The sequence below is a fragment of the Mucilaginibacter aquaedulcis genome (assembly GCF_030409325.1).
GTDB classification, from domain to species: Bacteria; Bacteroidota; Bacteroidia; order Sphingobacteriales; family Sphingobacteriaceae; genus Mucilaginibacter; species Mucilaginibacter aquaedulcis.
In genome coordinates, this window is record NZ_JAUFPR010000001.1 from 173014 (window position 1) to 230684 (window position 57671).

A 57671-nucleotide genomic window follows, 5' to 3' on the forward strand; every position below is an offset into this window, starting at 1 on the left:
AACCCGGTAGAAGGATCGTACGTGAACAAACTACGCAGCAAAGGGCTCAACAAAATAGCCCAGAAAGTTGGTGAAGAAGGCGTTGAAACCGTGATAGCGGCTCTTGCCGAAACAGAAACAGACCTCATTAATGAATCGTCTGACCTAGTTTTTCACTTGCTGGTACTACTCCGTGAAAAAGGCCTCGACCTTAAAACCATCGCTAAAAATTTAGAAGGAAGACATAAATAAGCTTAGTTCATGGTTTATAGATAATAGTTCATAGTAAAACTTTGATCACTAATTTTCTATCTATGATCCATGAACCATTAACCATGAACTAAAAATGACCGTTGAAAAATTAGCAGAACTAACCGGGCATGGTAATCCCATTTTCACGCTTGAACTTTCGCAAAAGCCGGGTATATTGTTTACAGGCGGCAACGATAAGGGTTTGGTGGAATGGAGCCTGAAGGATTTTTCTTTCATCAAGGTGATGTTTCCGGTTAATGCTTCAATTTATGCTATCCATTGCCCGGCAGGCTTTCCGGTATTAATTGCAGGCCTGCGCAGCGGCGAGGTGCTGGTGTTTGATTTTATACAGCAAAAGCTTATCAAGTCACTCAAGCACCATTTGAAGCCTATTTTCGATATCAAATCGGCAGCTAAAAAAAACGAACTACTGATAGCGTCTGAAGATGGCAGCGTTTCTGTCTGGAACTTGGCGAGTTTAGAGTTGGTGCACACCATCAAAGTGTCAACCGATACCGTTCGCTGCATCGCCATCTCCCCCGACGAAAAACAGGTGGCTTTCGGCTGCCGCGATAATTCTATCAAAATTTACGATCTGGAAGATTATGCCCTGCTTAAAGCCGTGCATGGCCATACCATGTCGGTTTTTGCCTTGGCCTACAGTCCCGATGGCACTTACCTGGCCTCTGGCGGTAGGGATGCGCAAATCAAGATCTGGGATCCGGTAACCTACCAGCCTTTAAAAAATATACCCGCGCATTTATTTGCCATTAACCATATCCTGTTTCATCCTACCCTGCCCTATTTTGCCACAGCCAGCATGGATAAAGGCATCAAAATTTGGGGTGCCGATGATTTTAAATTATACAAGATCATCAGCCGTGAAAAAGGTCATGCCAGCCACCCCCTATCAGTAAACAAACTGGCCTGGAATGGCAACCAGCTACTTTCGGTTAGCGACGATAAAAAGGTGATTGTTTGGGATGTTAATTTCTGAACAGGATTAAACAGATTTATTGGATTAAAGGATTTTACCCGCCGTTGTTGGCGTTGTCACCAACAATTTATCACTGGCCAAGCAAGAGAATGGTGGTGACAACACCAACATTGGCAAGATTTTGTCATTGCGAGCGTAGCGTGGCAATCGCAGACTTTACAGGGAGTACTTGCATTGTTCGCGATTGCTTCGTACCTCGCAATGACAGGTAGTACAAATCAACTACATAAACCGCTTTATACTATGCAGCTTATGCGTATGGCGTTTTTGATCTTCCGAGTAAATCCCATCATTGTCGATCGTATCAATTTTCACCTTGCCCGATGCGTGAATGATCTGCCTGTTATTGAGTATAATACCAACATGCGTTACCCGGCCTTCTGGGTTGTTAAAAAATGCGAGATCGCCTAAACGCGCATTTTCAATAGTTTCAACCAATTTGCCCTCCTGCACCTGCTGACTGGCATCTCTTTGTATATATATGTTGTTGAGTTTAAATACAACCTGGGTAAAGCCCGAGCAGTCGATACCAAAATGAGTACGGCCACCCCAAAGATACGGCGCATTTAAAAAAGATTTAGCTGTGGTAGCAATATCCTCCCGCTCGCCAATTTCACCAACAATCTCAAATTTATCTGTACCAATATTGCAGGTAACACCTTCCAAAAAGGCCAATGAGCTACCTGCAGGTAAATAAATTACGCTGTTATCGGCTTTTTTCCAGGCCTGGGTAACTGCCCTGTAGGTTAAATGCGGATGTGTATTTTTCAGATCATTATAGGCCATGTGGCCAAGCATTACAAATTGCAGGCGACCGATCCACCCGGAGTAGTTATCAACCTGGGTAACCACTTTCACCCACCGCTCCGTCCATTCTAAAATTTCAAAAGTTTCACCAAACAATAGCTGAGATACCTGTTCGCTCCGGTCATTAGCTTCGGCGCGCAACGGGATAACCGCAAGGTTACAAATACCGTATTCCATTTATAATTGTTAAACACAAATATAGAAATATAAAATAATTTATATATTTGTAAGTACTTACGTAATTACTATGAATATAATTGATCAACTGGAAGAATTAGCCATTGGCGCAAGGCTAAAACGCTTATATGATTATTTTGCCAAGGATGTTGTCATGATATATAAAGACGAGCAGTTAAACTTTGAGCCCAAGTATTTTACACTTTATTATCTTATCAGCAGGCAAGGCGAGGCCGGGGTTACCGAAATTGCCGAAGAGCTGAGCCTCACCCATCCTGGTGTTATTCATCTGGCCAAAGAGCTGGAAGCATTGGGTTTCATCGAGTCGGTAAAATCATCCAAAGATAGCCGCCGTCGCATGCTCCGGTTGTCGGCCAAGGGAAAAGAATCGTTACCCAAGTTTGAGCGCGTTTGGGCTAAGATAGTAGCGCTGAATAAAGAGCTTTTCAATAATCAAAAAAACAATCTGTTAAATGCCGTTATGGAAACTGAAGCACAACTAAACGAAAAACCGTATTACCAGCGGTTTCAGGAAATGTTTAACCCGCAAGGCAACAGCCCTGTTAAGGTGATCACCTACCAACCGCAATACGCGCGTTATTTCAAGAACCTGAACATTGAATGGATAAACACTTACTTCACGGTTGAAGAACATGACCTGGAGCAGCTAAACCATCCTGAAGAACATATCCTTGCTGATGGCGGCGAAATTCTTTTTGCGCAAATCAATGATGATATTGCGGGTACCTGCGCGCTTGTTAAAACAGGCCCTGCAGAGTACGAGCTGGCAAAAATGGCGGTAAGCCCCAAATATCAGGGACGTAAAATTGGCAATTTACTGATGGAGGCCGCCATAGCCAAAGCCAAAGAACTTGGCGGAACGCGACTATGGCTTGGTTCAAGCCATAAGTTGGTACCAGCGCTTTCCCTGTACAGAAAATATGGCTTTAAGGAATTTACGGTAGAATCTACCCCATACCAGCGTGCCAGCATACATATGGAGCGTAGTTTGATAGAGTAGATATGAGATTTGGAATCTCATTAAAATCCATAAGAAACAAAAAGGGAACAGCAAGCTGTTCCCTTTTTAATATCGAATAGAATAAAAAATTACTCATTCATGTGCAGCCAATCTTTTTTGGCCAACAGTTCTTCTTCAGTTTCGCGTATATCCTCATCATCCACACAGCAGTCAACAGGGCATACTGCCGCGCACTGTGGTTCATCATGAAAACCAACACACTCGGTACACTTATCAGGCACAATGTAATATATATCGTCAGATAAGGCAGCCTGGGTTTCCTCAGCATTTAAGGTATTACCATCGCCAAAATCAATAACGCCTTTAAGCCCGGTACCATCGCTAAAGCGCCATGCAGCGCCAGCATCATAAATAGCATTATTTGGGCACTCCGGTTCGCAGGCTCCGCAGTTTATGCATTCATCGGTGATTTTAATCGCCATATTTCTAAATATCTAATATTCTCAATTAACTTTGCCTGAAATTAACAAGCGTACAAATATAACAAAAAAAGGCTTTAAGGGTTTAAACCCTTTCCATATATATGTCAAAAATTAATATAAAAAACTCAATAAATTCATTTTCAAGCTTAGGAAAGCAGTTAATAGCGCCAGATGCACAATTAATGGCCGTTATTAACGATGAGCAGTACCATAATGCATGGTTTACACCTGAGAGTGTTTTGAGGGCCGTAACTGCCATTGGCAAAATGCTTAACGAAGCCGATTTGCAGCAATGGTTATCAAAATACAACCTTGAAAACGAAAAACCTGTTAAAAAGATAGGGCTTATTTTGGCGGGTAATATTCCGCTGGTGGGCTTTCATGACGTGCTTTGCGTATTGGCTTCGGGCAATCATGCGCTTATCAAGGCATCATCGCAGGATGCACGCCTCATTAAACAGATATTGCAGCGCTTGGTTGATATTGACGGCAGCTTTGAGGGCAGGTTCACTTTTGTAGAGCGCCTGGCTAATTTTGATGCCATTATAGCCACCGGCAGCAATAACAGCTCTCGTTATTTTGACTATTACTTTGGCAAGGTGCCCAACATTATCCGGAAAAACCGTAATAGTATAGCTCTGCTTACCGGTGCCGAAACTGCTGAAGATTTATTTAACCTCGGCCATGATATTTTTGACTATTATGGTTTAGGCTGCCGCAACGTATCAAAACTACTGGTTCCGGAAGGGTATAACTTCAACTTCTTTTTTGAATCGATAGAGGATCATAAGGCCATCATACATCATCATAAATACAATAATAACTACGATTATAACAAGTCTATATACCTCGTAAACGGCGATGCACATCTGGACAATGGTTTCCTGATGGTAAAGGAAGATGACAGGATGGCATCTCCCCTGTCGGTAGTTTATTTTAGCTATTATTCCGATCTGGCTTCTGCACAGCATATACTTATTGAACAGACCGAAAATCTGCAATGCATTGTCACTTCGGCAACTATCAAAGTACCTAACCAGGTGGTGGGTTTTGGCCAAAGCCAGCAACCCGCATTATGGGATTATGCCGATGGTATTGATACAATGGAATTCTTGGCAAATCTTTAAAATTACAATACCTTTGGAGGGAAGCCTATAGTTGATGGCTCATAGTTCATGTTTATCATATTAAACAGATTTTTACTATGAGCTATGAACCATCAACTATGAACTACAAAACATGAACTAACATGTATATTATAAAAGTTAAAGGCGTTGCCAAAATACCTGATTATGTACAGCTGCGCGACGATAAGTTCACGCTGCTGGCTTATTTCAGGGTTGACAGGCCTGATAAATCGTTGGATAAGGTGGGGCTTGGTGATAAGGCCGAATATATTATGAATATTATAAAAGACCTGCCTTTTGGCCAGATCTTAAAATTAGAGCTATAAAAAAAGATGATCGGAAACTCTGTTATAAAGCTAAACGGTGTTGATATTTTTCAACAGGCACACCTGGTACTATCAAACGTTAACTTACATATTGACAAAGGCGATTTTGTATGGCTGATAGGCCAGACAGGATCGGGCAAAAGTAGTTTGCTTAAGGTAATTTATGGCGACCTGGGCATCAAAAGCGGCACCGGCCATGCCTGTGGTTATGAACTGAGCAAACTCCCCACCCGCGACGTTCCGTATCTGAGGCGCAAGCTGGGCATCGTTTTTCAAGATTTTCAATTACTTACCGATAGGTCAATTGAACAAAACCTGATCTTCGTGATGCGTGCCACCGGCTGGACAGACAAAAAACTGATTGCCGAACGCGCCCTTGATGTACTGGAAAAAGTGGGCTTGCGCTCAAAACTTAAAAAAATGCCGCATGAGCTGTCTGGCGGTGAGCAGCAGCGTGTGGTTATTGCCCGTGCCCTGCTTAACGACCCGGAGATCATCCTGGCCGATGAGCCAACCGGCAACCTCGACCCTGAAACATCTGAAGAAATTGTACTGCTGCTAAAACAGATCAGCCAATCGGGCACCGCGGTACTGGTTGCCACACATGATTATCACATCATCCGTGCCTTCCCATCACGCATCATCAAATGCGAAAACGGCAAGGTACTGGAAGACGCGGAGATTTAACCGTTGATTATTGTATGATTGCAGTGATTGCGTTGATTACCTTTTTGGGTGATAATGATTTTTTGTCTGAACCACGATTTTTGGGATTACTTCGATTATTTTAAATAGATAAAAGAAATCCTGATGATCCAAAAATCCCAAAAATCGCAATTCAGACAAAAATCAACGAAATCATAGCAATCAAAACCAATCAACGGTCAAGGATCAAAGGAATCACCACAATCAAAACTAATCAACGGTCGGTCAACCTGTCACATCCGCGCAAAAGGTGTCACACCTTCCTGTTAAAGATGATAACCACTGACAGCTTGTCGGCTTTAGTATAATGGCAGGATACTTGATTGGCACTATCAGCTATGAAATTTAACGATATGTTGAAGAAAAAGAAGAAAGAAAATACGGATACTCCAGAAAATATGAATACGACAGATCAGGAAAATATACATGCAGAAGGCGAGCCACAGGCTCAAACTGAAACCCCGGAACAAGAGGTTGTAGAAGCACCATCTGCCGAAGATAAATTGAAAGAGGAACTGGCCCAGGCAAATGATAAATACCTGCGCTTATATGCCGAATTTGATAACTTCAGAAGGCGCACCCAAAAAGAACGCGCCGAAGCCCGCGAAACCGAAGGCAAAGAATTATTAGTTGCCTTGTTGCCGGTTCTTGACGATTTTGAACGTGCCCAACGCTCAATGGAAAAAGCGGTTGACGTTGCCCCTGTTAAAGAAGGCGTTACGCTTATCCAAAATAAACTGAAGAATATATTAGGTCAAAAAGGCCTGAAAGAAATGGAATCTGTAGGTGCACCGTTTGATGCCGACCTGCACGAAGCTATTACCAACATCCCTGCCCCTACCGATGATTTAAAAGGTAAGGTGGTTGATGAAATGGAAAAAGGATATTACCTGAAAGACAGGGTTATCCGTTTTGCCAAAGTAATTGTAGGAGCATAAATGATTTCGGATTTGGGATGTTCAATTTGGGATTTTTCTCAAATGATCATCCTTCCTATATCAAAAGCAAATTAAGAACACAATAAATCCGAAATCGAAATTTCGAGATCCGAAATAAATAAAAAACATGGCTAAAAGAGATTATTACGATATCCTGGGAGTTGCAAAAGGTGCCAGTGCCGATGATATAAAAAAGGCATATCGTAAAATGGCTATTAAATATCACCCGGATAAAAACGAGGGTGACAAAGAAGCTGAAGAAAAATTCAAGGAAGCTGCCGAAGCTTATGAAGTTTTAAGCAGTCCTGAAAAACGTCAGCGTTATGACCAGTTTGGCCATGCTGCCAACGCTTCATCTGCAAATGGCGGAGGCTATGGCGGCGGTGGCATGAATATGGAAGACATATTTAGCCAGTTTGGCGATATTTTTGGCGGCGGAAGTCCGTTTGAGGGCTTCTTTGGCGGTGGCGGCCGTCAGGGTGGCGGTGCAGGCGGCAGGCGTGTAGCCCGCGGCAGCAATCTGCGCATCAAAGTACGTTTAACTTTAGAAGAGGTAGCCAACGGTGCCGAGAAGAAAATAAAGGTTAACAAACAAATAGTTTGTAAAACCTGCGATGGCTCTGGCGCTAAGGATAAATCATCATTCCAAACCTGTAAAACCTGTGGTGGCTCGGGCGCTGTGCGCAGGGTAACCAACACCATACTGGGCCAGATGCAAACTACCAGCACCTGCCCTACCTGTAACGGTGAAGGTTCAACCATACTGTCAAAATGTAATGTTTGTCATGGTGATGGCGTGGTGCGCGGCGAAGAGCTGATCACTATCAACGTACCTGCGGGCGTAAGCGAAGGCATGCAATTAAGCATGAGCGGCAAAGGTAACGCTGCCCCACGCGGCGGTGTTCCCGGCGATTTAATTATATTGATTGAAGAGATACCTCACGAAACATTAAAACGTGATGGTAATAACGTGATATATGACCTGCATGTAAACTTTGTTGATGCCACTTTAGGCACCACAGTTGAAGTGCCTACCATTGATGGCAAAGCCAAGATCAAGATTGATCCGGGAACCCAGGGTGGTAAAATTCTGCGCCTGAAAGGCAAAGGTGTGCCTGAGGTAAACTCATATCACCGCGGCGACCAGCTGGTACACATCAACATCTGGACACCAAAAGCTATCAGCAAGGAAGAACGCGATATATTGGAAAAACTGCAATCATCGCCAAACTTTAAACCTAATCCCGGCAAAAACGAAAAAAGCTTTTTCGACAGGATGAAGGAATATTTTGAATAATAGCTGAATGGCCAAAGGCATTAGAAAGTCCAAAATCAATTATGATTTTGGACTTTCTGTTTTAAGATTTGCATTAATGTCATTCTTCAAATAATTTATAAAGCTTCTAATTACTTTGCTTTGATCAACAGATGATAATCGTTCATCATATTTGTTTCTTAGAATTACATCAAACCCAAAATCAATTATTTCGTAATAATATTGCTCGAACTGTACAATAAAGCCTCCTGAGGAATTAAAATCATTCTCTGAATTTTTAAATTTCCTGTATTCAACGACTGCTACTAATCTTTCAAGTTTATGAAATATTTTATCTCTTTCGACTGCATTTGTTGTAATTAAAAATTGACTAAGAGAAGGGTATTTGTAACTATTTGTAGAATCTACAAGAGAAATTGAATTTGACACATCAAAAAACAGGTCGTTAAATTGATTTGCTTTATTAACAAATTTATCGATTAACGGTTCGATATCTAAATCTAATATTTTATCAATTAAAGAATTAGATCTCTCTACTCTGACATTTGTATTATTTAAAATATCCATTTTAAATAAAGCAATCTCTTTATCTATATCTTCATCCTCATCAATATCTCCACCCTTCGCTGCTTTTAAATACAATTGCAACGAACTTTCTAATCGTTCTGCTATATATTCTATAAAAGGCCAATTATCTTCTACATCAGCCCGGCTTAATAATGAATAGTAATTTTTCCGGTCATCCATTTTAACAACCACTGGTGGATAACCCTTTTGCATTAAAATCAAATTCATGAGTATACGCGAAAGCCTACCATTACCATCATCGAAGGGATGTATAGCCACAAATTTGTGATGAAATAATGCAGCTGCAACAACCGGATGTACTTCTTCGCTTACACTTACCTGATTATACCATTCCATTAGTTCCCGCATTTTAATTGGGGTTTCCTCTGGTGAAGTATAATAGTGTGTTTCTCCTGTAGCCGTTTGCACGTGGTTGGGTAATATTTTATATTCTCCAAGCTTTATCCATTTACTTGTGAGTGCACCTTCGGCTGTTTGCGCTTTTACTTCATAAGGTTCTACTAAAATCATTTCATGCAAAGCCCTGATATCGGCTTCTGATATTGGCCGTGTATCTTTAACCAAATCCATTAAAAAATTTATAGCCTGATTATGCCCGCGTATATCTAAATGATCTTTAAGCGGTTTGCCTTTAGCTGTAATACCTTCCATCAAAAAGGCAACGGTTTCTCCATAACTTAACTTATTACCCTCAATAGCATTAGAGTTATAATTCCAATCCAGTCTTAGTTTTTGCATAACCCGACCTTCTACATCAGGAGGCAGCGGACGCATATCGTCTATTTGTTTTTTAAGGGCATCTACTTCCTGTAAAATGGGGGCTTTGCTAAATTCAATTTCGAGCGTCAGGTTCATTCTTTAAAGATATAAATTACCGGGCATATCAAAAAAGCTGGCATGGTGTTATATGCTAACCTTTTTAACTTCAGACAATTCAAATAATCATTATTGTTTATAACTTGGTATTTAAATCAACCATCACTATCTATGAACAATAAACCGGCAACCCAGGTAGCTGTAATTGCTGTCTTTTTTCAAATAGCACTTCAATTCGTTTTCCTTTATATCAGTCCGGATACTTTCAGGTTAAACCCTTATATCAGATATATCTTATCCGGATTAGCCACGCTTATCTATCCGCTGATACTTATTTTTTTGCTGAGCGTACTCAAGTTTTTCCATGAAAAAAACAACATCATAACCGCTTTAACCATATACATTGCCTTTACCGTATTATACAATATTTTAAATATCACTGCTGGTTTTTGGGGTACAAGCCTTGTTACCTACTACTCTGTTGCCAACGGTATCCATTTTTTAATGGAGCTATACCTTGTAGCTACCCTGTTCATGGTGAAGCATCCGGTAATCCGCAGCGGCTTTATACTTTTTGCCGTTTTATTATTAGTGTCATCTATCACCGTGCTGGTTTTGCCTATGTTATTCGGCATGCTGAATATTAGTTTTGAGTTATTCCGCTATATTTATCTGGTTAATGTATTGCCGCTTATTGCTGCCATCATTATATTTAACAAAACTGCCGAGGGCACTAAAAATGTTGATTTCACGAGCGAAAAACCTTTATTTAAGGATGAGCCGTTTTAGCTGTAACCCGAAACCGCAGGTGTAACAATCTGCAATTGCCCGTATCTAAACTATACTAATCACCTTATAAACTAAATAAATGTTAAGCATACGCCATATTGTTAAGCAATACGCCGGCCACCGGGCGCTGAATGATGTAAGCCTGGAGGTTGAAAGCGGTAAAATATTTGGCTTGCTGGGCCCTAACGGAGCCGGCAAAACTTCCCTCATCCGCATCGTGAATCAAATCACCGCTCCCGACTCGGGCGAGGTTTATTTTAATGGCGAAAGGCTCAATCAATCGCATATTAACCGAATTGGCTACCTGCCCGAAGAGCGCGGACTCTACAAAAAAATGGAGATCGGCGAACAAATGATCTACCTGGCCCGCCTTAAAGGACTGAGCCGCGATGAAGCCAATAAACGCCTCAAGTACTGGTTTGAAAAACTGGGCATTGAAGGCTGGTGGAAAAAGAAGATAGAAGAACTTTCAAAAGGTATGCAGCAAAAGGCCCAGTTTGTGGCCACTGTAATGCATGAGCCCGATCTGATTATTCTTGATGAGCCTTTCAGCGGATTTGACCCGGTGAACGCCGAGGTTATCAAGGATGAGATACTGGAGCTTAACCGCAAGGGTGCCACCATCCTGTTCTCTACCCACCGGATGGAATCGGTTGAGGAGCTGTGCGATTCTATCGCTCTTATCAATAAATCGCAGAAGATATTGGACGGCAAGGTTAAACATATTCGTAACTCGTACCGCAACGATACTTACCTTATTGAGTATACCGGCCAGCAACTGAATTTTGATGGCACGCAGCCTTTTGAAATTGTTGGCGATACCCTCTCTGAAGACGACAGCCACATCATCCGCATAAAACTTAATGGCAGCCATAACTCCAATGATGTGCTGCAATACCTGATACCCCGAACCCGGATCAATATGCTGCAGGAAGTAATACCCAGCATGAACGAAATATTTATTGAAAAAGTAAACCATATCAGCTAATCATGAACAAAGTATTACTCATCATACAGCGCGAATACGTTACCCGCGTACGCAAAAAATCGTTCATCATCATGATATTTGTAGTACCGTTGCTTTTACTGGCTATGGGTGGCGTAATTGCCCTGGTTGCTAAGAACAGCAACCAGTTATCATCATTACAGGTTGTTAATGTGCTTGATAACAGTAAAGTGTTCGACGGAAAATTTCGTGATGTATCCAACATCAAGTTTGTTAGAGGCGATCAGGACCTGAATAAAGCCAAGGCAACATCCAAAAACGACGAGAACATCTCTACCTTGTTTATTCCTGCCGATTATGCTAAAAAAGGCGGTGTACAGATCTTCTCCAAAAAGAAATCTGCCATTCAGTTAACCGAAGAAATTGAAAAGCAGATGAATGATATTGCCATTAACAACAGCATGCTTGAGCATCACATCGACCCTGCTTTGGTGAATACCATTAAAAACACCAATATTAACGTAAACTCAGTAGAAATTACCAGCACAGGCGATAAGGATGCCAATATAGGCCCTAACATTGCCATCGCCATTGCTTGTTCTATATTCATTTACATCTCGTTGCTTATTTATGGCGGGCAGGTAATGCGTGGTGTTATCGAGGAAAAAACAAGCCGCATTATTGAGGTGGTTATCTCGTCGGTAAAACCGTTTCAACTCATGCTGGGCAAAATAATTGGTGTGGGTTTGGTTGGCTTAACCCAGTTTTCTGCATGGATCATTCTATCGGTCATATCTTCCAAAATAGCGGGCCATGCTTTTAACTCACCGGCCAGCCCCATGACCGGGATACTGCAAACCCTGCAAACCATTCCGTTTGGATATATATTAAGCTGCTTTTTGTTTTATTTTTTAACCGGATACCTGCTGTACAGCGCCATGTTTGCAGCGGTAGGTTCGGCGGTTGATAGCGAAACAGAAACCCAGCAGTTCATGTTTCCTATCACCATGCCTTTACTGTTTACCTATATTTTGTCGGTATCGGTGCTATTCAGGGCGCCGGATAGTCCGCTGGCGGTTTGGCTCTCCATCATCCCGTTTACTGCACCAGTAGCCATGATGGTGAGGCTGCCTTTTGATCCACCGGGCTGGCAGCTTGCCCTGTCAATGGCCATGATGGTGATCGGCTTTTTGTTTACCACTTACGTAGCCGCCCGCATTTACAGGGTTGGTATATTAATGTATGGCAAAAAGGCAAGCTTTAAAGAACTGGGTAAATGGTTCTTTTACAAAGAGTAACCCACGCAACCTTCAAAATAAATTATACAAAATCCCCGGAATGGTTAAACAATTTCGGGGATTATTTATTTTAGATGCATGAGTAAACGCGTTGCCGTGATGGACCTTGGTACCAACACCTTCCACCTGTTAATTGCCGAGGGCACAGTAAATGATTATCATGAAATTATCCACTACCACGAAGCCGTAAAGCTTGGCGAAGGTGGTATCAACAAAGGCTACATTATTCCCGAGGCTTTTGAGCGCGGTTTAAACACCATGCAAACATTTCAGGAACAGATAAATACCCACCAGGTACAGGCAGTGCGGGCCATTGCTACATCGGCCCTTCGCAGTGCATCAAACGGGGCCGACTTTATTGACCAGGTAAAAAACAAGGCCGGTATCAGCATTGAAATTATTAATGGCGAACAGGAAGCGGGTTTTATTTACGAGGGAGTTAAGATAAGCGGCTGTTTATCGGCCAAAAATTCGCTCATTATGGATATTGGCGGCGGCAGCGTGGAGTTTATTCTGGGTAATGCCGAACATATCATCTGGAAACAAAGCTTCGAGATTGGCGCGGCCCGCCTCATGGACCTCTTTCACCGCACCGACCCTATCCCACCGGCATCTATTGAAGCCCTCGACCTTTACCTCGAAGATCACCTGGCCGACCTGTTTAAAGCTGTTTCCGGTTACCATGTTGATACCCTCATAGGCTCATCAGGCGCGTTTGAAACCTTTGCCGAACTGGCAGAAATCGAAAAAGGCCATTCCTTCAACCTTAAAACTACTAAAAATTACAGCTTTGATCATAATGAGCTATTGATCGAAACCAACAAGCTGGTACAATCAAGCCACCAGCAAAGAGCAGGCAATAAAAGTATTATCCCCGTTAGGGTTGATATGATCGTGGTAGCATCGCTCATTACCCGTTTCATCGTCCAAAAGCTTTCTATTACCAACGTATTGATGTGCAGTAACTCGCTTAAAGAAGGTGTTTTGGCAGAGATGTTAGGTTAGGTATTTCGCACATGTCACTGCTGTTTGTTATCATGCCGGTTTGCATGGCGAAGTCCCGCTCTTGGCCGCGGGAGGGCCAGTCACTTTTTTCTTGATAAAAAAGTAACCAAAAAATCAAGACAAAAAAAAGCTTCCGCCCACAGGCAAAACTCCCGGCCCGCTTTTTTGTCGGGCATTTACCCGCATTTTTAAATCCATTTCACACTTGTCATCCTGAGCATTTCGTCTTTTATTTTAAATTCTGTCAATTCTTTAATTCAATAAATTCCAGTTCAGACACTCTTTAAATTCTATTCATTCTTTAATTCGGTAAATTCTGATTCAGATATTCAGCAGATCAGCTTCGGGTGAAAAGCAGGCAGAACATGTTGGCCTGTGCGGCTGGGAGGGGCATTAGCAAACCTTGCCGAAGCGGAGGTATTGAGCGAACGAAGTGGCGGTAAGGTTTAGCAGCCCGTGGTTCTGGCTGCTTTGCAGGGTAAAGGCCTTGTGGAGCAAAGAAGCCTCTCTGCTGAAAGCCTTTTGGTTACTTTTGTGGCGACATACGGCGAAGCCCTCTTGAGTGCCTTAAAAAAACAAATAACAGTACGAAAAACGTAACTGGCCTTTCCCGCGGCCAAGAGCGGGACTTCGCCATGCCTGCTTGCTAACAGATTTTTTGTTGCGCTCAGGAAGACAATGTATGTGAAGAGATTCAAAAACTCTCCCCAAATTACTCCTATCCTTTGTATATTGGGCGCTTAAATACGCTCTATGAAATTAAAATTTACCGGCTTTGGCCTGCTGGCCCTGTTGGCGCTTAATACTCAGGCTCAAAACAGAAAGATCAACCCTAACGATACTACCTCTAACTATAATCCTGCCGAAGCATTTTCGCCCCAGTTTTATAGCGAAAAAGGGAACGACTTTCATGCAGCCAACGGCAATCCTGGCCCGCGGTACTGGCAAAACCGGGCTAATTATACTCTGAACGTAAAATTGGATACCGCGAGCAAAACCATCAGTGGAACCGAAACTATCGACTATACCAATAATAGCCCTGATGCGCTGCAATACCTGTGGCTGCAAATGGATCAGAACACTTATAAAAAAGATGCCCGGTCAAACTTCGTGACCGGCTTTGCGCCTAAACCTAATCAGCATACCGACGGTTACCAGATCGAGTCGGTGGCAATAGAAGAAGGTGGCGTAAGCAAGCCTGTAAAGTTTGTAATTACTGACAGCCGCATGCAGATCAGGCTAACAAAAGCGGTAGCGCCTAATAAAGGATTGGTGCGCGTCAAGATCAAATATCACTACACTATTCCGGGTAACTTTGGTAACAGAACCGATTACGCCGATACTAAAAATGGCAAGATTTACGAAATTGCCCAGTGGTTTCCGCGCATGTGCGTTTATGACGATAGCCGCGGCTGGGATACTCTCCCATTTTTGGGCAGCGGCGAGTTTTACTTAGACTATGGCGATATCGACTACAGTGTGAACGTTCCCTGGGATATGATCGTAGCCGGATCTGGCGAGTTACAGAATCCTAAAGAAGTATTAACCGCCAAACAACTGGCCCGTCTTGATGCGGCCCGCAACAGCGACAAAACCATTATGATACGTGACTTGGCCGAGGTGAATGATCCGGCCAGTCGCCCGGTGCAAAAGGGTACGCTTACCTGGCACTTTAAAATGCTCAATACCCGCGATGTGGCCTTTGGCGCGTCGAAAGCTTACATATGGGATGCGGCGCGTGTAAACCTGCCCGAAGGAAAAAAATCGCTGGCTATGAGTGTTTACCCGGCCGAAAGCTATGGCAACGATGCCTGGGGTCGCGCTACAGAATACCTGAAAAAATCTATTGAATATTTTTCAGAAAAATGGTTTGTTTACCCATATCCGGTTGCGGTTAACGAGGCCGGTATTGCCGGTGGTATGGAATATCCTGGTATTGTGTTTGATGGCATTACTGATAAGGGCAGTGAACTGTATTGGGTAACTGCGCACGAAATTGGGCATAACTGGTTCCCGATGATCGTAGGATCAAACGAGCGCCGCTTTGCCTGGATGGACGAGGGCCTGAATACTTTTATTGACGTTTACGCATCCGATGCTTTCAACAAAGGCGAATACGCTCCCAAACGCGATGGTGAATACGCCCCCGGCGGCGGTAACCCAGCCGACGAGATCATCCCCTCGATAACCGATCCGGGTTCCCCAAGCATCATGACCGCGCCCGATGCCATCCCTGAAAAATACCGCCATCCACTCACCTATTTTAAACCGGCTTTTGGCCTGGTGTTGCTGCGTGAGCAGATTTTGGGCAAGGACAAGTTTGATTACGCTTTCCGCAATTACATACACCAATGGGCCTATAAACATCCGCAGCCTGATGATTTTTTCCGTTCGATGGAAAATGGTGCAGGCGAAGACCTGAGCTGGTTTTGGAAAGGCTGGTTCTACAATAACTGGTCGCTTGATTTAGCCTTGATAGATGCCAAACAAGTTGATAACAAAACCGGCAAAGGCGTAAGCATCACGGTAGTGAATAAAGAAAAACTACCGATGCCATTTACGGTTGAAGTAAAATATAAAGACGGCAGTAAAGCCCGCACTTACTTACCGGTTGAAACCTGGCTGCAAAATAAACAGATAACCCTTACCCTGCCCGGCACCCTGGAAGCCGAAACCGTAACCGTTGACCCGGACAATGCATTGCCTGACCTGGATAGGAAGAATAATACGTTAAGGGTGAAGTAGTGAGTAGTGAGTAGTGAGTAGTGAGTAGTGAGTAGTGAGAAATAAACTTATCAAGAAATTGTTTTAAACTACGGATATTAAACTTACGAAGTTTTTAAAACTTCGTAAGTTTCCTCCTTTCGCTCGTTTGTAACGAGTGCTTAACATAAGGCAGCGATTGCATCGCGTCACATCAATTGTCATCTCGAACGAGGTACGAGGAGAGATCTTATACGTGGATATACAAGCTGTACAAGATTTCTCCCTGCGGTCGAAATGACAATCAATGAAAGAATTGAAGACTACATAATCACCCAATAAAAAACTGCTGACTAACAACTTTCCCGTTTTCAACTTTATAAACGCAAATTTCCTCCACCTGCTTATCACCTACTCCCTTCACCGTGAAATTCATGGAAAAAACCAAGCTAAAGTAGCTCCCGGCAAAAATGGCTTCAGATACGTTGATACTATGAATTTCAACTTTGGCAAGGAATTGTTTTTCATACTCAATCAGGTTATGGAGTCCGGTTATTGGCTCATTTTTATTATTAGGATCAATGCTTACAGCATCATCGGCAAATAATTCTGTATAGGCTTCAACAAATTTCAACTCATTACATAATGAAGCCAGGCGATTGGCAATTTCTGGTACAGTATTCATTTTTGGATTGTTATGATTATTAATAAATATCAATATTAAACAAATGTTTAAAACATCTGTATTAAAAATAAAAAGTATGATATAGTCGTGATACTGATTAAAACAGATCGATAAAATACCACCATATGATACATTAACACATAATACTTTTTAAAGATTTAAAAAGCATTAAAAAATTATCAAAAACTTGCCAAAACCGGCAGTTTTCCATCATAAATCATCTACTTTTCGATTAAATCTGTTGAATTTCGGTGCATTTTTTTGTTAAAAAGCAACTTTAAAAAGTTTTGGGTTACGTAGGTTTCAAAATATGCTGCCTCATTAATTTGTCAATCTTGGAGATCATATTAAACTATTAATAACCTAAAGCTTTATCTTTGTTAAATGAACACAGCCGATCTGTTGCAACGCGCTTTGCGGTTTGAATTTTTAACCCAGGATGAGGGCGTTTACCTGTACAACAACGCCTCTACTGCCGATCTGATGTATACTGCTAACGAGCTGCGCAAAAAGCAGGTTCCGCATGGCAAAGTAACCTGGCAGATAGACAGAAATGTTAATACTACCAATGTTTGTATAGCCAATTGCAAGTTTTGCAACTTTTTCCGCAGGCCCGGCCATGAGGATAGCTATATCACTGATATTGAAACCTATAAAAAGAAAATAGAGGAAACTTTCCGCTATGGCGGCGACCAGCTCTTGTTACAAGGCGGTCACCATCCTGATCTGGGTCTACAGTTTTATACCGACCTGTTCAGGGAGCTTAAACAGCTGTATCCTAAGTTAAAACTGCACTCTTTAGGTCCCCCGGAAATTGCGCACGTAGCCAAACTGGAAGGTATGGCCCATATAGATGTACTGCGTGCAATGCAGGAAGCCGGGCTTGATTCATTACCCGGTGCCGGTGCCGAGATTCTGAATGATCGTGTGCGCCGCCTGATATCAAAAGGCAAATGCGGTGGTAAAGAGTGGCTTGATGTTATGCGCGCCGCTCATCAGCTTAACCTGCCAACATCGGCAACTATGATGTTTGGCCATATTGAAACTATTGAAGAGCGTTTTGAACACCTGGTTTGGATACGTGAGGTGCAATCAGAAAAACCTGAAGGCGCTCATGGCTTTGTAGCCTTTATACCCTGGCCATTCCAGGACGATGGCACCCTGCTGCGCAAAGTAAGGGGCATCACCAACAACGTAACCGGCGATGAATATATCCGCATGATAGCGCTAAGCCGTATCATGTTGCCTAATATTAAAAACATACAGGCCTCATGGTTAACCGTTGGTAAACAGGTTGCCCAGCTATGCCTGCATGCTGGAGCTAATGATTTTGGCTCAATCATGATTGAAGAGAACGTAGTATCTGCCGCAGGTGCACCGCACAGGTTTACCGCTAAGGGTATCCAGGAATCAATTATCGAAGCCGGTTTTGAGCCACAATTGCGCACTCAGAAATACGACTGGCGCGATATCCCCGCCGAAATAGAAGAACAGGTAATAAACTATTAGTATTTTAGTTTTGAGTGATGAGTTTTGAGTTTTATTTTTCAATGTAAGTATTACTCAAAACTCATCACTTATTACGCTCCACTTAACTGACTATGCAACACCATATTGAGGCATTAATTTTCGCGTCGGAGCAGGGTATCCGTATGGAGGAGATCATGTACTGCCTGCAAGCCGCTTTCGAGCGCGATTTTACTGTTGATGAGGTTACCGAAAGCATCACCGCTATTCAAAATAAATATAATGCTGATGATTTAGCCATCGAACTGGTAAAAATTAACAACGGCTACCAGTTTTTCACCAAAAAGAAATATCACCCCGTAATCAATTTACTGCAGCTGCAACGGTCTAAAAAGAAGCTTACCCAGGCTGCTTTGGAAACACTGGCGATCATTGCTTATAAGCAGCCCGTGACAAAAACTGATGTAGAACAAATACGTGGCGTAAACTGCGATTACTCGATACAAAAACTGCTCGAAAAAGAGCTAATTGCTATAATTGGGAAGTCGGAGAGCATTGGAAAACCCATTTTGTATGGCACCAGCAGCATGTTCATGGATTATTTCGGGATAAACAGCATTGATGAATTACCTCAAATTAAGGATTTTACAGCGGCCACCGTTGCCATTGGCGAGCAAACAGAATAATTTTAAAAGATATTTTTAATAAAAATGATTTTAATTATTTTTACTACTGAATTAGCCGACAGAAGTACCCCGTAAAATTGATACTTTTAGGCCTGTTTAATTTATATTGATAAAGTTTTACAAATAAAATCCGTTACAATGGGAGCGCCAAAAAAACCGACCACTAAAAAGATCGACAACTCAGAAGATGATTTGGATGAAGACGATGATCAACTTACCCCTAAAAAGAAAAAAGTAGTTGATGAGGATGAAGATGATTTTGATGGACCTTTAGATGATGATCTGGGCAGAGGTTACGAATCATTTGACGATGAAGATGACGACGATTATTAATTAATAAAGACACATATCTAATTTAAAAGCATTCAGCACCTGCCACTGAATGCTTTTTTTCATATTTGGCCCCGAGGCCGCGCCTATGGTAATTACAGAAGTAAAAGACAAAGCATCAAAAAAAGCATTTTTAAATGTTGCCCGTATCATTTATAAAAACGACAGTACCTGGGTTTGTCCGCTTGATAATGATGTTGAGGCTGTATTTGATCCGGCCAAAAACAACTTTCACCATGATGGTAAATGTACCCGATGGATACTTACTGATGATAATAACCAGCTTATTGGACGCGTTGCGGCGTTCATCAACAATAAAAAGGCTTACCATTATGAGCAGCCAACGGGAGGCATGGGCTTTTTTGAATGTATTAATAATCAGGATGCCGCTTTTTTACTGTTTGATACCGCTCAAAAATGGCTGAAGGAAAATGGCATGCAGGCCATGGACGGCCCCATTAACTTTGGCGAAAATGATAATTTTTGGGGGCTGCTGGTAGAAGGTTTTACACATCCCTCCTATGGCATGAATTATAATCCGCCGTATTATAAGGCCTTTTTTGAGAACTATGGCTTTAAAACCCTTTATGAACAGATTACCAATCACCTGGATGTACATAAGCCTTTTTCAGAGCGGTTTACCAAAATTGCCAACTGGGTAATAAAAAAGCCCGGCTATGATTTCAAACATTTCAGGGTAAAGGAAATGGAAAAATTCGCGGCCGATTTTATAGAGATCTATAATGATGCCTGGAAAGATTTTGAAAACTTTGTACCCATTACCCAGGCCACTATAGCCGAGAGTTTTGAAAAAATGAAGGCACTAATGGACGAAAAACTGATCTGGTTTGCCTATGTTGATAACGAACCGGCCTCTTTCATCATTATTTTGCCTGATGCCAACCAAATGCTTAAGCCGCTTAATGGCAAACTTAACCTGATTGGCAAGCTCAAGTTTTTATATTACCGGTGGAAAGGCGTATCAAGGATGCGGGCCATTGTAATGGGCACCAAACAAAAATATCAAAAACACGGGCTCGAATCGGCCATATTTATCAAACTTAAAGAATATGTGTTGCCTTTAAAGCAATATGACGAACTGGAGCTATCATGGGTGGGCGATTTTAATGAGAAAATGATTGCCATCCACAGTGCCGTAGGAGCTACTTTTGGTAAAAAGCATTTAACAATGCGTTATATATTTAAATAAAAACAAAAAGCCCGGCTTAAGCCGGGCTGCTATTTATTATGCGGTTGCTTTGGAGTGCCTAAGCTCTTCAAAGAGTTCAATTACCTTTTTTTGCAGGTCAATAACCTCTGTTTCCCGATCCATTAAACGTTTGTTAACAGTTTCTAACTCATTAACAAATTTCTGATCGTGTTCAGCATCATTAAATGTAAGCAGCTGAACAACAGACATTTCAAACAAAGTTGCAATTTGCTCTAATCTCGATAAATTAATATCGGTTATTCCTGTTTCAATTTTTGAAAAAGCAGGAATTGAAATATCCAATCTTTTTGCAACATCCTCCTGGCTCCACCCTTTTTGATGACGTAGCAGTCTGATTTTTTTCCCAAGTGTTTTCATGTGACTTTAATAATAGTATTAGGTTTTTCGCGAAAGTTAATTACCTTGCAATATTATTTATTATTGCACTAATTATCAACTAATTTGCATAATATTTTATTTAAAGCGAAACTTTTTCCAAACAATTCTCGTTTAAGCGTTTTTTATCTTCCACAGAAATTATATTAATTAGCTTAGCGCCAATTATTTAACTTCAAATTAATCTTAATTTTATCATCATAAAGTAATTTAACAACACATGGGAAAATAATACTTGTATTATAAAAGTTACACTGTATATTTGTACTGTAACATTTTTAATTACAGATGAACGGTCAATTTCAGATAGCAGTACATATACTTACCCTCCTTAATCAGGAACCGGGTGAGCTTATAGCATCTGAATATATTGCCGGAAGTATCAACATTAACCCCGTACTTGTGCGTAAAGAGATCAGGAATTTACGCAATTACGGCTTGATTACCAGCAAGGAAGGAAAGGCCGGAGGATACAGTTTGGGCCGGTCGCCCGAAAAAATAACACTGGGTGATGTTTATAAGGCAGTTTATAGTAATCCGGCATTGGGGCAAGCCAAAAACCTTCCTAATCCTGATTGCCCTGTTGGCCGGCAGATCAATCAACACCTGAATGAATTAGCTGCCGATGTTGAATCAGCCATTTTTAAACAGCTAAATACCATTACTCTGGCTGATTTTAGTCTTAAATTCAAATAATTTTTTTTACCCATAACTGTAACAAATTTAATTACACTAAAAACAACTCATTATGAAATTAGCAATAATAGGCGCCACAGGCAATATTGGCCTGACAACAGTAAACGAAGCGTTACAACGCGGCCATGAAGTAACCGCCATAGTGCGCGACGCAAAAAAACTGGACATTAAAAACGATAAATTAACGATTGGCGTTGCAGATGTACTTAACGTTGATGAGCTTGCCGCCGTGCTTGCAGGCCATGACGCGATAGTTAGCGCATTTAACTCCAGCTGGACGAGCCCTACCATGTACGATGACTTTATAACCGGCTCTAAGGCCATTCAGCAGGCAGTAAAGCAATCTGGTGTTAAACGCTTACTGGTTGTAGGTGGTGCCGGCAGTTTGGAGATTGCTCCTGGTTTACAATTAGTTGATTCGCCCGACTTTCCGCCTGAATTCAAAACCGGCGCTACCGCGGCTCGCGATTATCTGAACATTTTGAAGGAAGAGAATGATCTTGACTGGACATTTTTAAGCCCAGCTATTTACCTGCACCCTGATTCGCATGGCCCACGTACAGGAAAATACCGCGTAGGTACTGATCAACCTGTATTTGATGAAAAAGGTCACAGCTTTATTGTTATTGAAGATCTGGCGGTTGCTATAATTGATGAACTGGAAAACAACCAATTCATTAAACGCAGGTTTACGGTAGCGTATTAATTAAGGTAATGTCATTGCGAAAGTAATTGCTTCAAAAAGGAATGTGTCATTGCGAGCGCAGCGTGGCAATCGCGAATTGTACAAGGCATCTTGTATAGTTCGCGATTGCTTCGTCGTTCCTTCTCGCAATGACACACTTTTATTTTACCCAATCGGTCGTTCTTTATTTTATAAACTTAGCGGCTACCCAATCATTCGTTTTTTTGTGGATGATGTACTTTAAACCGTATTTGCGGGCTTCGTCGGTAATGATCTCCAGATCAGGCGATTCATAGAAACCGCTGAAATAGATCTCACCTTCGGGCTTCAATGCTTCGGCATATCGAGCCATCTGATCAAGCAGGATGTTGCGGTTAATGTTAGCCAGTATAATATCATACTGCTCATCAGGGATAGCCTCTTTTGAGCCGCACAGGGCAGTTATATTGGTTATGTTATTAAGCGTGGCATTTTCAATGGTGCTATCGTAACATACCGGGTCGTAATCAATAGCGGTAATTTCAGCAGCATTGAGTTTTGCAGCCATAATGGCCAGGATACCTGTACCACAACCCATATCAAGCACTTTTTTACCTTCAAAACTATTTTCCAGTATCAGCTCCAGCATCATGGCGGTAGTTTGATGATGGCCGGTACCAAAGGCCATCTTCGGGTCTATCACAATTTCATAAGGAAATTCTGGCTTAGCAGAATGGAAAGTTGCCCTAACATATACCTTGTTTCCTATCTCAATAGGCTCAAAGTTACTTTCCCATACTTCGTTCCAGTTTTTTTGCGGAATAAGGGTTACCTCATAGCTAAAGGTGAACATGTCCTGGTAAGGCATTAATTGCTCTTTCAGTTTCTCCTCGTCAAAATCATCTGTAGGGATATAGGCCTTAAAGCCAAATTCAAGCTCTTCAAAAGTATCAAAACCAATTTCACCCAAGGCATTGATCAGCAGATCCTGCTGATAATCTTCGGTAGTTATGGTTGTAAAAAGTAGTTCGTAGTAGTTCATTTAAACAAAATATTAATCATTACCCTAAATTTTATTTCAGGGTACCTGGCAGCTTTGTATTATACAGCGCTTTCTATCTCTTCGGGAGTTTCAGTGCGGGTAAACTTCCCCCTGTCCATCAGGTACAAAATTACAAAAGTAACTACCCAGTAAATAAGTTGTATTTCAGACAGGTACCACCAAAAGCTAATTAAAGGCTTCTGCCCCTCGGTAGGGTCCCATATAATGTAGCTGATGGAGCCTGCAAACGCGAAACAAACAAACGCGATACATAAGCCGATTATCAAGCGGGCTTTTATACTTTTTACGGCCTGATTGTCCCAAAGCGGAACAATGATAAGGTATTGTGTTAAAATACCTACCAGCAGCAGCAAGGGCCAGAAAAGATGAAAATAGGCCATTAAACTATATAAATTTCCGTTACCAATTTCAATCAGCTTCATGGGGTGCGTGGGCATATTATATGCAACCACGGCGCCGAAGATGCCGAAATCAATCAAAACCGGTAACAGAACTTTTAATAGTTTCCTCATGATTGGATATGAGATTGAGAGATATGAGTATTGAGATTATTTCTTTTACAGTTCTTTACCTAACATCGCAAATCTGTTTCTGTTTGAGATGTGTACACCTTTATACAATCTCAATACTCATATCTCATGTCTCAAATCCTATTAATTAAATACTTTTACAATATCGATAAAATCGCGCGATTTTAAGGAAGCGCCGCCTATCAGTCCGCCGTCAATATCCGGCTGTGCAAATAATTCAGGAGCGTTTTTAGGGTTACAGCTGCCACCGTATAAAATAGTAGTGTTGTTAGCTATTTCCTGACCGTATTTAGCAGCGATTTCGATACGGATGAACGCATGTATTTCCTGAGCTTGTGCCGAGCTGGCGGTAACACCTGTACCAATTGCCCAAACCGGCTCATAAGCCAATACTACTTGTGCAAACTGTGCTTCATCTAAATGGAAAACACCTTCAACAAGCTGAGTTTTGATCACATCAAAATACTGGTTTGATTCACGCTCCTGCAGGGTTTCGCCGATGCAAAAAATAGGGCGCAGATCATGAGCCAGCACAGTATCAGTTTTTTTGGCCAATAATTCATTGGTTTCGCCAAAATACTGACGACGCTCTGAGTGACCTAATATAACATAAGCCGCACCAACAGATTTTACCATTTTGGCAGATATTTCGCCGGTGTAAGCACCAGACTCCGCCTGATGCGCGTTTTGTGCACCTACGGCAACTTTATTATAACCTTTAGCCATTTGAACAAGGCTGTGAAGGTGAATGAACGGGCTGCAAACAACTGCCTCTTGTGTTCCGGTTACTTCATCTTTAACCATATTGATGATCTCTGAAAATAAGCCTAAACCTTCGTTGTAATCAAGGTTCATTTTCCAGTTTCCGGCAACAATTTTTTTTCTCATTTTATTAGTATTAGTTGATTAAGTTAGTGTATGTTAATTGATATTGTCTGAACCACGATTAAACAGATTTATCGAATTAAAGAGTTTTAAGTCAATGAAAAAATCCTGGTTCAGCCAAAATAGCCATGTTAAAACCGGCGGTATTCTTCCGTGATCTCAAAAACCTTTTTTATTATATCCTTTTCAGTTTCGTTAAATTCACGATTTTCGCGGCGTTCAAAAACCCGTTCGGCAGTTTCCAGCATTTTATTGATGCCGTAAACCTCAAAACCCTGTGCGCCTCCCCATGCAAAATCGGCAATAAAATTACGTGGGAAGCCTGCACCAAAAACATTGGCCCCTACCCCAACCACACTGCCTGTATTAAACATGGTGTTGATACCGCATTTAGCATGATCGGCCATGATGAGGCCGCAAAATTGCAGCCCGGTTTTACGGAAACGCTGCGTGGTATAATCCCAAAGCCTAACTTCGGCATAGTTATTTTTCAGGTTAGAGTTATTACTGTCGGCCCCTATATTGCACCACTCGCCCAATACCGAATTACCTAAATAACCTTCATGCCCTTTGGCCGAGTAACCCCAGATCACGGCATTATTAACCTCGCCCCCAATGGTTGAGTATGGGCCAATAGTAGTTCCACCGTATATTTTGGCACCCATCTTTATCCGCGAATGCTCGCAAATAGCAAATGGGCCGCGGATATGCGTACCTTCCCATACCTGCGTATCAGCCGCCAGGTATATAGGGCCGTTGGTGGTATTAAATGACGAACACTCGGCTAAGGCACCCTCTTCGGCAAAAAAATCATTGCCAATAATAACATTGGTTGCACTTATAGTAGCACTTGTACGGCCTTTGGTGATCAGCTGAAAATCCTTACGCAGCTCAATATCGTTTTTCCTGAAAATATCTTCAGGGTAACGGATAGATACAAACAGGTTGGCGTAACTGATAACTTCATTAAAAGTGCCATCCACGCTGAAAGAATCGGCAGCGGCCTGATTTAAACGTACAGCCAGTAATTGTTCATTGTATTTAAGTGCCTGCCCGGTATGGAGGCTTTGAACAGCCTCTATCAGATTTTCATCTGGGCTAACGGCTCCGTTTATAAACAAATTATCGTCCTCAATTTTTGCAGGGAATTTGGTTTGCAAATAATCGCGGGTATAAAAAGAATGTTCCTGGTTTAAATGCCTGGCCCACTTTTCGGCTATGGTTAAAATACCTATGCGTAAGTCGGCTACGGGCCGGGTATAGGTAAGTGGCAGTAGAGTTAAATGTGCGTTATCGTCAAAAAGAATAATAGACATGGCGCAAAAATAAAAAAAGTCGCCCGATAGATCGGGCGACTTTGGAAATATTTAATTAAACAAGAAATTATTTCTTGTTGTAACGGGTACGGAATTTATCAATACGACCTGCAGTATCAACCAGTTTCATTTTACCGGTGTAGAAAGGGTGCGAAGTATGAGAAATTTCTAATTTGATCAATGGATACTCGTTACCGTCTTCCCACTTTACAGTTTCGCGGCTATCGATGCAAGATTTAGTTATAAAAGAATAGTCGTTTGACATGTCTTTAAATACAACTAATCTATAGTTTGATGGATGCAGATCTTTTTTCATTATATATAAGCTTTTTCTTCTGTACTTTCTAAAAGAGGCGCAAATGTAATTAAAAAAGTCAAAATTAAAAAATCAAAAGCAGAAAGTTTTATTTGAGTGCGGGGAGCGGGGTGTTTGGTGCGGGATTGAGGTGTGAGGACCGGGAAATGCATTAGTGTCAAATTGAAATTCAAAATCGATTTTAAGGCTTACTATCAGTACTTTTAACTCGCTCTTCGCACCCCACTCGTCGCACCAAAACACTTCAATCCTGTACTTCGCACCCCAATCCCCGCTCCTCTCCTAAATACTCTGGCAAAGTTCTATCAACACCCCGTTCGCACTTTTAGGATGCACAAAACATACCAGTTTATTATCGGCACCGGGTTTGGGTTTATCGCTTAACAGCACAAAACCTTCTTGTTGTAAGCGCTCCATTTCTGCTATAATATCATCTACCTCAAAAGCTATATGATGTATGCCCTCACCCTTTTTTGTTATGAATTTGGCGATAGGGCTATCATCATGCAGCGCCTGCAACAATTCTATTTTATTGGGTCCGGTTTGCAGAAAAGCAGTTTCTACCCCTTCTTGCTCTACACGTTCTGTTTTATAAACGGTGGTATTTAATAACTTTTCATATATATAGCCGGCGGTTTTTATATTACCAACGGCAATACCTATGTGCTCAACTTTGTTCATGTCCAAATATTGTAAATTAATAGTCAGGATTACTATTTTAAACCTTTGTATAAATGAATTTCAATAAAAACTTGCGTATCTTTGTTTTTGTTAATGTAATCAGAATATGAATATCCCAATTTATTTAGATAATAATGCAACTACGCCTATGGACCCAAGGGTTCTGGAAGCCATGTTACCCTATTTTAACGAAAAATTCGGTAATGCGGCAAGCCGTAACCACGCCTTTGGATGGGTTGCCGAAGAAGCTGTAGATTATGCACGTGAGCAGGTGGCCAAATTAATTGGCGCATCTGAAAAGGAGATCATTTTTACATCTGGCGCTACCGAATCAGATAACCTTGCCATCAAAGGTGTATTTGAAATGTATAAAGATAAAGGTAATCATATTATTACTACTGTTACCGAGCATAAAGCAGTGCTTGATGCCTGCAAACACGTTGAAAAACTGGGTGGTAAGGTTACTTATCTGCCGGTTAAGGAAGACGGTTTGGTTGACCTTGCTGTGTTGGAACAAGCAATGACCTCTGAAACCATCCTGGTATCTATCATGTATGGTAACAACGAAATTGGTGTTGTACAGCCTATAAAAGAAATATCAGCCATTGCGCATAAATACGGTGCTTTGTTCATGACAGATGCTGTACAGGCAGTTGGTAAAATTCCGGTTGATGTTAATGCTGATGGTATTGACCTGTTGGCTTTATCGGCACATAAAATATACGGCCCTAAAGGTGTTGGCGCGTTATACGTACGCCGCAAAGGCCCAAGGGTTAAAGTAACCGCACAAATGGACGGTGGTGGCCACGAACGCGGTATGCGTTCAGGTACATTAAACGTACCGGGTATTGTTGGTTTAGGTAAAGCATGTGAACTTTGCGGTTTAGAAATGGAAAGCGAAGCTAAACGTTTATCAGTACTACGTGATAAATTACAGGCAGAACTAACCGTATTGGAAGAAAGCTATGTAAACGGTAACGTTGATCACCGCTTACCACATGTAGCCAACATTTCATTTAAATATGTTGAAGGCGAAGGTTTAATGATGGCTATGAAAGATCTGGCTGTATCATCAGGATCGGCCTGTACATCAGCTTCATTGGAGCCATCATACGTACTGAAAAGCTTAGGCTTGTCAGACGATCTGGCACATTCATCTATCCGTTTTGGTTTAGGCCGCTTTACTACCGAAGAAGAAATTGACTACGCCATTAAAGTAACCAAAGAAGCGGTTACCCATTTGCGTGATCTTTCACCACTTTGGGAAATGTTTAAAGAAGGCATCGACCTTAACTCAATTGAGTGGGCAGAACATTAATTTTTGATGTCGGATTTCGGAATTTCGATTTCGGATCTGGCCCCAATGATATATTTAGAATTTAGTAATTAGAGTTTAGAATTTTCAGTTCTCTGACTCAAAACTTATAACTAACAACTTAGAACAAAGAAAATGGCATATTCAGATAAAGTAATCGATCACTATACTAACCCCCGCAATGTGGGCACTTTGGATAAAAGCAGCCACAAAGTAGGTACCGGTTTAGTAGGTGCACCTGAGTGCGGCGACGTTATGCGCCTGCAGATACAGGTTGATGATAACAATGTTATCACCGATGCAAAATTTAAAACTTTCGGATGCGGTTCGGCTATCGCTTCATCATCATTAGCTACTGAGTGGTTAAAAGGCAAAAGCATCGACGATGCCATGAAGATAGATAACATGGATATTGTTGAAGAACTGGCTTTACCTCCGGTAAAAATTCACTGCTCGGTTTTGGCAGAGGATGCTATTAAAGCAGCTATCAATGACTTCCGCGTAAAAAACGGCTTAGCTCCAATTGAAAGCGAAAAAGTACATCATTAATAAGAAGTTAGAATCAATAGTCAAGATATAAGACCTTTGGCTGTTGGTTCTAACGTTTTAATACAAATATATTGGGGATCATTTTATCAGATTAATTTCCTGTTTCTTGATTCTTATCTCTTGATTCTATTATTATGGTAACTGTAACCGAAAAAGCAAAAAGTAAAATTGATCACCTGATACAGGATGCAGGGCTTGATGCCTCTTATTTTCTGCGTGTATCTGTTCAGGGTGGTGGTTGCTCCGGCTTATCATACAATCTTGATTTTGATAACGAGGAAAAAAAAGGCGACCAGTTTTTTGAAGACCGCGGAGTTCGTTTTGCACTTGATATGAAATCGTTCCTGTACCTTGCAGGTACCGAGCTTGATTTTACCGATGGGCTTAACGGCAAAGGATTCGCTTTTAATAACCCCAACGCCAGTCGTACATGCGGCTGCGGCGAAAGCTTCTCTGTATAATTTTACCGTAAACAATATTGAAAGAGGCACCCCAATAGGTGCCTCTTTTGTTTTTATGCTTTTTTTGACATTGTGAGCATAGCGCAGCAATAAGCCCCCTCTAAATCCCGCCAAAAGGAAAGACTTAAAAAAGCATTTTAAAACCCTCTCCTTTGGAGAGGGTTGGGTGAGGCTCTTGCTTCGTCGTTCCTCCTCGCAATAACAAAATTTTGAGCTATCAATCAAAACATTTTCTCAGCCTCCACCCCATCCGGAACGGCCTGCTCTACACTCCAATGCTCGGTTATTTGATGATTGACTACTCTGAATATCTCATAAAATACATATGCCTTTCCTCCCCTTTTAAACGCCGACTGAACCACTACAAAATCGCCCTCGCCAATAATACGGTGGAGCTTAATATCGCGTTCAGGATCACTGGTTAAATAATCAAATAAGCCTTTCCCGCTTTGAACAACGGCCAGGTCATGTTCTGTGTATTGCTGATGAATAAGATCAAACACAGGCCTCTTCGCAATAACAGCCTTATAAAATCTTTCAATCACATCTTTACTTTCGGCTTTTGATGTGTGTTCATTGATCTCACTTGTGCCATTAGTAGCTGTGATTAATTCTCCGGTTTGGTCGGGTAAAACTTGTATGGCATCCCAATGCTCGGCCAACATGCCGCCTGTTAATTTAAACAAGTCGATAACTGCCATGCGTTTCCCCATAAATGTAATGTCAAGGTGGGTAACTACCACATCGCCCTCCTGAATAGCCCTGATAATAGGCGATTTTGCTCCCTCGGGTGGCGGCGGTAAGGTTTTTAAATAATTGATCATATCGGTTATTCCGGCCCGGCCTTGTTTAACCGTTGGGTTATGCTGAATATAATCCTCCCGCACAAATTCAGGAATCAGTTCGGCTTTACGCTGGCCTACAATCTGTTTATAAAATGATAGTACTCTTTGCTTATTGGTTAAGGTATCCATAATAGTGTTTGCTTTACCGGCGGTGCTTGTACATATGTAAATGCAGCAAAAAGCACATGCCAGTGTATTGGTAATTTTCATTACGTGTTTATAAGAAATAAATTGATGTAAAAATTAGTTCGTGCGAAACACTGACACTAAAAGTTCAGCGTTTTTGATAACCTGCTTAGCAGGCCGGATTTTTGGCAATCCTTATTTGATATGTGTTGTAAGTAATTATGCTTCTAAGATAAGTTTTTTTATGGGACTTTTTAGACTTTGGGATTTTTGGATTTTTTAGACTTTTGGACAATGGATTTTTATAAGTTTTAAACGTGTGGTAGGCTTGTCATGCTGAGCCTGTCGAAGCATGGTGGGTAAGGCCTTTGCGCTCGATCCTTCGACAAACTCAGGATGACAGCCTATCTACCGGGCACACTTACGAAGTTTTTAAAACTTCGTAAGTGTTTAATCATTAGAGGTCATCCGCAGGGGCTGCGTAAAAACGGCCGTCGAAATTAACCAGGAACAATTCGGTGGTGGCGCGGGTTACGGCGGTATAAAACCAGCGTAAAAAATCCATATTGATCATCTCATCAGTAACGTAGCCCTGGTCAACAAATACGGCATCCCACTGACCGCCCTGGGCCTTGTGGCAGGTAATGGCATAGGCAAACTTTATTTGCAGGGCATTATAGTATGGATTAAGCTTTAGCTCATTATGCATAGCCCGTTTGTTTGGCAGGTGCGCGTAATCTTTCATCACTTCTTCGTAAAACCGCTTCTGATCGGCTTGTGATAACGCCGGCGAATCTGCATAAAGCGTATCAAGCAATATTTTACAGTCGAGCGTGGGGTCTTCTGCATAATCAATAAACTCTATCTGTACATCAGCAAAACGGAAACCGTACATATCCTCTGTTCGGCGCACTTTCCGGATGCGGGCAATATCGCCATTGGCTATAAAGTTGGTACTGCTTTCGTCCTGATCCTGCAGCCAGAAATAGTTATTTTTTACTACCATGATCTGGTCGCCGCCGGTAAGTTCTTCTTCCCGGTACAGAATGCGGTTTCTGATCTGCCCGTTATACAGGTTGGCGTTTTTATTGGAGCGACAAATGATCAGCGTACGGTCATAACCATATTTTCTGTAGGCATATTCAAGTCCTTCTGGTAAGCGCTCGCCCGTCATTCTGAAAACATCTTTATAGCCTTTGGTAGTAACTTTGGGTGTGGTGATCTCTTCGGCCCTGATAATATCGCGGATGCGGGTGGCATTATACAAAATGCCCGAGTCTTTCCCCTGGCGCAGCACATCTGTCAGTTCGTACCCAAAAACATTTACGCCAAACTTGCTTTTCATGATATGCCCATCAAGCGCGGGGCTGTTTTCAGAGCCTACAGGGGGCAGCTGCGCGGTATCGCCCACCAATACCAGTTTACAGTTTTTATCATTATAAACGTACCGTATCAGGTCGAAAAGCAGCGAAGCCCGGCTCCCATTTGGCTCGTCAGAGATCATGGAAGCCTCATCAACAATAAAAAGTGTATCGCTGGCCAGGTTATCGGCAATGGCAAAACCATCGTCAAGATTTAAAGCGGATTTTTTGCGGTAGATGCGTTTATGAATGGTATATGCCTTACGGCCCGAATAATTGGTAATAACCTTGGCAGCGCGACCTGTTGGTGCCAATAAAACGGCTTTATACTTATACTCGCGCAGTGCTTTTACCAATGCGCCCAATACAGTGGTTTTGCCTGTACCGGCATATCCCTTAAGAATAAAACATTCGTCGCCATCCTTACTTAGTAAAAAGCTGTGCAGGCGGTTAAACAGTTCCAGTTGCTGCCCCGTTGGCGGGTGCGGGAAAGCCTTGCGTATATGATCAATTTCTGACACCTTACAAAAATGCTGATAAGTAATTTAATTAAGCAGTATTAGTTATAAATTTGACCATGGAATTTAATGAGGATAAAATAGAAGAGCAGGATGGCGATTTTGTGGAGATATACTCCCAAAAGGCCATATTTTGGTTTTCGGTATTCAGTTTTATATATGGAGGCGTGTTGCTTATTATTAATTTAAGGGCAGCCGGCTATAAAAAGGCCATTGCCGAAGTAGCTGCCTTTATGATTGTTTACTACATCGCATCGGCCTTTGCTGTGATCGCTTTAAATATTAAGGTTGATCTGTCAACTATTAAAATGGCAAGTTCAGGTGTGCAGGTACCACCTGATGTAATGAAATCAATGCTGATACTTAGCGCGGTATCTATATTGATAAATGTAATTGGCGGTCTGGTACTTACCCGCTACTTTTTCAAGAAATACTTTCCGGATGATGATTACTACCCGCGCCCTGTTTTACAGCCGGTTATAATTTTTATATTGATATACCTTGCCTTTCGCTTTATAATGTAAGTGACATATACCCTGTTCATTTTAATGGCACAATTAGGGTATCTGCCAAAAAATATTACTTTTGTTAAACTGCATGAGCGAATATAATTACAACTACCACGATGATAACTTTAGCCTTGATGAGGCTGATAGTTATACTTTATTGATACAGATCGATAAAACATCGTTTTCATACGCTATTACCCATCAGGATAAACTGATTGCCTGTGCCGACATGCACCCGCTTGATGAGCTGAGCAACCCGCAGGAACTTCTTGATCTTTTATCGGCCAAATACAAACAGGTGGTTGTTGGCTTACCTGCCAACGGTTTCACACTGGTACCTCAGCATTTATTCAGCCAGGAACATATCGCCAGTTTCGCGCGTTTTCTGGATGTAAAAGCGAACGAAAAAGTATCGGCCCAGCAGCTTGATGCCGAAAATACCATACTGTACAAAACCAGCAATGATATTATTACCGTTGCCGAGGAGTTTGGCCTGCGCCATACCGTATTTAACTTAAAAGGATGGGTAGCAGCCTTAGCGCAGAATAACCCCGGTAACGCCGACCTGTATCTTGATATAAACGGCAGCCAGGTAACATTCGCGGCCTTTAATAATGGCAGACTTCGTTTTTTGAATAAATTTGATTTTAAAAACACCGACGAACTTGCCTATTTTACTGCCATGGTGCTGAAAGAGCTCCATATAGAGCCTGCGGATGCCCGCATCCATTTAAGCGGTGAGGTGGATACCGATGACCAGAGCATCAGTCGCCTGGCCGAGTTTTTTGGTTCGGTACAGCTTAACCAACTTCAAATTGTAAGCTTACCACGCGAAATAGAATCACACAAAATATTGTCACTCGCAGCTTTGTCTTTATGCGCATCATTGGAGGTAGTTTAAAGGGTTTAAGGCTTAATCCGCCAAAAAATCTTCCAGTACGCCCTACTACAGATCTGGCTAAGGAAGCCCTATTTAATATTTTACAAAATCAAATTGAGTTTGTGGATCTGAAGGTGCTTGACCTTTTTAGCGGCACAGGTAATATTTCAATGGAGTTTGCCTCCAGGGGCGCGGCGCAGGTAATAGCCGTAGACCGCAGCATTCATTGTGTAAATTATTTAAAAGATGCCGCTCGCCAGCATAAACTGGAGCAAATTAAAACCTACAAGGAAGATGTTTTTAAATACCTGCAAATAGAAACCGAACAATATGACCTTATATTTGCCGATCCACCTTACGATCTGAACAAGATCCCTGAAATACCTAAGATAGTTTTTGATCGCAATATTTTAGCACCCGGTGCATTACTTATTGTTGAGCACCAATCCATGCAAAATTTGAGCAATCATCCGGCCTTTGTGGAGCAGCGCAAGTATGGGCATTCATCATTCTCGTTTTTCAGGAACGCAACCGGAGAGCAGCTTTAACCATTATACTTTTAAAATAGTTAAAGCCGTATCCTTAAATTGGCTAAGCTTTTCATTATCGGCGTTGGTAATAATTGCCTGTACCTGGTTTATATCGGCAAATTTCAAATAAGTTTCGTTACCTATTTTGCTGCCATCGCACAATACATAAGTATAGGCGCTTTGGTTAATATAAGCCGTAGTAATATCTGCTTCCAGTTCGCTATTGGCAAACAAGCCATTGGCCGAAATACCATCTACTCCTAAAAAAGCCTTTCCTGCGCGGTACCTTGTGATATGCTCGTTAGCTATCCGGCCATGCGCGGCCTGCCTGTCGTTATTAAACTCCCCGCCTATAATATTCAGAGATACGGCACAGTGCTGTAATTCGTAAATAACCGGTAACGAATTGGTGATTACCTTTATCTTTTTATTTTTTATAAACTGGCACAGCCTGAAAACAGTACTGCCGCAATCCATAAAAATAATATCGCCGTCATTAATATGTGCAGCAGCCTCGCGGCAAATGTCGTCCTTAACACTGGCGTTTTGGGCGGCTTTATTTACAAAGTCATGCGGTTTAGCCAGGGGATCAACCTTCATGGCGCCGCCATGGGTACGGTAGAGCAATCCGTCATTAGCCAATTGATTGAGATCTCGCCGGGCGGTGATCTCCGCAATATTCAATTCAAGCGCAAGTTCCTTAACATCAACCTCTCCTGTACGATTCAATTGTTCAAGGATCTTTTGTTTTCTTCTTTGAAAATTCATTTTAATAGCGTTAATTTGATCATTAATAATCAAAAATAATCATAAACAATCAAATTGAATGGATAAAATTAAAATATTATCAAAGGAGATTCTCTCCGATAATTGGTACACCTTAAATAAGGTAAACTTTCAGGCAACACAAAAAGACGGTACCGTTCTGGAACTTAGTCGCGAGGCGTATGATCGTGGCAATGGCGCTACCATACTTTTATACAATACGGATAATAAAACAGTGGTATTAACCAGGCAGTTCAGGATGCCTACCTACCTTAACGGAAATCAAAGCGGGCTGCTGATTGAATGCTGTGCAGGCCTGCTTGATAAAAACAACCCGGAAGATTGCATAAGGCGCGAAACCGAAGAAGAAACCGGATACCAGGTTACCGATGTAAAAAAAGTAATGGAGGCATACATGTCGCCGGGATCAGTAACAGAGATCCTTTACTTTTTTGTGGCCCAATACAATCAAAATATGAAAGTGAGTAATGGCGGCGGCCTTGATGAAGAACATGAAAATATAGAGGTACTGGAACTGCCTTTTAATACCGCCCTGCAAATGATAAATACCGGCGAAATACGTGACGCCAAAACCATTATGCTTTTACAATATGCACAAATCAATAATTTATTAGCATGAAAAACGAAGTTTTAACAATTTTAATAGCTGCCCCTTACCGCTCAGGCACCAATGATGATCCTGAACTGATGGCCGAAAATTTAAGAAAAATGGAAACGGTGGCGCTTTCTATTTTCCGCTTGGGGCATGTTCCCATTATTGGTGAATGGCTGGCACTGCCTCTTTTAAAACAAGCAGACTCAAAGCACCCGGGTGATGAGGCCTACGAGGAAATTTCGTACCCCGTATCACGAAGGATATTAACCAAATTCGACGCAGTATTGAGGTTACCAGGAGCATCCAAAGGAGCTGATGGGGATGTAGCTTTAGCTATATAACGCGGCATTAAGGTGTATTACAACCTGGAGGATATTATAGCGGTTTAATTTATGGGTGATGTGCGCAAACTTTAAAAATCATTATTACTTTTGATCAGGCAAACACATCTCTAACCTACTATGAAAATTGCTCTTTTCCCTGGCTCATTTGATCCCGTTACCAAGGCACACGTTGATATTGTAAAACGATCTGTTGGTTTGTTTGATAAGGTGTACATTGGCATTGGAGCCAACAGCAGCAAACAGGGCCTTTTAAGCGTGGAAAAACGGGAGCAAATGCTCAGAGCGGTTTTTCAGCATGATGATCGTATACATATAGTAGCCTATGAGGGCTTAACAGTTAATTTTTGCAAAAGCATAGGCGCTACCTACATGATCAGGGGAATACGTACCGTGTCAGATTTTGAGTATGAAAAAGCCATAGCCCAGATGAACCACGCCCTTATGCCCGATATTGAAAGCATCTTTATAGTAAGCAAACCGGGCTATTCATCCATCAGTTCAACCATCGTGCGCGAAGTTATGCGCCACCATGGCGATGTAGCCCAGTTTATTCCTAATGAGGCATTAGCTTATTTGTAGCCAGATTCTCTTTATGCAGCACATCTAAAATTGATGGGAAGGTATTATCAATTATTGGCTCAATGTGTTCTTTTTCAAACCAGCGCACATCGGTAATGCCTTCTTCTTTTTGCGGCTTTAGCTTATCCTTGCCTTTGCTATCCATTTTAAACCAGTGCGTTTTTTTGAGCACCACTTCGCCGCGGTTTATATAAACATGATAGGTTTTGCAAATTTTTTCTTTCAGCTTGCTCACTTTTATGCCGCACTCCTCCTCTACCTCACGTACGGCGGCCTCTTTCACCTTTTCGTCTTTCTCAATTTTACCTTTTGGCAAATCCCATTTATCGTTGCGGTAAATAAACAAATAGCGCCCCGCCGGATTTTTAACCAAACCACCAGCAGCCTCAATAAGTGTGATGCTTTTTTTCACAGACTTCATAAAAGCCTTAGCATCACCGCAGCGGATGTAGAATAAATTCTTCGGATTGGCTAATATCCACGTATAAATTATTTTCAAATCAAAGGTCTCTGCATCAAGCTTTTCATAAACTTCTGCATGAGCCGGTTCAGATTCCGTTAACAGGATCACCTTTTGGTTAATATAAATTCTGTATTTTTGAGCCATGTTTAATAAAAATGAGATAGAGCAGCAAGTAGCCGAATTCCTGCTGCAAATTAAAGCAATTAAATTACAACCTAACAATCCTTTTACATGGGCGTCTGGGTGGAAATCACCAATTTATTGTGATAACCGTGTAACACTTTCTCATCCGTCTATCCGTACCTATATCAGGCAGCAGTTAGTAGTTGCCATACAGGAAAAATTTGGCAGTGTGGGCTGCATAGCCGGAGTTGCTACCGCCGGTATTCCTCAGGGTGCTCTTGTAGCCCAGGAACTGGGTTTGCCATTCATTTATGTACGCTCAAAACCAAAAGATCACGGAACCGGCAGCCTGATTGAAGGTGATGTAACAACCACCGGCAAAAGAGTTGTAGTTATTGAAGATCTGATATCAACAGGCAAAAGCAGCCTTCAGGCAGTTGAAGCATTACGTGCTGCAGGCTATGAAGTAGCAGGCCTGGCCGCTATATTTAGTTATGGATTTGATATTGCCGACGAAAATTTCAAACAAGCCAACTGCCCATACGTTACCCTATCAAACTATAATGCCCTGATCAAATACGCAGAAGAACACCAGTATATAGCCGATAAGGATGTTGCTGTGTTAAAACAATGGCGCGAAAACCCGGCAGGCTGGGGACAAATAGCTTCCAGCTAATTAGTATTGAGTTTGTCTGAACCTGGATTTATAGGATTTAAAGATTACCAGGATTTTGATTTAATGCCATTTTTCGTAAAACGTACAGCATATTACGTATAACCCACAAAAGATGACCAAGTTTACCAGTAATACCAGCATCAACAAACCTTTAAGCGAGGTTTATAGCTTTTTGGCCGATTTTAATAATCATCAGCAACTGATGCCTGATAGTATTCAAGAGTGGGTATCAACTGCCGATGAGGCCAGTTTCAGTATCCCGAACATGGCTAAACTTTCTTTGAAGATCGAAAGCCGCATAACCGACAGGGAAATTGTAATTATACCGGCTTCAAAACCACCATTTAACCTGGAACTAAAATGGTCGTTACTTTTTGATAACGACCATACTGATGTGCTTTTCACCATTAGTGCAGATCTGAACATGATGATGAAAATGCTGGCATCAGGCCCCCTGCAAAAATTAGCTGATCATGAAACGCAAAGCTTAAAAACGATATTAAGTTAAGCGTTCATAACCATTAGTTAATACACTTTTCTTTTATATGAATTATTGATAGCTATCACAACATTGATAATAATCAAAACGATAATTAATGCTCCCATGACTGTCTTTTTTTAATTTATTAGTTTATACTATTATTAAGTCAAAGGCTGTTCCATAATTCTCAATTAGTCAATTTATACTTAAAAACACCATTGTAACGCATTTCTTACATAAATTTACTCATTATGTGGGTAATTATGTACACAGAATTGTAAATTAATGTGATACTTCATATCCCCAACTCCCCAAAATTACACAAAACATAATGTGCAATTGAGATAGCCCAAAAATGAAGTATTTACCGTATTTTTGCGCCAAATTACAGGTGCAGCATGATTACGGTATCCAATCTATCATTACGTTACGGTAAACGGACTTTATTTGAAGACGTTAACCTCAAATTTTCTCAGGGCAATTGTTATGGCATTATAGGTGCCAACGGTGCCGGAAAATCAACATTTTTAAAGATCCTTTCAGGTGATATAGACCCTACAAGCGGTTCTGTAAGCTTTACTCCCGGCGAACGTATGGCTGTATTAAGCCAGAACCATTATGCCTTTGATGAATTTACGGTTATTGAGGCCGTAATGATGGGGCATAAAGAAATGTACGCCGTAATGAAAGAAAAGGATGCTATTTACCTGAAGGAAGATTTTACTGATGCCGATGGTGAACGTGCAGGCGAACTGGAAAACCTTTTTGCTGAAATGGATGGATGGAACGCTGAAAGCAATGCCGCTACCTTGCTGAGCAACCTGGGTATTAAAGAAGAATTCCATTACAAATTGGTGAAAGATTTGGATAATACTCAAAAAGTACGTGTATTATTGGCCCAAGCCCTTTTTGGTAAACCTGATATTTTACTGCTGGATGAGCCTACCAACGATTTGGATATCCACACCGTAAGCTGGCTGGAAGATTTCCTGGCATCATATGAAGCTATTGTTCTGGTAGTATCGCACGACAGGCACTTCCTGGATACGGTTTGTACCCACGTAGTGGATATTGACTTCGCTAAAATGACCATATATACCGGTAACTATACTTTCTGGTACGAATCGAGCCAGCTGGCCCTAAAACAACGTGCCGACCAGAATAAAAAGACGGAAGACCGTGTTAAGGAACTGCAGGAATTTATCCGTCGCTTTAGTGCCAATGCCTCAAAATCAAAACAGGCAACCAGCCGTAAAAAAGCGTTGGATAAGATCAATATTGACGAGATACAACCATCAAACCGTAAATATCCGGGAATTATATTTAACAACCTGGGCCGCGAAGCCGGTGATCAGATTTTACAGGTTGAAAACCTGAGCAAAAGTCTTAATGGTGAGTTGTTATTTAACAACATCAGTTTTACTGTGAATAAAGGTGATAAGATCTCTATCCTATCCCAAAACAGCTTGGCTACAACTTCCCTTTACAATATTTTAACCGGCAGAGATACTGATTTTAAAGGAACCTTTAAATGGGGAGTTACCATTAACCAGGCAGATATCCCAATTGATAATGCGGAATATTTTAAAGGTAAAGATGAAAACCTGATTGATTGGCTGCGTGAATACTCACCGGGCGAAAAAGATGATCAGTTTATCCGCGGCTTTTTAGGCCGTATGCTGTTTTCAGGCGAAGAGGTATTGAAAAAAAGCAATGTATTATCAGGTGGTGAAAAAATGCGCTGCATGTTTAGCCGTATGATGCTGCAACAAGCCAACGTTTTAATGTTTGATGAACCTACCAACCACCTCGACCTGGAATCGATCACAGCGCTTAATAATGGTATGAAAGACTTCCGCGGTACTATCCTGTTTACCTCACGAGATCATGAATTGGTTGAAACCGTAGCTAACCGCATTATTGAATTAACCCCTGGCGGCTACATAGATAAATTGATGACTTACGACGAGTATATTAACAGTGATGTGGTGCAGAAACAACGCGAAGACCTATACGCATTAGTATAAGAAGAAGGCATATAAAAAGTAACAGCCCCGAGCAAACATCGGGGCTGTTACTAACTGATAAAAAACCCCTATTATTTATCATATATAGAACCATGCTTAATTAAATATGTTTTATATATTATTACAACTAATAGTTGTAATAACACTTTGTTAGCTAATACCTTAGCTATTTATAGCAATACTCTCCTAAATATTCGCATATTCTTACATAAAAAACACTGCCGATTTTTATTTTTAATTGTAGATAAGCATCTGTCAATAGGTGTTAAATATCTATAAATGAAAACTTTTGTCAGGCATCTAACAAGGTTTGAAACATTTGAAAAAAAATGTGCTCATAGCCTCCTTAATAACTATTTTTTTTGTTTATTTGCAACCCGGAAAAAAATAAATTGACTTGGTAGCTCAGCCGGTAGAGCAACTGACTCTTAATCAGTGGGTCGAGAGTTCGATCCTCTCCCAGGTCACATTAATGTTAGAACCTTTTGTAAATCTACAAAAGGTTTTTTTATGCCTTTTTTAGCCTACGTGGTAAGTCACTAAATAAAAATGGGGTGTTAGTAATGACCCTAACACCCCGCTAATTTCACAATTAATATGAAAAAAAGCACCCTGCTTTCTTATACGTTAAAATAAACACAGAGGTTGTAAAAAAGTAAAATTCCTTAACTAATTTAGTTTATAAAATTTCTTCATGCACCAGTAGCACATATACCTTTTTAGGGGTAACCAGAAAAGTACTGTTTTAAATAAGACACCTCGTGGTATTCTTTCAGCAGGAAAATTTTTACACTTTGGACAGGTTGTAGGTTTCATATCCAAAAATAAAAATTATAGCTATAAGTTGTAATGGTTATTTCAATAAAGTAAAATCACGTAATTGATACTCTGCACATAAATTAAAGTTTGCCATTGAACTATAACCCATTTTTTGGTAGCTTGATAACTAACTTTTCATCTTTAAATTCTATCAAGTTACAGTAGATATTTATGTTCAAGCAATTGAGCATATAACAAGTAACAAAACCTTAACCAGATTAGATTACTTTCCGATATTTACTGTATTCTTCATCACTTATAAAAACCAATCTTGCTTTTAGGCATCGGGCACAAAAAAACTTTCTAAAAGATATTACTAAAGACAGCAATCTCTCCGAGGCATTTTTTTTTAATGGATAATGGTAGGGGTAGCCACATTTTTTACATCTCAAATAAGGTTTGTTTTGGACTTCCATAAATAACTTTTATTTACTTTAATTAACCAAAGGTTATAAATTAATAAATAAAAAGCAATTTTAAGTTCGTATTAATTACAAATTTCAATACAAAAAGACAAATTAGCATACGGAAGTTTCAGTCAAGAAAATCCTTAACATAAGCAGCACCTCTGTCTTTTAAAATTTCCTTTGCAAGCGTAGCTTCCTCCTCGCCATCTGTATGAACGCATAAAATATATCCGTCCCTATCTGCTACTACGTGTTCATCTTTATTTGTTCGTCTTCCGTCAAGGTGAAAAATATGTTTGAAAAAATTAAGCATGGTATGTTGTTCGTTGGCTGTTGGTTTTTCTTCAATAGCAGGCAGTTTACTAATAGCCGGAGGAGGCGCAGCAGGTATATCTGTTTCGGAATTATTAAAATGCTGGCCTTTTCTGATCTCGTAAATCACTATCTCATTGGGAATAAAATCATTCTTTAACAAAAAATCCCGGACTTTTTCTGCCGTGATCCGAAAATCGAAAATACCCAGTATGTGTTGCTTTGCCATATTATTGATAATTATTTATAACTTTTATGATCGCATTTTGCAGGTGCCATCAAATTGTAGAAATGAATTTTTTAGATCTTCATCTAAAGGTTAAACGAACTCAGTATTTTTCCCAAGGCTGCAACTATAACCCAAGCATCAAAAAATTTGATACCAATCGTAATGATAATTTTGCTTAGTTATTTTGGTAATGAGTTTGAATTTTAACTTGATCTATACATTTTATAAGTTTCTTGCAAAACACAAGCTTATTTAATTTTTGTGCTTTCCTATTCATTATAACCTCAAATTCTAACCGGTCCCTTACATCGGTAAGTTCCATAGAATACAGAAAAAACTCTTTGGCCGTGTTAAATTTCATAATGAACTGATCAGTTGTTTCAAACTGTTCTGGTAGCGGTAAATGGTAGGTTTCAATATCCTCCTGAAATTGATAACCAAGTTTAACTATTATCATAATTCAAGTTTTAAAGGGGTATCTATTTATATTACAGGCAATAACATCAAAAGTTTCACTTAAAATTTAATTAGTGTTAATCATTGCTCACTTAATGAAGATGAATAATCATACCGATGGATTTTATTGCCACTTAATTGTTCCGGTTTAAAGGGCAATACATGGCCTGCCATCGGAACTGCGTTAGAATTAAACTTGCCTTAACATTGGATGTTTAATTTTGCACAGTCGATGGAGCATTCTTCTGATTTAGCCTTACTTCAACAAATTAAAGCAAACGATCATGCTGCTTTTGATGTATTGTTTGACCGCTATTGGGAGAAACTTTATAAAGCTGCATTGGCCCGTTTGGGTGATGATGTAATTGCACAGGATATTGTTCAGGAGATATTTATAAAAGTTTGGCAGCGCCGCGAAAAGCTTAGCATCAACACCTCTATTGAAAATTATCTACTTGGTGCTGTGCGTTTCAGTGTCATCGGTCACTTCCGTTCGCAACAGGCCAGTGATCTCCGGATGCGGGATGCCCTGGAGCGCATCAACCTGCTCGAAGATTCTATCGAAGCCATTGCTGATTATATTGAACTGGAAAAAACGCTGGAAGAGGCTGAAAACAGCATGCCCGAAATGCTAAAAAAAGTTTACAAGCTGCGATGTGATAACTTATCGATAAAGGCCATTGCAGGCGAATTGGGTTTGGCCGACCAAACTGTTAAAAACTATATCGCCGAAGCTACACGCAGATTACGCGTGGTTATTGTTGAAAAATATCCCGAAAAACATCTCTCCTATCTCGCCTTGTTAATGGCCTTGCTTCACAAATAATTAACATAAAGATCATATTAATTATAAGTACCTCGCGACGTTTTCAGCGACTTAATGCTGGTAACCCGAGATATGGATATTGATAAATTTAGAAAAAAACTAACCGCGTACTCAAATAACCAGGCAAACGAAACCGAGAATGCCTTAATTGAGGCCTGGTACAACTCTTATAAAGATAAGGAACAGCAGGATCTAAGCGAAACGGAAAAGCAGCGCATCAGGAATGCGATATATGCTAAGGCAAAACCACCTGTTATAGTTAAAACTGCTATTTTCAGGTTGCCGGTGTTTCGTATTGCGGCAAGCTTGTTGCTTTTTGCCGGCCTATCGTTTACGTTTTACCGTTGGCGAACACTTATTTTAGGTGAAAACCAAACAGTTTACAACACCATCCGTACATCAACAAATGGGCTTAAACAAATTAACCTGCCCGATAGCTCGGTGGTATGGCTTAATGCCGCCAGTATCATCCAGGTACCGGCTGAGTTTAAAGGCCACCTGCGCGAAATAAAGCTGATTGAAGGTGAGGCTTTTTTTGATGTAAAAAGAGATCCGCAACATCCGTTTGTGGTGCATACCGGTAAATTAAATGTACAGGTATTGGGCACCTCGTTCAATGTACGTTCCTATCAAAAATTAAATAATATCCAGGTTTCGGTTGCTACCGGTAAGGTGGGTGTGGTTAAAGGCGGTAAGTGCCTGGCTATGTTATTACCTGGTCGGCAATTAAGTTACGCCATAGTTACGGGGCAATACCGGCAGCAAAACGTTAATGCCAATGTTGCCCAAAGTTGGAAAACAGGTTATACTACTCTGTCGCAGGCCAGTTTTCAGGAGCTGGCAGTGGTAATCAACAATATTTTCGGCTTATCTCTTAAGCCAGGAAATTCACATGTAAACAGTTACCTCTTTAGCTTGCGTATTCAACATAACTTACCGGCCAATCAGGTATTGAAAGTGATTGGTCAAATCCACAACACACACTTCAGAAAGGAGGGCAAGGAAGTAATTCTCTACTAAACCCTCAGAAACAAACGGCCCTGTACGTCAATACAGAGCCGTATAATAATTTTTGCAAACCAACGGACTGCAATCCGGGCTTGCAATGCTCAGCAAATATTCACACTTACAAAGCAATCAAAAATATGAATTTCTATACACTGTTATGGAAGCAATTTATGCGAACTACTATTTTAGCATTTAGTATCCTGCTCACTATTGGGCTGCTGCATGTAGAGGCAGCTAAGGTTAAGGCCCAGGGCCTTAGCAGCCCTGTAAATATGTCGGTTGGTAACGAAAACCTGTCAACAGTAATTAAAAGGCTGGAAAGTAAATCCAACTTGATATTTGCCTACGATGAAGCCTACCTTGGGTTAAAAAACATTTATGTAAAACCCGCCACTTTTACCAATGAACCGCTTGAAATTGTGCTTACCCAGGTTTTAAGATCCTCGGGCATTGGCTTTAAAGAAGAAGCAGGCAACATTTTACTGTTTAAACAAGGCTCGGGCAAAATAACCGGGCACGTAGTTGATGAAACCGGTGCGCCACTGCCCGGAGCCTCAGTAAAAATTGCCGGTACAGGTACAGGCACGGTAACTGATAATGAAGGTAACTACACCCTTACCGTTCCTGAAGGTACTTACACAGTTGAAGTAACCTTTGTTGGATATACCAAAAATGAAACCAAAAACGTAAACGTTATTACCGGTAAAATTCATACAGTTAATGTTAACCTTTCAGGTGGCAGTTTGCTTAAAGAGGTTACAGTAAGCTACGGTAAGCAGCGTTCAAAAGAAATAACCGGTTCAATTGCCGAGTTAAGCGCGGCCTCTTTAAGAGATATGCCGGTAGTACAATTTGCACAACAGCTGGAAGGAAAGGTAGCCGGCGTATCAGTTGTACAAAGCTCAGGACAACCAGGAAGAGGAATTGATTTTCGCATCCGTGGCGCAGCATCGTTTTTTACAGATAACCAACCGCTTTTTGTAATTGACGGAATGCCCATAACCGGGAGCATCAACAATATTAATCCAGATGAAATTGAGAGCTTCAGTATCCTGAAAGATGCTTCGGCCACGGCCTTATATGGTTCAAGGGCATCTAACGGGGTAATATTAATTACAACGCGCCACGCCAAGCCAGGAGCTGGTACTTCTGTAGAGTTTAATGCCAACTATGGCGTACAGGTTTTGCCTGGCAACAAGGTTCCGAAGGTGATGAACGCCGAGCAATTTGCCGAGTTCATGAGGGAACGCGCGCAGGATGGTTTATTATATGAAAAAAACTACAGCATCGCCAATGATTATAAGGCCGCTTACCTTGATGTAGAACCTTCAAGCTATGGCACCGGTACCAACTGGTATAAGCTGCTTACGCGCTCGGCTCCTATCCAGAATTATGATGTAACTATTCAGTCTGCTACCGAAAAATCATCTTCAACGGCCATTATAAGTTACCAGGATCAGCAGGGTGTTTTAATAAATACTGGTACCCGCTTATTTTCAGGTCGTTTCAATAAAGACCTTACCGTAGCCAATGGTAAGCTAAAGGTTGGCTTTAACCTGGCGCCGAGTTACCGCTTAGATCATAATAATCGTTTAGGAACCGATGGTGTAGGTGGCTTATTTGAGCGTATTTTCGAGGCCAGCCCACTGATCTCTCCTTTTAATCCTGATGGTTCTTATCAGCGTAATGTGAGCTCGCCGGGCATGGTTGCCTATATCAACCCACTGGCTCAGTTTAAGCTAACCAATGATGATTACAAAACCACACGCATACTTGGAAACGGCTACCTTAATTACGAGGTTATCAAAGACCTGATACTAAAAGTAAACGTAGGGGTTGATAAAGGCGGCGAAACCCGTAATTATTTCCAGTCGGGTATTGTAAGCTCTACCGTTAACAACCCTACAGGTACCAGCAGCTCTGTAGATAACGGCTCTTATACAGCCGAAGGGTACATGAATTATAAAAAAACTTTGCATCAGGATCATCACCTCGAAATATTAGGCGGCTATTCTGTTCAGAAGTATACATCAAACTCTAACACGCTAACCGGACTGGGTTTCCCTAATGACGATATTCCGTACCTCACAGCGGCAACAAGTGTAACCGGCAACAGCAGCTATACAGCCTATTCGTTATTATCGGTTATCGGGCGTATCAATTATGATTATAAAGGTAAATACCTGTTACAGGGTGCTTTCCGTAACGATGGTTCTTCCAGGTTTGGTGCAAATTCCAGATATGGTAATTTCCCTTCGGTATCAGCAGGATGGGTTGTGAGCGACGAAAATTTTATGGAACGTTTTAAAAATGTTGACCTGTTTAAAATCCGTGCCAGTTATGGCGTAACGGGTAATAATTTCTTTTCAAGCAATTATGTAGCCCAATCAACCACTTCAAATTACTATTACGATTATAATAATACCATTACCCAGGGCACTACACTCAGCAATTTGGGTAATCCTAATTTGCAATGGGAACGCAGTATACAATTTGATATGGGTTTTGATCTGAGCCTGCTGAAAAACAGGATCAGCCTTACTTATGACTATTACCACAAAATTTCTGACCACCTGATACAAGCCAGACCGTTGCCTACCTCATCTGGCTATACCACAGTTTATGATAACGTGGGTAAACTGGCTTTCTGGGGCCATGAAATCACCATCAATACGGTGAACATTAACAATCGTGATTTTAAATGGAATAGTTCCTTTAATATATCGTTTGACCGTAACCTGATCAAGAGCCTGGTATCACCTGGCTACATCCGCCGCAACAATACAGTAAGCTCTGATTACTACAGGCAACAGGTTGGCCACCATTTAGGCGAGTTTTATGGGTTTGTATATGAGGGCTTGTATAAAGATGCCGCCGACCTGGCCGCTTCTGCAAAATACCAGGCTACCCCTACCTCTCCTAACGGTGTATCAGATATAGGAACTATCAAGGTTAAAGACATCAACGGCGACGGTGTTATTGACGATGTTAATGACCGTACCTTTATAGGTGACCCTACTCCTACCTTTACCGGTGGTTTTACCAACCATTTTACTTATAAAAGGTTTGATCTGAGTATCCACACCTCATTTTCGGTAGGTAGCCAGATTCTTAATGCAGCAAAATGGGCGTACCAAACCAACATGGATGGTTCGCGTGTACCATTGGCTGCTGCGCTTGATCACTGGCGTTCTGCCGATAATCCGGGGTCGGGCATTTATCCGCGTACTAAAACCGGTACAACAGCGCTCGGTCGTGATGTAAACACCCAATGGCTCGAAAGCGGTTCCTACTTCGCTATAAAAAATATTTCGCTGGGATATACGCTACCGTTCAAAAATAATTTTGCCTTTAAATCACTTCGTGTTTATGGCTCGGTACAACAGGCCTTTGTATTTACCGGTTACTCCGGCATGAACCCTGAAATAAACTTTAGCGGACAGGACCCAACTTTAGGTATTGGCGTAGATGAAAATGCCTATCCTATCCCAAGAACCTTCTCAATTGGCGTTTCAGCCTCATTAAAATAAACCGAAAGCAAAATTTAAAAAGAGTAATATGAAAAAGATATATATTTTGATGGGGCTATTATCGCTAACGGCGGCCTCATGCAAAAAAAGCTTCATTGATTTAGCACCCAAATCCTCATACAGCGATCAGAATTATTTTCAAACTGACGCACAGTTTGGGCAAGCGGTTACAGCCACGTATTCAGCCCTGCGCGATGTAGTAACTACAGACTACCTGTTTTCGGAAATGCGTTCTGATAATACTATCTATCAGTCGTTTTTAAATAACAGAGGTACAGCTTATACAGATCGCGAAAAGCTGTCTGACTTTATGGATCCATCAACTGATAGCTATACCGCTACTGAATGGCAAAATATTTATCTGGTTATATCAAGGGCAAATATTGTGATCTCGAGGCTGAAAACGGCATCGGGCATTGCTGATGCTTCGGTAAAAAGTTATGATGGGCAATGCAAATTTTTACGCGCGTTGATGTACTTTAAACTGGTGCGATTATTTGGCGGTGTGCCGCTGTTTGTTAAAGAGGTGACCACTCCCAACGATGCCTTTCTGCCGCGCTCATCTGCCGATGATGTAAACAAACAGATTATTGCCGATGCTACCGACGCTGTGAATGAACTTACAGCCCCGGCAAAATTTCCGCAAACAGGAATTGCTACTAAAGGTTCGGCCGCTGTATTATTAGCCGATGTATACGTAACATTAAAACGCTGGGCCGATGCAGAAACACAATTGAATACCTTGGCGGCCATGGGCTACGGTTTAAATGCCAACTATGCCGATGCTTTTTCACCAACTAATAAAAACAACAAAGAGTCGTTGTTTGAGGTGCAGTTTTTGGATGGTTCACTTACAGGTGCTACGCCTAATCCGTTATGCTTTCATTTTCTGCCGCGAAGTAAAAACACATCATTAGTTACTACCCTGGCTATTGATAATACCACCACCGGCGGCTGGAATACCCCAACCCAGGACCTGATCAGTAGTTACGAAGCCGGCGACAAGCGCCTCGACGCATCTATCGGCATTGCAGAAGGTACCTATGATGGCAGCAACTATTTTACATACTCGGCTGTAAAAAGCGTTGTGAATTACAGTGGGCCGGCAACCGGCAAAACCGCGGTGCCATATATCAAAAAATATGAGCACACACCGGCTTACATAACAGGCTCGGCCGATGACTTCCCTATTTACCGTTATTCGGAAGCCCTGCTGTTGCTGGCCGAAGCACAAAATGAGCAAGGTAAATCGCCGCTTAACGCTTTAAATACAGTTCGTACCCGTGCCGGGCTTGCGGCTGTTACAGGTGCCGATCAAACAACCCTGCGTAATGCAATTTTGCATGAGCGCCGTATTGAGCTGGCTTTTGAAAACAAACGCTGGCATGACCTCGTGCGTACCGGTAACGCCGTTAACGTGATGAATGCTTTTGGTGTTAAACTAAAAACCCAGATCAGCTACATCTCGCCAGATTCATACATCGTTAACAACGATAAATTGCTGTACCCGCTGCCGCAGGCCGAAGTAGGCCTGAATACACAGCTTACACAAAACCCCGGTTATTAATAAAACTTATTATACCCCGTTGCCTAAAAAAGTAACGGGGTATTTATTTCACTTTAAAATTTAAAATGGCAACATCATTTAAAAATATAGCATTAGCATCACTGGCTACAGGCATGCTTTCTCTCGGCAATCAAACAACGGCAAAAGCTTCAACCTGGGTTGATACCGTTTTGAATACACCCGGTATTGCGGCCGTAGTTAAGCCTGGCGATTTTTGCATAGCAGTATTACCTGATACTCAATATTACCTGGCACAGGCTCAGCTTGGCGGTAACTTTGAGATGTTTAAAGCACAAATTGAGTGGATACAAAAGAACCAGCAGAAAGAAAACATCGCTTACGTGGCGCACATGGGCGATATTACAGAACATGGAGATAACCCGGTAACAAACAGATCGGAATGGTATTTGGCCAAAACCGCATTGTATGGATTAGAAAATCCGGTAAGCATTCCTTACGGATTAAGTGTGGGCAACCACGATCAGTTTCCGGCGCAACACCCTGTTAGCGGTACTACTAATGGGTACAATAAATATTTTGGCGTTCCGCATTTTGAAGGTCGCCCCTACTATGGTGGCCATTACGGAAATAACAACGACAGTCATTATGATTTGTTTACCGCCGGCAACGTAGATTTTATAGTGTTGTTTCTGGAGTTTGATTCGCACAATGAAGACCAGACTAAACTATACAGCTGGGCAAACGATGTGCTTAAAAAGAATGCATCACGCAAAGCCATTGTGGTGAGCCATTCAATTCTGCACTTTGCTCCGGTAGCCGGGTCACTTACGCCGCAGGCACCATTCAACGCAGAAGGCAAGGCTATTTACGAGGCTCTGAAAGATAATACCAACCTGTTTATGATGCTTTGCGGTCACGTTGGTGATAATGGTGAAGGTTATCGCGCCGAAACATTTAAGGGACATACCATTAAAGCCTTTTTAAATGATTATCAAAGCCGTCCCAACGGCGGGAACGGTTTAATGCGTTTGTACAAATTCTCGGTGAAAAACAATGAATTATCTGTCCGCACATTCTCGCCTTATACTAACCAAAGTGAAACCGACGGCGACAGCCAGTTCACCGTATCGTTGTTTGATAAACCAGTTAAGTAAATAACCTCTTTAACAGGCTCCACTTCCTCACCTCCCGTTGGCAGACTGCAACAAAATTGCCAAAGCCTCGGGAGGGTTTCATCCCTTTAAACTCTCTTAAAAAACGGGTTCCTGTTTTTACTCGTAATAAGTTTTTCTCATATCAAATATTTATTTACGTGTACGTACACGTAAATGCTTTATTTTTATTATTTTGCTTACGATTTGATCGTGCGGGTCTTATAGAAGATAGCAGATCAGCTCATACAATAATTTACGCAGGCAATTGATTTAAAAATGAAGGTTATGAAACAAGATAACCCGGGCAAAAAAAAGCGGCTTTTATCACTCGACTTTTTCAGGGGATTAACTATCGCCGCGATGATACTTGTTAACACGCCCGGTGATGATGACCATGTTTATGCACCGCTTCAGCATTCCAAATGGCATGGCTGTACCCCTACCGACCTGGTATTTCCTTTTTTCTTATTTATGGTGGGCGTATCTATCGTTTACGCTTTAGAAACCAAAAAGCAGGATGTCGCCAATCATTCCACTATTATGCGGGGAGCCTTTAGGCGTATGCTTACCCTCATTGCTTTGGGCTTATCTATATTTTTGTTTTACCGGTTTGACTTTGCGCATTTACGCTTTCCGGGTGTATTACAGCGTATAGGAGTTGTTTACTTTATATGCACGGTCATTTATCTTAAAACAAGTCAGAAAGTACGCGACTGGCTATTTATATTTATCCTGATTACCTATTACCTCCTGCTTACTTATATACCTATACCGGATGGTCACCGTCCAAACCTTACACCTGAATTTAACCTCGCAGCCTGGATAGACCGGGCAGTGTTTTCTACCGATCACATGTACCGTCACACTAAGCTTTGGGATCCTGTAGGCTTATTAACTACCTGGCCAGCCATAGCCACAACCCTGTTTGGCATCAGAATAGCTGAGTTGTTGAAACAGAATAATGTAAGCAGCACCAAAACATGCGGCCGGTTAATTTTAATTGGTATTGCTGCAACTGTTTTAGGATTACTTGCCGATATAATTTTCCCCATCAACAAACAACTGTGGACAAGCTCATACGTATTATATGCAGGCGGTTTATGTACATTGGGCTTAACCACAGCTTACTGGCTTATTGATGTAAAAGGTTATAAAAAGTATGTATGGCCTGGCGTTGTGTTTGGTACAAATGCCATTAGCGCTTATGTTTTATCGGAGATAATGCCGGGGATAATTAATTTCGTCAAACTACCGTACAATGGCGTTAAAACCAACGGTATGAGATTTTTGTACGAGGCCATTTTTTTACCGTTCTTTTCTCCCGTAAACGCATCGTTAATGTTTGCCTGTGCGTATGTACTATTTATCTGGCTCATGATGTATGTACTTTATAAGAAAAACATAGTCATAAAAGTTTAACATGTACAAAGGGATGCCTTGGGGAATTAAAAAATGGCTGGTAAAATATATTATCTTTGGTTCATACTTAGATGAAGAAAACAGGAGCTGAACTAACCGGTGTTAAAGAAATAGCCCGCAGGGCAAACGTGTCTATTGGTACTGTGGATAGGGTTATACACAACCGCAAGGGAGTATCTGATGAAACCAGGCAAAAGATCAAGTTGATTATTGAAGAACTTGATTTTCAACCTAATAAAATGGCAAGCCTGTTAGCTTCCCGTAAAATACTGAATTTTGCCGTGTTGATACCTGCTGTTTCTACCGAAACAGATTACTGGAGCTATCCGCTAAATGGTATTAAACAAGCTGCGACAGAAATAAAACAATTCGGGGTTACCGTTAAGAGCTATTTTTATGATCTGGACTCTGTAGAAAGCTTTAAGCTATCGGCCGAAGAAATGCTTAAGCATGAGCCTCATGCAGTACTCATAGCACCATCATTTGTGGAAGAATCAATTACGCTGGCGCAAAAGATACAAGAACTTGATATACCGCTCGCTTTCATCAATTCTGATCTGCCCAATCAAAACAACCTAACCTACATTGGCCCCGATCTGTACCAGAGCGGAAGGCTGGCAGCACAACTGATTAATTTTACTATCCAGCAAAATGATAAAGTGCTGGCCATAAATATATCAAGCGATTTAAAGAACGATCATCACCTGTTACGGAAGGAACATGGCTTTAAAAAATTCTTTGAAGATGCCGGCAAACCTACCGAAATACTCACCTTAAATATAAATGAAACCAAGGTTGCTGCTGTAGAAAAGGCTTTGATGGAGATGCTGGGTAACCAACCGGAGATCAAGGCCATCTTTGTAACCAACTCGCGGGTCAACATCATTGCCGAAATATTAAAAAAACGCAAACGCGATGATATTTTGCTCATAGGTTATGATTTCTTGAAAAAGAATATCAATTACCTTGTAAGCGGGCAGATAACTTTTTTAATATGCCAGCGGCCTAAAGAACAGGGCTATCTGGGTATCATGGCACTGTATAAGCACCTCTTTAAAATAAGTGAGGTAGAAAAATCTGTTTATATGCCTATTGACATCATCACCAAAGAAAATTATCAATTCTATAACAGCTAATCTGTTACCTCAGGTTTTGGTGCTATATCTATAGCCTCTTTATGGAGATCCGGGTTAAACGGATCATAATAATAGATTCCGGCATCCTTGTAATAGCCTAAATGTGTTTTTAAACGGGCTTTGAACAGGTCATCATTTTTCGTCGCCTGCTGAACCCAGCCCGCTTCGGCCAGTGCCGCCATGCGTGGGAAAAGCAGGTAATCAAGTCTTTTTCGTGTCGCCACGGTTTCTGTCCAAAGGTTAGCTTGTACCCCTATTATATTTTTACTTTGGTAAACATCGGCTGTTAAGTCATTTTCCGGAAAATGATAAATATCCAGGTAGGTATTATAACGCCCGTCCCATTTACGGCCGGATAGGTGTATACTGTCCTGCACAAAATCAAAATACATAGGTAATCTTGGCGATAGTATAATTGGATAACCCTTTGTAATAGCTTCTTTAAGCACCTCAGGTTTATTCTGGCGCCACCAGTTAACGATCACATTATTTACCGGTAAATTGGCTGCAACCGCCTCATCCCAGCACATTACCTTATCATGGAGTTTGATAACAGAATCAGCAATTCGCCTCAAAAAATAAGCTTCGGCCTGTTGGTGGTCTGTATAGCCCTTTTCTGTCATCAGCCTTTTAACATCGGGGTTATTATCCCAGGCTTTTATACCGAGCGCTACTTCATCGCCGCCTATGTGTATTCGGCCATCGGGGAATAGTACCTTAAGCTCTTTTAAAATATTCGATATAAACTGATAAGTATCCTCTTTACCGGGGTTAAACGTAAAATCATCATAATTTTTCACTTTACCGCCAGAGTATTGCGGATAGGCATGGTTAGCTGCCGTTGCGTGTCCTGGCATATCTATTTCGGGTATCACCTCAATGTTACGACGTTTGGCGTATGCTACAATATCCTTTATCTCTTTTTGAGTATAATAAAGCGCCGAAGCAGCAGAGTCTGTAAAATTACCAACCCCGCCCACCTTTGTGAGAAGGGGATATTTTTTAATTTCCAAACGCCAGCCCTGCGCATCAGTTAAATGCCAGTGGAAACGGTTAAGCTTATAAAAAGCCATCCAGTTAAGGATATTTTTAACTGCCGCCACTCCAAAAAAGTGCCGCGACTCATCAAGCATAAAACCTCTCCACTGGTATCGGGGCTTATCAGTAATAGCCACGCCGGGCAGTACCAAACCTGTGCCTTCTGCATTTGCCGCACGGCAAAGTTGTAGCAGTGTAATAATCCCGTTAAAGACTCCTGCCCTGTCGGCCGCTGTAATTGTTATTTTGTTGGATGCAGTACTTAACCTATACGCACCTGAACCGTCAACATCCGTATTGATCAATATCTTTATTTCCTGCCGGCCCTTCCCTGTTAAACCAAGCTGGCTATTTAGATAAAGTACGTCATTTTTATACCTGCTATTACTGGTATAAAACAAACTTCCTGGTTTTATCCGCAAAGTAGTTTTAAGCATGGTAACTTGTTGCGGATAAGGAATAAGGTTTAAATTTTGCGCATTTAAAGCATTGCAAAATACGGAAAGGGCAAGCACTAAAAGATATCTCTTCATAATTATAGATTATCAGGTATTGGAGCGAACTTCACTTTGCCGAATGATGCCGGCTGATGAAAATCGGGTTTTTCCGAATGTAATTGTACCCAGCTCAAAAAATGAGGTTTGGGCAGGCTGTCGCCGCACTTGGCAAAATTAACGGCACACTCCTGACCGCTTAATGAGCTTTTGTTACTATAGCAAAATACCGATAGGGGCAGCACAACCGCTATATCCCATTTTACGGCACCGGCTGCCTGCCGGTTATTGATATGAATAATACTGCTATCAACCACATTCTTTAAAACATCTGCCGGAATAAATTTACGGTGCAGCCGGTTTTTGCCATATGCTGCCTTTACCGAACCTAAGCAATTAAACTCAAAGTTATAATAACTGCCATCACCGCCAAAAGCTATAAAAAACTCAACACAATTATCTTTGTGCACCTCGCCGTTGATCTTTCTTTTTCGTGCCCGCAAAAACGGCTCCGTTACCGAGAACCGAAGATGAATCCCCGTGTCAAAATGCGATATGGCAAACGCTGCCGAGCAGGATAACTGATTGACGGTGCCCCATGGCTCATGCGTTATGTTGTTTAGCGCTGTCTTTTCAATGGCATGTTTATTTTGCGGCACAAACGGAATATTTAGAAGCGTCATTTTATTTTCGCTAACCGGTCATATAAAACATGTATTTTTTGGCTGCGCAATGTGTTTTCTTCCGCAATAGATGCCGGGTAAAGAAAATCACTATTGAGTGCCGTAAATTCATCACTCAGCCTTTGTTCGTTCAGCAACAGTTCCTTTAATTTCGCGGCATATTCCTGCGTTTGATCTGCTGTAAAAGATGGCGCGTTAACTTCAGCCTCAATCTTCATATATGTTAAATAATAAACCCTTATTTCGGCCATCAAAATGTAGTGCCTGAATGCTTGCTGACCTTTTACCGGCTGCAGGGATTTTAGTATCTGCAGCGAGTTGGCGGCGCTATCTAACAGATCAGCAACAGACAATTGTTGAGCCGATGATACCTTACCATGTTCAACACTGAATGGTGCTGCAAAAAGTGCTTTTTTAAACAGGGCGGCTTTATCTTTATTCAATCCATAATGGCTGTTGCAGTAGCTTTCAATAAAGTTATCAATTGTTGATGCTTTAGCCGTATTAAGCGTTTGAAGGTAGTAATCAACCAAAATATCAAAGCCGCTTAACGGGTAAACATGCCGTATGGCAAACAGATCTATCAGCTCGTCCTCAGACTCAAACAATGACGAATAAACGCCCGATGTTGACCAAGATGTCATTACAATTCCCTTATAATTCAGTTTGCGCGACAGTGGAATAAAATCCCTGATATTTTTGAAATGCTTTTGCCAATCGGTTAAAAAATAGTTATCCGGATGGCTCCTTATAGCGGGTGAGCCCCAAATTTCATATCCGGATTTTAATAGCTTGGTATGATCGCCAAAGCGGTTTACATCCCATCCGTAATTCCAGTCAATAAAAATGGTTTGCTTAGGCAGCAGGTTAATATAATCCGGATACTTCAAAGCTATATCTGCCCATACAATCGGTCTTTTACCCATGCTCACTACAATATCGCAAAGCATTTTAATATGATCAAAGTACAACCGCGACAACCCTATTTCGGCTGCACGCTTTTTACATTTTTCGCAATGCCCAAGCAGGTAAGTTTCATCGCCACCAATATGTATATAGGGCGAGTTATGGGTGGCTATCAATTCTGCATATAGCGTGGTGAACAACTTTTTGTTTAACTCAGGTTCGCTTGGACATACCTGGCTAAAATCTTTCTGATCCTCGCGCAAGGCGGCATATTTATAATTACGCAAAATATACTCTACGTGTCCAAAACTCTGCTGTAACGGGATCACTTGTATATGCAATGATTTGCAGTAATCAATAAATTCGGTAACCTCTGCACGTGAGTAGGCATGCCTGTTAGAAATTAAAGGTTCTTTTATAAACGGATAGCTACCCTCCCATTCCATAATAATGGTGTTTATACCTTTACTACCCAGGTTGGCCACAAATTTTTTCAATGCGGGCATTTTCATTACCTGGATACGCATATCAAGATGGAAACCCTTTACCTGTACCGAATCTGTGGTATCAGCACAATTGGCCGAAGCCGAAAAGCGCAGACCCGTGATCAGCATCAATAACAATATGCCTCTTTGTAAGTAAGCTTTCATAAATAGTTTTTATATGCCCGCTACTGCATTCACAGCCCGGGCAGGTTTAATATACGTGTACGCACACGATTACAATAATACTTAATTTTTTGTCCCAATGCTAATAGCCCGGATTTTGTTCCAGTTTAGCATCCTTATTCAGGTCAATCTCTGATTGCGGGATAGGTAACAAGGTGTTCCTTACCGTTAAACCAGTGATCTTTTGGCCCCTGCCAACTACTCTTTTTAATAATGTGCCGGTACGCATCAGGGTCATGCGGCGGTTTTCCTCGCCAATCAATTCACGAACCCGTTCATCTAAAATAAAGTCCAGGTTGATATCTCCCGATGATACCATTGCCGCATGCGCCCGGGCACGTAAAACGTTGATACTGTTTGCAGCTCCTTGCGTGTTACCTTGTTTAAACTGGGCCTCGGCTTTTAGCAAATAGGTTTCGCCAAGGCGCATGATGATAAAATCTTTGATCATGCTGCTGCCGAAGGTATCATTCGGATCAAACTGATCCCACTTATTTATTTTCGGCACAATATTCCTGTTGGTATCAATGCCATCACCCGGCAACACCAATTGACCATACTGCGGTGATGAGGGATCATTGTAATAATATTTTCGGCGCAGGTTGTACTGGGAATTACGCATATCATTAGCGGTGTATAAATTTAAAACATAATAGGTTAATGCCATCCGGCTAATTCCGCGGCCACCCAGGGTATCGCACAAAAGCATTCCCGGAGTATTGTAATACCTGCTGCCCCAGGCGCGGCGGTGCTGTGAGCCTGTAAACCTGTA

General features: G+C 41.4%; 59 protein-coding genes and 1 tRNA gene (2 of these 60 only partly in view). 39 read left to right on the plus strand and 21 right to left on the minus strand.

Annotation, left to right across the window (positions count from 1 at the left end; all coding sequences use genetic code 11):
• Both hisIE and QWZ01_RS00695 read left to right on the plus strand, forming a co-directional pair.
• Positions 1–231 carry the end of a bifunctional phosphoribosyl-AMP cyclohydrolase/phosphoribosyl-ATP diphosphatase HisIE gene (gene hisIE, locus QWZ01_RS00690; protein ID WP_290321283.1) on the plus strand. Its footprint begins 357 nt before the window's first position, so 231 of the gene's 588 nt are visible here — the last part of the coding sequence; its start codon lies off the left edge, out of view; its stop codon occupies positions 229–231.
• Between the two features lie 94 nt (positions 232–325).
• On the plus strand, positions 326–1228 hold the full coding sequence (locus QWZ01_RS00695) for a WD40 repeat domain-containing protein (RefSeq protein WP_290321284.1): 903 nt from the start codon (positions 326–328) through the stop codon (positions 1226–1228).
• Between the two features lie 222 nt (positions 1229–1450).
• Here QWZ01_RS00695 and QWZ01_RS00700 read toward each other — a convergent pair whose 3' ends face one another.
• A complete protein-coding gene (locus QWZ01_RS00700; RefSeq protein ID WP_290321285.1) occupies positions 1451–2212 on the minus strand; it encodes a C40 family peptidase in 762 nt (253 codons plus the stop codon).
• Between the two features lie 70 nt (positions 2213–2282).
• Here QWZ01_RS00700 and QWZ01_RS00705 point away from each other — a divergent pair, with 70 nt between their 5' ends.
• A complete protein-coding gene (locus QWZ01_RS00705; RefSeq protein WP_290321286.1) occupies positions 2283–3233 on the plus strand; it encodes a bifunctional helix-turn-helix transcriptional regulator/GNAT family N-acetyltransferase in 951 nt (316 codons plus the stop codon).
• Positions 3234–3322: 89 nt separating this feature from the next.
• Here the strand turns inward: QWZ01_RS00705 and QWZ01_RS00710 are convergent, their stop codons facing one another.
• Positions 3323–3676, minus strand: a complete 354-nt coding sequence (locus tag QWZ01_RS00710) for a 4Fe-4S dicluster domain-containing protein (protein WP_290321287.1) — start codon at positions 3674–3676, stop codon at positions 3323–3325.
• 101 nt (positions 3677–3777) lie between these two features.
• Between QWZ01_RS00710 and QWZ01_RS00715 the strand changes: the two genes are divergently transcribed.
• The 5 genes from QWZ01_RS00715 (at position 3778) to dnaJ (ending at position 8069) form a co-directional block, all read left to right on the plus strand.
• Positions 3778–4803, plus strand: a complete 1026-nt coding sequence (locus tag QWZ01_RS00715; protein ID WP_290321288.1) for an acyl-CoA reductase — start codon at positions 3778–3780, stop codon at positions 4801–4803.
• A 122-nt stretch (positions 4804–4925) separates the two neighbouring features.
• Positions 4926–5129 carry a fructose-6-phosphate aldolase gene (locus QWZ01_RS00720; RefSeq protein ID WP_290321289.1) on the plus strand — a complete coding sequence of 68 codons (204 nt, stop codon included), beginning with the start codon at positions 4926–4928 and terminating at the stop codon, positions 5127–5129.
• A gap of 6 nt (positions 5130–5135) precedes the next feature.
• Positions 5136–5816: a cell division ATP-binding protein FtsE gene (locus QWZ01_RS00725; protein ID WP_290321290.1), complete on the plus strand. Its 681-nt coding sequence runs from the start codon at positions 5136–5138 to the stop codon at positions 5814–5816.
• A 371-nt stretch (positions 5817–6187) separates the two neighbouring features.
• The gene (locus tag QWZ01_RS00730) at positions 6188–6772 is read left to right on the plus strand and encodes a nucleotide exchange factor GrpE (protein WP_290321291.1); all 585 of its coding nucleotides are present in this window, start codon (positions 6188–6190) and stop codon (positions 6770–6772) included.
• Between the two features lie 127 nt (positions 6773–6899).
• A complete protein-coding gene (gene dnaJ, locus QWZ01_RS00735; protein ID WP_290321292.1) occupies positions 6900–8069 on the plus strand; it encodes a molecular chaperone DnaJ in 1170 nt (389 codons plus the stop codon).
• Between the two features lie 39 nt (positions 8070–8108).
• Here dnaJ and QWZ01_RS00740 read toward each other — a convergent pair whose 3' ends face one another.
• Positions 8109–9491: a Fic family protein gene (locus tag QWZ01_RS00740; RefSeq protein WP_290321293.1), complete on the minus strand. Its 1383-nt coding sequence runs from the start codon at positions 9489–9491 to the stop codon at positions 8109–8111.
• A 132-nt stretch (positions 9492–9623) separates the two neighbouring features.
• Here QWZ01_RS00740 and QWZ01_RS00745 point away from each other — a divergent pair, with 132 nt between their 5' ends.
• The 5 genes from QWZ01_RS00745 (at position 9624) to QWZ01_RS00765 (ending at position 16235) form a co-directional block, all read left to right on the plus strand.
• Entirely contained in the window at positions 9624–10241 is a 618-nt protein-coding gene (locus QWZ01_RS00745) for a hypothetical protein (RefSeq protein ID WP_290321294.1), read from the plus strand.
• Between the two features lie 79 nt (positions 10242–10320).
• Complete coding sequence (locus QWZ01_RS00750) at positions 10321–11229, plus strand: ABC transporter ATP-binding protein (RefSeq protein WP_290321295.1); 909 nt, start codon at positions 10321–10323, stop codon at positions 11227–11229.
• Positions 11230–11231: 2 nt separating this feature from the next.
• Positions 11232–12485 (plus strand): ABC transporter permease, encoded by a 1254-nt coding sequence (locus QWZ01_RS00755; protein ID WP_290321296.1) that lies wholly within the window; start codon positions 11232–11234, stop codon positions 12483–12485.
• Positions 12486–12563: 78 nt separating this feature from the next.
• Positions 12564–13490, plus strand: coding sequence for a Ppx/GppA phosphatase family protein (locus QWZ01_RS00760; RefSeq protein ID WP_290321297.1), 927 nt, complete (start codon positions 12564–12566; stop codon positions 13488–13490).
• A 753-nt stretch (positions 13491–14243) separates the two neighbouring features.
• Positions 14244–16235 (plus strand): M1 family metallopeptidase, encoded by a 1992-nt coding sequence (locus QWZ01_RS00765; RefSeq protein ID WP_290321298.1) that lies wholly within the window; start codon positions 14244–14246, stop codon positions 16233–16235.
• Positions 16236–16524: 289 nt separating this feature from the next.
• Here QWZ01_RS00765 and QWZ01_RS00770 read toward each other — a convergent pair whose 3' ends face one another.
• Positions 16525–16878: a nuclear transport factor 2 family protein gene (locus tag QWZ01_RS00770; protein WP_290321300.1), complete on the minus strand. Its 354-nt coding sequence runs from the start codon at positions 16876–16878 to the stop codon at positions 16525–16527.
• A 384-nt stretch (positions 16879–17262) separates the two neighbouring features.
• On the opposite strand from QWZ01_RS00770, the gene mqnC reads away from it, so the two are divergent.
• From mqnC to QWZ01_RS00790, 4 genes are all read left to right on the plus strand, one after another.
• On the plus strand, positions 17263–18387 hold the full coding sequence (gene mqnC, locus QWZ01_RS00775; protein ID WP_290321301.1) for a cyclic dehypoxanthinyl futalosine synthase: 1125 nt from the start codon (positions 17263–17265) through the stop codon (positions 18385–18387).
• Between the two features lie 92 nt (positions 18388–18479).
• Positions 18480–19031, plus strand: coding sequence for an SMC-Scp complex subunit ScpB (gene scpB, locus QWZ01_RS00780; protein ID WP_290321302.1), 552 nt, complete (start codon positions 18480–18482; stop codon positions 19029–19031).
• A gap of 138 nt (positions 19032–19169) precedes the next feature.
• Complete coding sequence (locus QWZ01_RS00785) at positions 19170–19364, plus strand: hypothetical protein (protein ID WP_290321303.1); 195 nt, start codon at positions 19170–19172, stop codon at positions 19362–19364.
• 85 nt (positions 19365–19449) lie between these two features.
• Positions 19450–20571 carry a GNAT family N-acetyltransferase gene (locus QWZ01_RS00790; protein WP_290322073.1) on the plus strand — a complete coding sequence of 374 codons (1122 nt, stop codon included), beginning with the start codon at positions 19450–19452 and terminating at the stop codon, positions 20569–20571.
• Between the two features lie 36 nt (positions 20572–20607).
• Here the strand turns inward: QWZ01_RS00790 and QWZ01_RS00795 are convergent, their stop codons facing one another.
• A complete protein-coding gene (locus tag QWZ01_RS00795) occupies positions 20608–20949 on the minus strand; it encodes a helix-turn-helix domain-containing protein (protein ID WP_172338262.1) in 342 nt (113 codons plus the stop codon).
• Positions 20950–21255: 306 nt separating this feature from the next.
• Between QWZ01_RS00795 and QWZ01_RS00800 the strand changes: the two genes are divergently transcribed.
• Positions 21256–21663, plus strand: a complete 408-nt coding sequence (locus QWZ01_RS00800) for an Rrf2 family transcriptional regulator (RefSeq protein WP_290321304.1) — start codon at positions 21256–21258, stop codon at positions 21661–21663.
• A 52-nt stretch (positions 21664–21715) separates the two neighbouring features.
• Positions 21716–22369 (plus strand): NAD(P)-dependent oxidoreductase, encoded by a 654-nt coding sequence (locus QWZ01_RS00805; protein ID WP_290321305.1) that lies wholly within the window; start codon positions 21716–21718, stop codon positions 22367–22369.
• A gap of 163 nt (positions 22370–22532) precedes the next feature.
• Here the strand turns inward: QWZ01_RS00805 and prmA are convergent, their stop codons facing one another.
• The 6 genes from prmA to mce all read right to left on the minus strand — a co-directional run bounded on the left by prmA (position 22533) and on the right by mce (position 27118).
• On the minus strand, positions 22533–23369 hold the full coding sequence (gene prmA, locus QWZ01_RS00810) for a 50S ribosomal protein L11 methyltransferase (protein ID WP_290321306.1): 837 nt from the start codon (positions 23367–23369) through the stop codon (positions 22533–22535).
• Between the two features lie 59 nt (positions 23370–23428).
• Positions 23429–23902 carry a hypothetical protein gene (locus tag QWZ01_RS00815; protein ID WP_290321307.1) on the minus strand — a complete coding sequence of 158 codons (474 nt, stop codon included), beginning with the start codon at positions 23900–23902 and terminating at the stop codon, positions 23429–23431.
• Between the two features lie 141 nt (positions 23903–24043).
• Entirely contained in the window at positions 24044–24808 is a 765-nt protein-coding gene (tpiA, locus tag QWZ01_RS00820) for a triose-phosphate isomerase (RefSeq protein ID WP_290321308.1), read from the minus strand.
• 128 nt (positions 24809–24936) lie between these two features.
• On the minus strand, positions 24937–26121 hold the full coding sequence (locus QWZ01_RS00825; RefSeq protein WP_290321309.1) for a GlmU family protein: 1185 nt from the start codon (positions 26119–26121) through the stop codon (positions 24937–24939).
• A gap of 67 nt (positions 26122–26188) precedes the next feature.
• Positions 26189–26437 carry a type B 50S ribosomal protein L31 gene (locus QWZ01_RS00830; RefSeq protein ID WP_096351682.1) on the minus strand — a complete coding sequence of 83 codons (249 nt, stop codon included), beginning with the start codon at positions 26435–26437 and terminating at the stop codon, positions 26189–26191.
• Between the two features lie 282 nt (positions 26438–26719).
• Positions 26720–27118, minus strand: a complete 399-nt coding sequence (gene mce / locus QWZ01_RS00835) for a methylmalonyl-CoA epimerase (protein ID WP_290321310.1) — start codon at positions 27116–27118, stop codon at positions 26720–26722.
• 106 nt (positions 27119–27224) lie between these two features.
• On the opposite strand from mce, the gene QWZ01_RS00840 reads away from it, so the two are divergent.
• The 3 genes from QWZ01_RS00840 to QWZ01_RS00850 all read left to right on the plus strand — a co-directional run bounded on the left by QWZ01_RS00840 (position 27225) and on the right by QWZ01_RS00850 (position 29443).
• Entirely contained in the window at positions 27225–28436 is a 1212-nt protein-coding gene (locus QWZ01_RS00840) for an IscS subfamily cysteine desulfurase (RefSeq protein ID WP_290321311.1), read from the plus strand.
• A 132-nt stretch (positions 28437–28568) separates the two neighbouring features.
• The gene (gene iscU / locus QWZ01_RS00845) at positions 28569–28982 is read left to right on the plus strand and encodes a Fe-S cluster assembly scaffold IscU (RefSeq protein WP_076378185.1); all 414 of its coding nucleotides are present in this window, start codon (positions 28569–28571) and stop codon (positions 28980–28982) included.
• A 134-nt stretch (positions 28983–29116) separates the two neighbouring features.
• On the plus strand, positions 29117–29443 hold the full coding sequence (locus QWZ01_RS00850) for a HesB/IscA family protein (RefSeq protein ID WP_290321312.1): 327 nt from the start codon (positions 29117–29119) through the stop codon (positions 29441–29443).
• Between the two features lie 221 nt (positions 29444–29664).
• Here the strand turns inward: QWZ01_RS00850 and QWZ01_RS00855 are convergent, their stop codons facing one another.
• Positions 29665–30498, minus strand: a complete 834-nt coding sequence (locus QWZ01_RS00855; RefSeq protein WP_290321313.1) for a nuclear transport factor 2 family protein — start codon at positions 30496–30498, stop codon at positions 29665–29667.
• A 373-nt stretch (positions 30499–30871) separates the two neighbouring features.
• A complete protein-coding gene (locus tag QWZ01_RS00860; RefSeq protein ID WP_290321314.1) occupies positions 30872–32296 on the minus strand; it encodes an ATP-dependent DNA helicase in 1425 nt (474 codons plus the stop codon).
• Between the two features lie 56 nt (positions 32297–32352).
• Here QWZ01_RS00860 and QWZ01_RS00865 point away from each other — a divergent pair, with 56 nt between their 5' ends.
• The 3 genes from QWZ01_RS00865 to rsmD all read left to right on the plus strand — a co-directional run bounded on the left by QWZ01_RS00865 (position 32353) and on the right by rsmD (position 34230).
• Entirely contained in the window at positions 32353–32817 is a 465-nt protein-coding gene (locus QWZ01_RS00865; RefSeq protein WP_290321316.1) for a hypothetical protein, read from the plus strand.
• Positions 32818–32890: 73 nt separating this feature from the next.
• Positions 32891–33703 (plus strand): DUF3822 family protein, encoded by an 813-nt coding sequence (locus tag QWZ01_RS00870; protein ID WP_290321317.1) that lies wholly within the window; start codon positions 32891–32893, stop codon positions 33701–33703.
• On the plus strand, positions 33679–34230 hold the full coding sequence (rsmD, locus tag QWZ01_RS00875) for a 16S rRNA (guanine(966)-N(2))-methyltransferase RsmD (protein ID WP_290321318.1): 552 nt from the start codon (positions 33679–33681) through the stop codon (positions 34228–34230). The genes QWZ01_RS00870 and rsmD overlap by 25 nt, the downstream gene beginning before the upstream one ends.
• 3 nt (positions 34231–34233) lie before the next feature.
• Here the strand turns inward: rsmD and QWZ01_RS00880 are convergent, their stop codons facing one another.
• On the minus strand, positions 34234–34980 hold the full coding sequence (locus QWZ01_RS00880) for a DeoR/GlpR family DNA-binding transcription regulator (protein ID WP_290321319.1): 747 nt from the start codon (positions 34978–34980) through the stop codon (positions 34234–34236).
• A gap of 58 nt (positions 34981–35038) precedes the next feature.
• On the opposite strand from QWZ01_RS00880, the gene nudK reads away from it, so the two are divergent.
• From nudK to coaD, 3 genes are all read left to right on the plus strand, one after another.
• A complete protein-coding gene (gene nudK, locus QWZ01_RS00885) occupies positions 35039–35617 on the plus strand; it encodes a GDP-mannose pyrophosphatase NudK (RefSeq protein ID WP_290321320.1) in 579 nt (192 codons plus the stop codon).
• The gene (locus tag QWZ01_RS00890) at positions 35614–35934 is read left to right on the plus strand and encodes a DUF4406 domain-containing protein (RefSeq protein ID WP_290321322.1); all 321 of its coding nucleotides are present in this window, start codon (positions 35614–35616) and stop codon (positions 35932–35934) included. Before nudK ends, QWZ01_RS00890 begins: the two co-directional genes overlap by 4 nt.
• Before the next feature lie 120 nt (positions 35935–36054).
• On the plus strand, positions 36055–36516 hold the full coding sequence (gene coaD, locus QWZ01_RS00895) for a pantetheine-phosphate adenylyltransferase (protein ID WP_290321323.1): 462 nt from the start codon (positions 36055–36057) through the stop codon (positions 36514–36516).
• Here coaD and QWZ01_RS00900 read toward each other — a convergent pair.
• Positions 36491–37123, minus strand: coding sequence for an NUDIX hydrolase (locus tag QWZ01_RS00900; RefSeq protein ID WP_290321324.1), 633 nt, complete (start codon positions 37121–37123; stop codon positions 36491–36493). The two genes, coaD and QWZ01_RS00900, sit on opposite strands and share 26 nt — an antisense overlap.
• Between QWZ01_RS00900 and pyrE the strand changes: the two genes are divergently transcribed.
• The 4 genes from pyrE to QWZ01_RS00920 all read left to right on the plus strand — a co-directional run bounded on the left by pyrE (position 37122) and on the right by QWZ01_RS00920 (position 40753).
• Positions 37122–37778: an orotate phosphoribosyltransferase gene (gene pyrE, locus QWZ01_RS00905; protein ID WP_290321325.1), complete on the plus strand. Its 657-nt coding sequence runs from the start codon at positions 37122–37124 to the stop codon at positions 37776–37778. The genes QWZ01_RS00900 and pyrE overlap by 2 nt on opposite strands.
• Before the next feature lie 112 nt (positions 37779–37890).
• The gene (locus QWZ01_RS00910; protein WP_290321326.1) at positions 37891–38286 is read left to right on the plus strand and encodes an SRPBCC family protein; all 396 of its coding nucleotides are present in this window, start codon (positions 37891–37893) and stop codon (positions 38284–38286) included.
• Between the two features lie 371 nt (positions 38287–38657).
• Entirely contained in the window at positions 38658–40286 is a 1629-nt protein-coding gene (locus tag QWZ01_RS00915) for an ABC-F family ATP-binding cassette domain-containing protein (RefSeq protein WP_290321327.1), read from the plus strand.
• Between the two features lie 394 nt (positions 40287–40680).
• Positions 40681–40753 (plus strand) — tRNA-Lys (locus QWZ01_RS00920).
• A gap of 886 nt (positions 40754–41639) precedes the next feature.
• Here QWZ01_RS00920 and QWZ01_RS00925 read toward each other — a convergent pair.
• Both QWZ01_RS00925 and QWZ01_RS00930 read right to left on the minus strand, forming a co-directional pair.
• Entirely contained in the window at positions 41640–42053 is a 414-nt protein-coding gene (locus tag QWZ01_RS00925) for a hypothetical protein (RefSeq protein WP_290321328.1), read from the minus strand.
• A 175-nt stretch (positions 42054–42228) separates the two neighbouring features.
• Entirely contained in the window at positions 42229–42510 is a 282-nt protein-coding gene (locus QWZ01_RS00930; protein WP_290321329.1) for a hypothetical protein, read from the minus strand.
• Positions 42511–42720: 210 nt separating this feature from the next.
• Here QWZ01_RS00930 and QWZ01_RS00935 point away from each other — a divergent pair, with 210 nt between their 5' ends.
• From QWZ01_RS00935 to QWZ01_RS00965, 7 genes are all read left to right on the plus strand, one after another.
• Positions 42721–43335, plus strand: coding sequence for an RNA polymerase sigma factor (locus QWZ01_RS00935; RefSeq protein ID WP_290321330.1), 615 nt, complete (start codon positions 42721–42723; stop codon positions 43333–43335).
• Positions 43336–43389: 54 nt separating this feature from the next.
• Positions 43390–44355, plus strand: coding sequence for a FecR family protein (locus QWZ01_RS00940; protein ID WP_290321331.1), 966 nt, complete (start codon positions 43390–43392; stop codon positions 44353–44355).
• A gap of 125 nt (positions 44356–44480) precedes the next feature.
• Positions 44481–47873: a SusC/RagA family TonB-linked outer membrane protein gene (locus QWZ01_RS00945; RefSeq protein WP_290321332.1), complete on the plus strand. Its 3393-nt coding sequence runs from the start codon at positions 44481–44483 to the stop codon at positions 47871–47873.
• A 28-nt stretch (positions 47874–47901) separates the two neighbouring features.
• Positions 47902–49440, plus strand: a complete 1539-nt coding sequence (locus tag QWZ01_RS00950; RefSeq protein WP_290321333.1) for a RagB/SusD family nutrient uptake outer membrane protein — start codon at positions 47902–47904, stop codon at positions 49438–49440.
• Between the two features lie 65 nt (positions 49441–49505).
• Entirely contained in the window at positions 49506–50555 is a 1050-nt protein-coding gene (locus QWZ01_RS00955; RefSeq protein ID WP_290321334.1) for a metallophosphoesterase, read from the plus strand.
• A gap of 285 nt (positions 50556–50840) precedes the next feature.
• Positions 50841–51974 (plus strand): acyltransferase family protein, encoded by a 1134-nt coding sequence (locus tag QWZ01_RS00960; protein WP_290321336.1) that lies wholly within the window; start codon positions 50841–50843, stop codon positions 51972–51974.
• 71 nt (positions 51975–52045) lie between these two features.
• On the plus strand, positions 52046–53110 hold the full coding sequence (locus QWZ01_RS00965) for a LacI family DNA-binding transcriptional regulator (RefSeq protein ID WP_290321337.1): 1065 nt from the start codon (positions 52046–52048) through the stop codon (positions 53108–53110).
• On the opposite strand, the gene QWZ01_RS00970 is transcribed toward QWZ01_RS00965, so the two are convergent.
• The 4 genes from QWZ01_RS00970 to QWZ01_RS00985 form a co-directional block, all read right to left on the minus strand.
• Entirely contained in the window at positions 53107–54681 is a 1575-nt protein-coding gene (locus QWZ01_RS00970) for a beta-N-acetylhexosaminidase (protein WP_290321338.1), read from the minus strand. The two genes, QWZ01_RS00965 and QWZ01_RS00970, sit on opposite strands and share 4 nt — an antisense overlap.
• Before the next feature lie 2 nt (positions 54682–54683).
• Positions 54684–55325 (minus strand): carbohydrate-binding family 9-like protein, encoded by a 642-nt coding sequence (locus QWZ01_RS00975; RefSeq protein WP_290321339.1) that lies wholly within the window; start codon positions 55323–55325, stop codon positions 54684–54686.
• Positions 55322–56881 carry a beta-N-acetylhexosaminidase gene (locus QWZ01_RS00980; protein WP_290321340.1) on the minus strand — a complete coding sequence of 520 codons (1560 nt, stop codon included), beginning with the start codon at positions 56879–56881 and terminating at the stop codon, positions 55322–55324. The genes QWZ01_RS00975 and QWZ01_RS00980 overlap by 4 nt, the downstream gene beginning before the upstream one ends.
• A 100-nt stretch (positions 56882–56981) precedes the next feature.
• Positions 56982–57671 carry the final stretch of a RagB/SusD family nutrient uptake outer membrane protein gene (locus QWZ01_RS00985; protein WP_290321341.1) on the minus strand. 948 nt of this gene lie beyond the right edge of the window, so the window shows 690 of its 1638 coding nt (coding positions 949–1638); the start codon falls outside the window, past its right edge; it ends in the stop codon at positions 56982–56984.

Coding starts and splice junctions, on each gene's coding strand:
- QWZ01_RS00785 (WP_290321303.1), top strand. CDS start 19,170: ATGGGAGCGCCAAAAAAACCGACCACTAAAAAGATCGACAACTCAGAA.
- QWZ01_RS00980 (WP_290321340.1), bottom strand. CDS start 56,881: ATGAAAGCTTACTTACAAAGAGGCATATTGTTATTGATGCTGATCACG.
- nudK (WP_290321320.1), top strand. CDS start 35,039: ATGGATAAAATTAAAATATTATCAAAGGAGATTCTCTCCGATAATTGG.
- QWZ01_RS00850 (WP_290321312.1), top strand. CDS start 29,117: ATGGTAACTGTAACCGAAAAAGCAAAAAGTAAAATTGATCACCTGATA.
- QWZ01_RS00800 (WP_290321304.1), top strand. CDS start 21,256: ATGAACGGTCAATTTCAGATAGCAGTACATATACTTACCCTCCTTAAT.
- pyrE (WP_290321325.1), top strand. CDS start 37,122: ATGTTTAATAAAAATGAGATAGAGCAGCAAGTAGCCGAATTCCTGCTG.
- tpiA (WP_290321308.1), bottom strand. CDS start 24,808: ATGAGAAAAAAAATTGTTGCCGGAAACTGGAAAATGAACCTTGATTAC.
- QWZ01_RS00825 (WP_290321309.1), bottom strand. CDS start 26,121: ATGTCTATTATTCTTTTTGACGATAACGCACATTTAACTCTACTGCCA.
- rsmD (WP_290321318.1), top strand. CDS start 33,679: ATGCGCATCATTGGAGGTAGTTTAAAGGGTTTAAGGCTTAATCCGCCA.
- QWZ01_RS00945 (WP_290321332.1), top strand. CDS start 44,481: ATGAATTTCTATACACTGTTATGGAAGCAATTTATGCGAACTACTATT.
- QWZ01_RS00840 (WP_290321311.1), top strand. CDS start 27,225: ATGAATATCCCAATTTATTTAGATAATAATGCAACTACGCCTATGGAC.
- QWZ01_RS00925 (WP_290321328.1), bottom strand. CDS start 42,053: ATGGCAAAGCAACACATACTGGGTATTTTCGATTTTCGGATCACGGCA.
- QWZ01_RS00890 (WP_290321322.1), top strand. CDS start 35,614: ATGAAAAACGAAGTTTTAACAATTTTAATAGCTGCCCCTTACCGCTCA.
- QWZ01_RS00745 (WP_290321294.1), top strand. CDS start 9,624: ATGAACAATAAACCGGCAACCCAGGTAGCTGTAATTGCTGTCTTTTTT.
- QWZ01_RS00900 (WP_290321324.1), bottom strand. CDS start 37,123: ATGGCTCAAAAATACAGAATTTATATTAACCAAAAGGTGATCCTGTTA.
- QWZ01_RS00950 (WP_290321333.1), top strand. CDS start 47,902: ATGAAAAAGATATATATTTTGATGGGGCTATTATCGCTAACGGCGGCC.
- QWZ01_RS00910 (WP_290321326.1), top strand. CDS start 37,891: ATGACCAAGTTTACCAGTAATACCAGCATCAACAAACCTTTAAGCGAG.
- QWZ01_RS00705 (WP_290321286.1), top strand. CDS start 2,283: ATGAATATAATTGATCAACTGGAAGAATTAGCCATTGGCGCAAGGCTA.
- QWZ01_RS00695 (WP_290321284.1), top strand. CDS start 326: ATGACCGTTGAAAAATTAGCAGAACTAACCGGGCATGGTAATCCCATT.
- QWZ01_RS00965 (WP_290321337.1), top strand. CDS start 52,046: ATGAAGAAAACAGGAGCTGAACTAACCGGTGTTAAAGAAATAGCCCGC.
- QWZ01_RS00870 (WP_290321317.1), top strand. CDS start 32,891: ATGAGCGAATATAATTACAACTACCACGATGATAACTTTAGCCTTGAT.
- QWZ01_RS00770 (WP_290321300.1), bottom strand. CDS start 16,878: ATGAATACTGTACCAGAAATTGCCAATCGCCTGGCTTCATTATGTAAT.
- coaD (WP_290321323.1), top strand. CDS start 36,055: ATGAAAATTGCTCTTTTCCCTGGCTCATTTGATCCCGTTACCAAGGCA.
- QWZ01_RS00815 (WP_290321307.1), bottom strand. CDS start 23,902: ATGAGGAAACTATTAAAAGTTCTGTTACCGGTTTTGATTGATTTCGGC.
- QWZ01_RS00935 (WP_290321330.1), top strand. CDS start 42,721: ATGTTTAATTTTGCACAGTCGATGGAGCATTCTTCTGATTTAGCCTTA.
- mce (WP_290321310.1), bottom strand. CDS start 27,118: ATGAACAAAGTTGAGCACATAGGTATTGCCGTTGGTAATATAAAAACC.
- QWZ01_RS00865 (WP_290321316.1), top strand. CDS start 32,353: ATGGAATTTAATGAGGATAAAATAGAAGAGCAGGATGGCGATTTTGTG.
- QWZ01_RS00805 (WP_290321305.1), top strand. CDS start 21,716: ATGAAATTAGCAATAATAGGCGCCACAGGCAATATTGGCCTGACAACA.
- QWZ01_RS00915 (WP_290321327.1), top strand. CDS start 38,658: ATGATTACGGTATCCAATCTATCATTACGTTACGGTAAACGGACTTTA.
- QWZ01_RS00720 (WP_290321289.1), top strand. CDS start 4,926: ATGTATATTATAAAAGTTAAAGGCGTTGCCAAAATACCTGATTATGTA.
- QWZ01_RS00765 (WP_290321298.1), top strand. CDS start 14,244: ATGAAATTAAAATTTACCGGCTTTGGCCTGCTGGCCCTGTTGGCGCTT.
- dnaJ (WP_290321292.1), top strand. CDS start 6,900: ATGGCTAAAAGAGATTATTACGATATCCTGGGAGTTGCAAAAGGTGCC.
- QWZ01_RS00760 (WP_290321297.1), top strand. CDS start 12,564: ATGAGTAAACGCGTTGCCGTGATGGACCTTGGTACCAACACCTTCCAC.
- QWZ01_RS00730 (WP_290321291.1), top strand. CDS start 6,188: ATGTTGAAGAAAAAGAAGAAAGAAAATACGGATACTCCAGAAAATATG.
- QWZ01_RS00740 (WP_290321293.1), bottom strand. CDS start 9,491: ATGAACCTGACGCTCGAAATTGAATTTAGCAAAGCCCCCATTTTACAG.
- QWZ01_RS00855 (WP_290321313.1), bottom strand. CDS start 30,498: ATGAAAATTACCAATACACTGGCATGTGCTTTTTGCTGCATTTACATA.
- QWZ01_RS00880 (WP_290321319.1), bottom strand. CDS start 34,980: ATGAATTTTCAAAGAAGAAAACAAAAGATCCTTGAACAATTGAATCGT.
- QWZ01_RS00725 (WP_290321290.1), top strand. CDS start 5,136: ATGATCGGAAACTCTGTTATAAAGCTAAACGGTGTTGATATTTTTCAA.
- QWZ01_RS00755 (WP_290321296.1), top strand. CDS start 11,232: ATGAACAAAGTATTACTCATCATACAGCGCGAATACGTTACCCGCGTA.
- QWZ01_RS00790 (WP_290322073.1), top strand. CDS start 19,450: ATGGTAATTACAGAAGTAAAAGACAAAGCATCAAAAAAAGCATTTTTA.
- QWZ01_RS00940 (WP_290321331.1), top strand. CDS start 43,390: ATGCTGGTAACCCGAGATATGGATATTGATAAATTTAGAAAAAAACTA.
- QWZ01_RS00975 (WP_290321339.1), bottom strand. CDS start 55,325: ATGACGCTTCTAAATATTCCGTTTGTGCCGCAAAATAAACATGCCATT.
- QWZ01_RS00710 (WP_290321287.1), bottom strand. CDS start 3,676: ATGGCGATTAAAATCACCGATGAATGCATAAACTGCGGAGCCTGCGAA.
- QWZ01_RS00930 (WP_290321329.1), bottom strand. CDS start 42,510: ATGATAATAGTTAAACTTGGTTATCAATTTCAGGAGGATATTGAAACC.
- QWZ01_RS00955 (WP_290321334.1), top strand. CDS start 49,506: ATGGCAACATCATTTAAAAATATAGCATTAGCATCACTGGCTACAGGC.
- QWZ01_RS00700 (WP_290321285.1), bottom strand. CDS start 2,212: ATGGAATACGGTATTTGTAACCTTGCGGTTATCCCGTTGCGCGCCGAA.
- QWZ01_RS00795 (WP_172338262.1), bottom strand. CDS start 20,949: ATGAAAACACTTGGGAAAAAAATCAGACTGCTACGTCATCAAAAAGGG.
- scpB (WP_290321302.1), top strand. CDS start 18,480: ATGCAACACCATATTGAGGCATTAATTTTCGCGTCGGAGCAGGGTATC.
- iscU (WP_076378185.1), top strand. CDS start 28,569: ATGGCATATTCAGATAAAGTAATCGATCACTATACTAACCCCCGCAAT.
- QWZ01_RS00715 (WP_290321288.1), top strand. CDS start 3,778: ATGTCAAAAATTAATATAAAAAACTCAATAAATTCATTTTCAAGCTTA.
- QWZ01_RS00960 (WP_290321336.1), top strand. CDS start 50,841: ATGAAACAAGATAACCCGGGCAAAAAAAAGCGGCTTTTATCACTCGAC.
- QWZ01_RS00970 (WP_290321338.1), bottom strand. CDS start 54,681: ATGAAGAGATATCTTTTAGTGCTTGCCCTTTCCGTATTTTGCAATGCT.
- QWZ01_RS00750 (WP_290321295.1), top strand. CDS start 10,321: ATGTTAAGCATACGCCATATTGTTAAGCAATACGCCGGCCACCGGGCG.
- QWZ01_RS00830 (WP_096351682.1), bottom strand. CDS start 26,437: ATGAAAAAAGATCTGCATCCATCAAACTATAGATTAGTTGTATTTAAA.
- prmA (WP_290321306.1), bottom strand. CDS start 23,369: ATGAACTACTACGAACTACTTTTTACAACCATAACTACCGAAGATTAT.
- mqnC (WP_290321301.1), top strand. CDS start 17,263: ATGAACACAGCCGATCTGTTGCAACGCGCTTTGCGGTTTGAATTTTTA.